At 63.8% G+C, this 44,974-nt stretch carries 40 protein-coding genes and 1 riboswitch (1 of these 41 cut by a window edge); of the genes, 15 read left to right on the top strand and 25 right to left on the bottom strand.

Annotated features, from left to right (window positions below; translation table 11 throughout):
- From DFR38_RS21175 to DFR38_RS01740, 3 genes are all read left to right on the top strand, one after another.
- A partial coding sequence (locus tag DFR38_RS21175) for a hypothetical protein (protein WP_425320040.1) occupies positions 1–228 on the top strand: 228 nt, incomplete at its 5' end.
- Positions 228–554: a hypothetical protein gene (locus DFR38_RS01745; RefSeq protein WP_059287567.1), complete on the top strand. Its 327-nt coding sequence runs from the start codon at positions 228–230 to the stop codon at positions 552–554. The genes DFR38_RS21175 and DFR38_RS01745, both read left to right, overlap by 1 nt.
- 5 nt (positions 555–559) lie before the next feature.
- On the top strand, positions 560–1,486 hold the full coding sequence (locus tag DFR38_RS01740; RefSeq protein WP_059287568.1) for a LysR family transcriptional regulator: 927 nt from the start codon (positions 560–562) through the stop codon (positions 1,484–1,486).
- An 85-nt stretch (positions 1,487–1,571) separates the two neighbouring features.
- Here DFR38_RS01740 and bluB read toward each other — a convergent pair whose 3' ends face one another.
- From bluB to cbiB, 16 genes are all read right to left on the bottom strand, one after another.
- Complete coding sequence (bluB, locus tag DFR38_RS01735; protein WP_059287569.1) at positions 1,572–2,228, bottom strand: 5,6-dimethylbenzimidazole synthase; 657 nt, start codon at positions 2,226–2,228, stop codon at positions 1,572–1,574.
- On the bottom strand, positions 2,225–3,517 hold the full coding sequence (locus tag DFR38_RS01730; RefSeq protein ID WP_110312904.1) for a cobyrinic acid a,c-diamide synthase CobB: 1,293 nt from the start codon (positions 3,515–3,517) through the stop codon (positions 2,225–2,227). Before DFR38_RS01730 ends, bluB begins: the two co-directional genes overlap by 4 nt.
- Position 3,518: 1 nt before the next feature.
- Entirely contained in the window at positions 3,519–4,121 is a 603-nt protein-coding gene (cobO, locus tag DFR38_RS01725) for a cob(I)yrinic acid a,c-diamide adenosyltransferase (RefSeq protein WP_059285482.1), read from the bottom strand.
- Positions 4,122–4,296: 175 nt separating this feature from the next.
- Entirely contained in the window at positions 4,297–5,397 is a 1,101-nt protein-coding gene (locus tag DFR38_RS01720) for a CobW family GTP-binding protein (RefSeq protein ID WP_059285483.1), read from the bottom strand.
- The gene (gene cobJ / locus DFR38_RS01715) at positions 5,394–6,932 is read right to left on the bottom strand and encodes a precorrin-3B C(17)-methyltransferase (RefSeq protein ID WP_059285484.1); all 1,539 of its coding nucleotides are present in this window, start codon (positions 6,930–6,932) and stop codon (positions 5,394–5,396) included. Before cobJ ends, DFR38_RS01720 begins: the two co-directional genes overlap by 4 nt.
- 508 nt (positions 6,933–7,440) lie before the next feature.
- Positions 7,441–8,205, bottom strand: a complete 765-nt coding sequence (locus tag DFR38_RS01710) for a cobalamin biosynthesis protein (protein WP_110312903.1) — start codon at positions 8,203–8,205, stop codon at positions 7,441–7,443.
- Positions 8,202–9,041, bottom strand: a complete 840-nt coding sequence (cobM, locus tag DFR38_RS01705) for a precorrin-4 C(11)-methyltransferase (RefSeq protein WP_059287355.1) — start codon at positions 9,039–9,041, stop codon at positions 8,202–8,204. Before cobM ends, DFR38_RS01710 begins: the two co-directional genes overlap by 4 nt.
- On the bottom strand, positions 9,038–9,769 hold the full coding sequence (gene cobI, locus DFR38_RS01700) for a precorrin-2 C(20)-methyltransferase (protein ID WP_110312902.1): 732 nt from the start codon (positions 9,767–9,769) through the stop codon (positions 9,038–9,040). Before cobI ends, cobM begins: the two co-directional genes overlap by 4 nt.
- Complete coding sequence (cbiD, locus tag DFR38_RS01695) at positions 9,762–10,916, bottom strand: cobalt-precorrin-5B (C(1))-methyltransferase CbiD (RefSeq protein WP_059287356.1); 1,155 nt, start codon at positions 10,914–10,916, stop codon at positions 9,762–9,764. The genes cobI and cbiD overlap by 8 nt, the downstream gene beginning before the upstream one ends.
- A complete protein-coding gene (locus tag DFR38_RS01690; protein WP_059287357.1) occupies positions 10,913–12,484 on the bottom strand; it encodes a precorrin-8X methylmutase in 1,572 nt (523 codons plus the stop codon). Before DFR38_RS01690 ends, cbiD begins: the two co-directional genes overlap by 4 nt.
- A complete protein-coding gene (locus DFR38_RS01685) occupies positions 12,481–13,347 on the bottom strand; it encodes a cobalt-precorrin-7 (C(5))-methyltransferase (protein ID WP_275576196.1) in 867 nt (288 codons plus the stop codon). The genes DFR38_RS01690 and DFR38_RS01685 overlap by 4 nt, the downstream gene beginning before the upstream one ends.
- Positions 13,232–15,175 carry a putative cobaltochelatase gene (locus DFR38_RS01680; RefSeq protein WP_110312901.1) on the bottom strand — a complete coding sequence of 648 codons (1,944 nt, stop codon included), beginning with the start codon at positions 15,173–15,175 and terminating at the stop codon, positions 13,232–13,234. The genes DFR38_RS01685 and DFR38_RS01680 overlap by 116 nt, the downstream gene beginning before the upstream one ends.
- Positions 15,172–19,272, bottom strand: a complete 4,101-nt coding sequence (locus DFR38_RS01675) for a cobaltochelatase subunit CobN (RefSeq protein WP_059286158.1) — start codon at positions 19,270–19,272, stop codon at positions 15,172–15,174. The genes DFR38_RS01680 and DFR38_RS01675 overlap by 4 nt, the downstream gene beginning before the upstream one ends.
- Positions 19,269–19,598 (bottom strand): (2Fe-2S) ferredoxin domain-containing protein, encoded by a 330-nt coding sequence (locus DFR38_RS01670; RefSeq protein WP_059286159.1) that lies wholly within the window; start codon positions 19,596–19,598, stop codon positions 19,269–19,271. Before DFR38_RS01670 ends, DFR38_RS01675 begins: the two co-directional genes overlap by 4 nt.
- A gap of 162 nt (positions 19,599–19,760) precedes the next feature.
- Positions 19,761–19,940: riboswitch (cobalamin riboswitch) on the bottom strand.
- Between the two features lie 42 nt (positions 19,941–19,982).
- Positions 19,983–20,969: a threonine-phosphate decarboxylase CobD gene (gene cobD / locus DFR38_RS01665; RefSeq protein WP_059286160.1), complete on the bottom strand. Its 987-nt coding sequence runs from the start codon at positions 20,967–20,969 to the stop codon at positions 19,983–19,985.
- A complete protein-coding gene (gene cbiB, locus DFR38_RS01660; protein ID WP_059286161.1) occupies positions 20,962–21,903 on the bottom strand; it encodes an adenosylcobinamide-phosphate synthase CbiB in 942 nt (313 codons plus the stop codon). The genes cobD and cbiB overlap by 8 nt, the downstream gene beginning before the upstream one ends.
- A gap of 112 nt (positions 21,904–22,015) precedes the next feature.
- On the opposite strand from cbiB, the gene DFR38_RS01655 reads away from it, so the two are divergent.
- Positions 22,016–23,479 carry a cobyric acid synthase gene (locus DFR38_RS01655; RefSeq protein ID WP_110312900.1) on the top strand — a complete coding sequence of 488 codons (1,464 nt, stop codon included), beginning with the start codon at positions 22,016–22,018 and terminating at the stop codon, positions 23,477–23,479.
- Positions 23,480–23,607: 128 nt separating this feature from the next.
- Here the strand turns inward: DFR38_RS01655 and DFR38_RS01650 are convergent, their stop codons facing one another.
- A complete protein-coding gene (locus DFR38_RS01650) occupies positions 23,608–24,348 on the bottom strand; it encodes a hypothetical protein (RefSeq protein ID WP_059286162.1) in 741 nt (246 codons plus the stop codon).
- A 462-nt stretch (positions 24,349–24,810) separates the two neighbouring features.
- On the opposite strand from DFR38_RS01650, the gene DFR38_RS01645 reads away from it, so the two are divergent.
- From DFR38_RS01645 to DFR38_RS01630, 4 genes are all read left to right on the top strand, one after another.
- A complete protein-coding gene (locus tag DFR38_RS01645; RefSeq protein WP_244909879.1) occupies positions 24,811–26,082 on the top strand; it encodes a flavin-containing monooxygenase in 1,272 nt (423 codons plus the stop codon).
- A 72-nt stretch (positions 26,083–26,154) separates the two neighbouring features.
- Entirely contained in the window at positions 26,155–26,577 is a 423-nt protein-coding gene (locus tag DFR38_RS01640) for a RidA family protein (protein ID WP_059286163.1), read from the top strand.
- Positions 26,574–27,257: a DUF1028 domain-containing protein gene (locus DFR38_RS01635; protein WP_059286164.1), complete on the top strand. Its 684-nt coding sequence runs from the start codon at positions 26,574–26,576 to the stop codon at positions 27,255–27,257. The genes DFR38_RS01640 and DFR38_RS01635 overlap by 4 nt, the downstream gene beginning before the upstream one ends.
- A gap of 562 nt (positions 27,258–27,819) precedes the next feature.
- Entirely contained in the window at positions 27,820–29,043 is a 1,224-nt protein-coding gene (locus tag DFR38_RS01630; RefSeq protein WP_275576144.1) for a Rid family hydrolase, read from the top strand.
- A gap of 154 nt (positions 29,044–29,197) precedes the next feature.
- On the opposite strand, the gene DFR38_RS01625 is transcribed toward DFR38_RS01630, so the two are convergent.
- Genes DFR38_RS01625 through DFR38_RS01615 form a run of 3 tightly spaced genes read right to left on the bottom strand, consistent with a single transcriptional unit; the run spans position 29,198 to position 33,392 of the window.
- Positions 29,198–30,736 (bottom strand): DHA2 family efflux MFS transporter permease subunit, encoded by a 1,539-nt coding sequence (locus DFR38_RS01625; protein WP_059286165.1) that lies wholly within the window; start codon positions 30,734–30,736, stop codon positions 29,198–29,200.
- A gap of 3 nt (positions 30,737–30,739) precedes the next feature.
- On the bottom strand, positions 30,740–31,903 hold the full coding sequence (locus tag DFR38_RS01620) for an HlyD family efflux transporter periplasmic adaptor subunit (protein ID WP_199053661.1): 1,164 nt from the start codon (positions 31,901–31,903) through the stop codon (positions 30,740–30,742).
- Positions 31,904–31,952: 49 nt separating this feature from the next.
- Entirely contained in the window at positions 31,953–33,392 is a 1,440-nt protein-coding gene (locus DFR38_RS01615; RefSeq protein WP_110312898.1) for an efflux transporter outer membrane subunit, read from the bottom strand.
- Between the two features lie 103 nt (positions 33,393–33,495).
- On the opposite strand from DFR38_RS01615, the gene DFR38_RS01610 reads away from it, so the two are divergent.
- Both DFR38_RS01610 and DFR38_RS01605 read left to right on the top strand, forming a co-directional pair.
- Positions 33,496–34,095 carry a TetR/AcrR family transcriptional regulator gene (locus DFR38_RS01610; protein WP_082693535.1) on the top strand — a complete coding sequence of 200 codons (600 nt, stop codon included), beginning with the start codon at positions 33,496–33,498 and terminating at the stop codon, positions 34,093–34,095.
- A gap of 82 nt (positions 34,096–34,177) precedes the next feature.
- Positions 34,178–34,738: a hypothetical protein gene (locus DFR38_RS01605; protein WP_059286695.1), complete on the top strand. Its 561-nt coding sequence runs from the start codon at positions 34,178–34,180 to the stop codon at positions 34,736–34,738.
- Positions 34,739–34,910: 172 nt separating this feature from the next.
- On the opposite strand, the gene DFR38_RS01600 is transcribed toward DFR38_RS01605, so the two are convergent.
- Entirely contained in the window at positions 34,911–35,558 is a 648-nt protein-coding gene (locus DFR38_RS01600; protein ID WP_059286694.1) for a GntR family transcriptional regulator, read from the bottom strand.
- Between the two features lie 228 nt (positions 35,559–35,786).
- Between DFR38_RS01600 and DFR38_RS01595 the strand changes: the two genes are divergently transcribed.
- Both DFR38_RS01595 and DFR38_RS01590 read left to right on the top strand, forming a co-directional pair.
- Positions 35,787–37,124 carry a glutamine synthetase family protein gene (locus DFR38_RS01595; protein ID WP_059286693.1) on the top strand — a complete coding sequence of 446 codons (1,338 nt, stop codon included), beginning with the start codon at positions 35,787–35,789 and terminating at the stop codon, positions 37,122–37,124.
- A 48-nt stretch (positions 37,125–37,172) separates the two neighbouring features.
- The gene (locus DFR38_RS01590) at positions 37,173–38,531 is read left to right on the top strand and encodes an aspartate aminotransferase family protein (RefSeq protein ID WP_110312897.1); all 1,359 of its coding nucleotides are present in this window, start codon (positions 37,173–37,175) and stop codon (positions 38,529–38,531) included.
- An 88-nt stretch (positions 38,532–38,619) separates the two neighbouring features.
- On the opposite strand, the gene DFR38_RS01585 is transcribed toward DFR38_RS01590, so the two are convergent.
- Entirely contained in the window at positions 38,620–39,201 is a 582-nt protein-coding gene (locus DFR38_RS01585; protein WP_059286692.1) for a flavin reductase family protein, read from the bottom strand.
- A gap of 121 nt (positions 39,202–39,322) precedes the next feature.
- On the opposite strand from DFR38_RS01585, the gene DFR38_RS01580 reads away from it, so the two are divergent.
- The 3 genes from DFR38_RS01580 (at position 39,323) to DFR38_RS01570 (ending at position 41,434) form a co-directional block, all read left to right on the top strand.
- Positions 39,323–39,526 (top strand): hypothetical protein, encoded by a 204-nt coding sequence (locus tag DFR38_RS01580; RefSeq protein ID WP_059286691.1) that lies wholly within the window; start codon positions 39,323–39,325, stop codon positions 39,524–39,526.
- 11 nt (positions 39,527–39,537) lie between these two features.
- On the top strand, positions 39,538–40,143 hold the full coding sequence (locus tag DFR38_RS01575; RefSeq protein WP_059286690.1) for a 3'-5' exonuclease: 606 nt from the start codon (positions 39,538–39,540) through the stop codon (positions 40,141–40,143).
- Between the two features lie 193 nt (positions 40,144–40,336).
- Complete coding sequence (locus DFR38_RS01570; protein ID WP_059286689.1) at positions 40,337–41,434, top strand: linear amide C-N hydrolase; 1,098 nt, start codon at positions 40,337–40,339, stop codon at positions 41,432–41,434.
- Between the two features lie 80 nt (positions 41,435–41,514).
- Here the strand turns inward: DFR38_RS01570 and DFR38_RS01565 are convergent, their stop codons facing one another.
- The 3 genes in view from DFR38_RS01565 to DFR38_RS01555 are tightly spaced (at most 2 nt apart) and all read right to left on the bottom strand, a layout consistent with a single transcriptional unit that may run on beyond the window.
- A complete protein-coding gene (locus DFR38_RS01565) occupies positions 41,515–43,083 on the bottom strand; it encodes an HD domain-containing phosphohydrolase (protein WP_059286688.1) in 1,569 nt (522 codons plus the stop codon).
- Between the two features lie 2 nt (positions 43,084–43,085).
- Positions 43,086–44,573 carry an HD domain-containing phosphohydrolase gene (locus DFR38_RS01560; protein ID WP_059286697.1) on the bottom strand — a complete coding sequence of 496 codons (1,488 nt, stop codon included), beginning with the start codon at positions 44,571–44,573 and terminating at the stop codon, positions 43,086–43,088.
- A protein-coding gene (locus DFR38_RS01555) for an FIST signal transduction protein (protein ID WP_059286687.1) crosses the window boundary here: on the bottom strand, positions 44,570–44,974 show its end. Its footprint extends 750 nt past the window's final position; the window shows 405 of its 1,155 coding nt (coding positions 751–1,155); the start codon falls outside the window, past its right edge; its stop codon occupies positions 44,570–44,572. The genes DFR38_RS01560 and DFR38_RS01555 overlap by 4 nt, the downstream gene beginning before the upstream one ends.

Here is a 44,974-nt window from a genome sequence, read left to right as displayed (position 1 = left end):
ACAACCTGCCATAGCGGCGAGCCTTGCCCGCAAAGCGGTATCTGGCATGCCCAGTTTCCTGGTCACAGCGTCAGCAACCGCCAAGCAGGCTTTGAAGTACAACGCTTCTTCACCCAGGGCAAGCTGATGCCCAACTTGCCGGTGCACTACCCCCGGCTGCTGGACCGCTGGCGCGGCTACCGTGAACAGGTCGAGCCGGTGCGCTGGATACTGATGGAGTACGCCTGATGCGCCCGTTGTCTTCGTTTGGTCCTGTGCTTGGCGCACTGACGTTGGCCCTGCTGCTGGCGGCGTGTCACGCCCAACCACAGCACACCCTGCCCGATGTCTCTGCCGTTCAGGCCAAACTGGCCTTCACCTGCGCCTACGAGCAAGACCGCCTGCCGCCACTCAACCCGGAAGCCGAGCAGTTATTCCGTTACGGCCGCTGGCTGTGGCGCGGCAATATCGTCGCCCCCAAAGCCACCGTCTATGCCGACACGGCACGCTATTACCGCATTGCCGCCGCCTATGGCCACTACAAAGCCAATTTCAATTTGCAAAACCTCTACTAATAGCCGTGGCATTTTCCTTCCGGCAATTGAAGTATTTTGTTGCCACGGCTGAAACCGGGCAGGTTTCCCTGGCGGCAGTACAGCTGAACATCACCCAGTCGGCAGTGACGGCAGCCATCCGGCAGCTGGAAGAAATGCTGGTGGTGCGCCTGTTTGTGCGCCACCCCCACGGCATGGTGCTCACCGATTGCGGACGGCGCTTTCTGGGACAGGCCTACGGGATTCTGGCCAATGTGGAAGAGGCCATGTTGCTGCGCAAGCGGGAAAGCGATTTTGCCGGCTGTCTTACCGTGGCGGCCACCTATACGGTGATGGGGTATTTTTTGCCGGCGCATCTGCGGCGTCTGGCGGCGCTGTATCCGCAGCTGGCAATACGGTTGCACGAATTGCCGCGCGCCGAGATCGAAGCCGGCTTGTTGCAGCAGGACTTCGATGTGGCGGTGTTGCTCAGCTCCAATGTGGACAACCCGGCATTGCAGCTGGAGCCCATTATCAGCTCGCCCCGGCGCCTGTGGCTGCCGGCACAGCACTCGCTACTGTCCCATCCGGCCCCCAGCTTGCAGGATGTTGCTCGCGAGCCGTATATCATGCTGACGGTGGATGAGGCGGAACAGACAGCCTTGCGTTATTGGGGGCAGGCCGGCTTGCAGCCACAGGTCAGGCTGCGGACCAGTTCGGTGGAAGCGGTGCGTAGCATGGTGGCCAATGGTAGTGGCGTATCCATTTTGTCGGACATGGTGTACCGGCCGTGGTCGCTGGAGGGGCGGCGTATTGAAACGGTCAATCTGCACCAGCAGGTGCCGCCGATGACGCTGGGGCTGGCGTGGAAGGCGCAGGCTGAAATCAGCCCGGCCATCGCCTTGTTTCGCGACTATTTCCGCCAGCAGTTCCTGACACCATTCAGCAGCCATCGCAATAGCGCCGCGCGCTGAGCATGGCTGACACAGCGCTGTTGCCACGTGGTATGTCGGCGATGGTCTGAGCCTGCGCGTAAGGCGGCCATTTGCCCGGTGGCGGTCAAGCCGCGGGCGTGTGTGGCCGGGCCCAGCCGTTTTCAAACACCAGCTCGGCCAGGTTTTGCCGCTTTGCCCAGTTTTCCTGCTCCAGCATGGGTTTGTCGTAGAAAGCCTCGACATGGCCGATGCACAGGATGGCTACCGCCTTGGCCTCGGCCGGCAGGCCCAGCAGCGTGCCCAGCCGCTGCGGGTCGAACAGCGATACCCAGCCCAGTCCGATGCCCTCGGCGCGGGCGGCCAGCCACATGTTCTGGATGGCGCAGGCGATGGAGCAGATATCCATTTCCGGCAGGGTGCGGCGGCCGAATACATGGCGTTCGCGCCCGTCCATCAGCGCCGCCACCAGCACCTCGCCGCAGTCGAGAATGCCCTCAACCTTCAGCTTCATGAATTCGTCTTCACGCTGGCCCAGTGCCTTGGCGGTGGCCACCCGTTCTACCTCTACCTCGGCATGCAGTTGCTGGCGCAGGGCGCTATCGCTAATGCGGATGAAGCGCCAGGGCTGCATGAAACCCACGCTGGGGGCCAGGTGCGCCGCCTGTAGCAGGCGTTGCAGCAGGGCCGGGTCCACCGGGTCCGGCTTGAAGTGGCGCATGTCGCGCCGTTCGCGGATGGCGCGGTAGACGGCGTCGATGTCGGTTTGGGGATAGGCATTCATGGCAGGAACAGTCTGGCGCAGGCCGCAGGGTTGGATGGGAAGTACAGGTGCAGATAACTGGCCAGCAGGCTGCCGTGGCGGTACACCGGCTCGCCCTGTCCCTTGCCAGTGGCGCGGCTGGCATGGGTGAGCGGGGTGATGGGCGTATCCAGGCTGGAATAGTGAAAAGTGTGGCCACGCAGCACTGCGCCATCCAGTTGCAGTTGTTGCAGACCCAGCGCGCTCAGGCGGCTATTCAGCCGGGCATGGCCGGGCAGCAGGCCCAGCATCTGTCCGCTTTGACCCTGCTTGTCGGTCAGGCTGTCCAGCAAATACAGCATGCCGCCACATTCGGCATACAGCGGCTTGCCTGCTGCCACGTGGGCATGCAGGCTGGCGCGGCTGCTCTCTGCACCGGTCAGGGCGGCCAGATGCAGTTCCGGGTAACCACCGGGCAGCCAGACTGCATCGCAGTCCGGCAGGGCATCGTCGGCCAGTGGCGAGAAGTCATGCAGCTCGGCCCCCATTGCCTGTAGCGTCTGGATATTGGCCGGGTAGATGAAGCTGAAGGCGGTATCGCGGGCGATGGCGATGCGCACGCCGTCCAGCAGCCGTGGCAGGCTGGGTGCCGTGGCAGGCTGGAAGGCGACTGCGGGTGGCAGAGCGGCCAGACGGGTGGTGGCCAGCTGGGCAGCGGCGCGCTCCAGCCGTGCTTCCAGATCGTCCACTTCCTGCGCCTGTACCAGGCCCAGATGTCGTTCCGGCAGGCCCATGTCCTGCTGGCGCATCACCGCGCCCAGATAGTGAAGGCTGGCGGGCAGGGCGGCGGTCAGCATTTCTGCGTGACGGGCAGATGCCACCTGATTGGCCAGCACGCCGTAAAACGGCAGGCCGGGGCGGAAGGTGGCCAGGCCATGCGCCACCGCGGCAAAGGTTTGCGCCATACCGGACGCGTCGATGATGGCGGCCACCGGCATGCCGAACAGCTGGGCCAGATCGGCACTGCTGGGGGTGCCATCGAACAGACCCATGCTGCCTTCGATCAGAATCAGGTCGGCTTCGGCGGCAGCGGCATACAGGCGCTGGCGACAGTCATCCTCGCCGTTCATCCACAAATCCAGCGCGTACACGGTGTGGCCGCTGGCCTGCTCCAGCACATAGGGGTCGAGGAAATCCGGCCCGGTCTTGAACACGCGCACGGTTCGGCCCTGCTGGCGGTGGTAGCGCGCCAGCCCGGCGCTAAGGGTGGTCTTGCCCTGATGCGAGGCGGGGGCGCTGATAAATAGCGCCGGGCAGTGGCGAATAGCCATGTCAGAACTCCACACCGGCTTGCGCCTTGATGCCCTGCTCGCGGTAGGGGTGCTTTACCAGCTTCATTTCCGTTACCAGATCGGCGGCATCAATCAGCGCCTGCGGCGCATGGCGGCCGGTAATCACCACGTGCAGATTGGCCGGGCGGGCGGCCAGCGCCGCCAGTACCTCGTCCAGCGGCAGGTAGTCGTACTTCAGCACGATGTTCAGTTCGTCCAGAATCAGCATGTCGTAGTCGCCGCTGTTCAGCATTTCCAGCGCGGCCTCCCAGCCCTGGCGTGCGGTGGCGATGTCGGCCTCGCGGTTCTGGGTGTTCCAGGTATAGCCCTCGCCCATGGTGAGGAAGCGGCAGTTGTCGAAGCGGCTGAACAAATCACGCTCGGCGGTGTGCAGCGCGCCCTTGATGAACTGCACCACACCCAGCTGCATGCCGTGGCCGACAATGCGCAGCCCCATGCCGAAGGCGGCGCTGCTCTTGCCCTTGCCCGTGCCGGTATGGACGATGAGCAAGCCTTTTTCCTTGGTTGCGGCGGCCTTTTTCTTTTCAAAGCCGGCCTTGCGCTTTTCCACCATGCGCTGGTGGGCGTCGGCGTCGGTTTTCATGGTGCTTTCCTTCTGATTGCTGGCCTGATGCAGCAGTCGGGTTATTGCTTATGGGTACAGCTGGAGTGGCTGAAAAAATAGCGCAGCGTCCCTGTGGCAAGGCGCGCCGACGCAGACAGTACAAGCAGTACGGCAAGGAGGCGCAACGCCGCTACAGGGTTTTTGTCAGTCACTCTTACTGCCAGTGAGTGCCGGTGAGTGCCCGTAGCCGCTCCACAATGCGCGGGCGGCTGGGGTGGTAGCCGATGAATACCAGTTGCGCCTGCCGTGGTGCGGCGGTTTCCGGCTCCTGTTGCAGCTGTACGCGCTGGCGTACCGCTTGCAGTGTCAGCCGGCCCTCTCCATTGGCACTGGCCGCATGGCCCTTGATGCGCAACAGCGCTTCCTCGCGGGCAATTGTTTCCACCGCTGCCAGCAGGCGAGCTGCGTCCTGTGCGTCCTTGCTGCGAATCAGAAACGACTGCCAGCCCGGGTCCTGCTCATGAAAATGCTTGTGCGTGGCCAGGCCATGACTGTGCGCGGCCAGGCCGCCGTGGCTGTGGCCGTCCAGCAAGGTTTGATTGGCCAGCGGGCGCAGATTGAGTGGCAGGCTGGAGACCGGCCCGTAATGGCGGTGACCGCTGCCGCTGACTTCATGCAGATGCAGGCCCAGCGTCAGCCGGGTGTCCAGCTTGGCCTGATAGGCCAACTCGATAAAGCGGATGGACGGCGCCAGCTGGCGCACCGTGCTTTCTGCTTGCAGCATGGCGGCGTCGTCAAGCTGGTCTATCTTGTTCAGCACCACGATGTCGGCGTTTTCCAGCTGCTGGCGGAACAGGCTGGCCACTGCGTCGTCCTGCTGGCCATGGCCGCTGTCGAAGTCACCCGCCAACAGCAGCGGGGTGTCCACCACGGCCAGCGTAGCGTCCAGCACAAAGCGTTCTGCCAGCTCCGGGCCTTGCAGCTGCTCCATCACCGCGCTGGGCAGGGCCAGGCCCGAGGTTTCGATCAGCACATGGTCGATCTGCTGGCGGCGCTGCCACAAGGCCAGCATGGTGGGCAGGAAGTGCTCGTCGTCGTCGTAAGCCACCAGGCCATTGGCCAGATCGTGAATCTCCACCCCGGCCTTGTCGTCCGTGCGCAGGATGGTGCCGTCAATGGACACCTCGCCAAACTCGTTGACCAGAATGGCCAGCCGCCGTTGTTTGCTGTCGCGGATCAGATTGGAGAGCAGGGTGGTTTTGCCCGCGCCCAGAAAACCGGTGAGCACGGTGACCGGAATGCGCGGGCTGCTCATGCCAGCTGCTCCAGTGCGGCTTGCAGGCTGGCAAAGTCGGCAAAGCTGGCTGGGTAGTCCAGCTGCGGACGGTCCACCACGATGAAGGGAATGCCCAGCGCAGCAGCGGCAGCCGCCTTGGCACTGTAGCCACCGGCGTCACCCGACTGCTTGCTGATGACGCAGTCGATCTGCCAGTCGCGCCACAGGGTTTCATTGGCGGCCTGCGAGAACGGGCCTTGCATGGCACACAGGCGTGCACGCGGAATGCCCAGGTCGATGGCGCGTTGCAGGTGTTGCGGGTCCGGTGCCAGCCGCACGAACCATTGCTTGTCGGCCGCGCCCTCGGCCTGCACAAAGCTGGCCAGCTCCTTGCTGCCGGTGGCCAGGAAAATGCGCTGGCCGTGCTGCATCGCCAGTTTTGCCGCTTCAGCCATGCTGCTGCAGTGAATCGCCGGGTGCTGGTCGACAGCGCTGGGGCGCTCGTAGCGCAGATAGGGCAGGGCCAGCTCGCGTGCCAGCGCCATCAGCTGCTGCGACATTTCCGTGGCATAGGGGTGAGTGGCATCCACGATGCAGCGCGCCTGGCTTTGTTGCAGCAGCTCGCGGCGACGCTCTACCCCCAGCCGCCCGCTGATGCTGGTGAGGCCAGGGCTGTCGGCGGCGACGATTTCGGCACCGTAGTCGCTTGCTGTGCTGACAATCACCGGCTGGCCGCCTGCTGCCAGCTGGCGTGCCAGCGCATTGCCGTCGCTGGTGCCGGCAAATACCCAGGCAGCGGCGCCGGGCAGGCTGTCGGCGGTAATGGTGTCGGCGGTGTTCTGCCAGTTGAAATAGCCGCGCGGGGTGAACATCCAGTTGCGTTTGCGGCGGGTGAAGCGGTTGCCGATCACCAGCGAGGTGAGCATGTTGAACTGGCGCGTGCGCAGCTCGGCCAGGGTGACGATTTCCACCGTCTGGCCTTCGCGGTAGGCATTGTGCACGATGCCGCACAGGGTTTCCGGCCGCTTGTGTTCCAGCATGATGTCCAGAATGCGGTACACGCCTTCCTGGCGCTGCTTGCTTTGCACGTTGTAAAACACCACGGCCAGATCGGCCTCGGCAATATGGCGGGCGCGGCTTTCAATCCACTCCCACGGGCATAGCAGGTCGGACAGGCTTAGGGTGGCAAAGTCGTGCGACAGCGGCGCGCCCAGCAGCGAGGCGCAGGCATTGGCCGAGGTGATGCCGGGAATCAGCTGCACGTCGAACACATCGTCCTCGCGCATGTCCTCGTAAGCCAGCGTGGCCATGGCGTAGATGCCGATGTCGCCGCTGGAAATCAGCGCCACCGTCTTGCCGGCACGGGCTTCTTCCAGTGCCAGCTGGGCGCGGTCGCGTTCCTGGGTGAGCGGCAGGGTGCGGATGTCCTTGCCGGCAATCCACGGCTGGATCCATGTAAGGTAGAGGTCGTAGGCGACGATGACGTCGCTGGCGGCCAGCGCTTGTTCCACCATGGGCGGGATCAGTTCGCGGCTGCCGGGGCCGACGGAGACAAGGTAGAGTTTTCCGGTCATTGTGTGATGCTTTCTGCTGCGTGCAGGCGGGGCCTGCCAAAAGTTTGTCTGGGCAATGCGTGGTGTGCATTGCTGATGTAAATCCTGCATTTATTACTGGCAGTGCTGGACTGTGGTCCTCCGCTGCTGCGTTTAACTTCGTGGGCCTCGCCTAGCCAAGACCATGGCAGCTTCGACCAGTGTTCTTACCAAACAACCACCGTACCAACGCGCCCATGGGCCCCGTCAAGCATGCCGACGGGTGGCCGGGGCGAGGTCTTAAACGCCTGCAATGTCTGAGCGATTTGACGTTTGCAAATCGCGAGTTCAGGCGCGCCTCGCCCCGGACGGGCCCTGTCGGGCAGCCGCAGGCCATGCTTGCCGGGGTGGCCTTGGAGGTGAAGGAGGGCTTGGCCAGGCAAGCCCTCCTTCCCGTTTGCCGCGCGGAAGCGGCATGTAAACCATCATCCGCGTGAGCGGATTCTTGCCCTTATGCATCACGAGCGGCCCTTAGCGGATACAAAACTCCTTATTCAACGACGCCAAAATCAGCAAACCCATCCTCCACTACCGCCACCGTCACCCCTTCACGCGCCATCTTTGGCACCAGCAACCGCCCGCGCGGGCTGGCAATCAGCGCGCAAGGTTCGCACACCCCGTCCACGCCCACGTTCTGCTGTACCCAGGCGGAGGGCTGGCCGGTCCAGCCGCGGGCGGCCACGTCGGCACGGGCAATCACCCGCAAGGGCAGGTCGTGGTGGGCGCAGAATGCCAGCAGGCCCAGTTCATCGGCCTTCAGGTCGATGGTGGCCACTTCGCGCACTTCGCTGAGGCTGCGGCCGGCCAGCGCTTGCAACACCGCCTGTTCGATGGCGTCGGCGCTTTTGCCGCGCCGGCAGCCTATGCCCAGCGTCAGCGGTTTGAGTGCTTCGGTTGCGGTGGTGATGGCCGGGATGGCGCCGGTCAGGCGCGCGACGTGGTAGGCCAGCGCATTGGCCCCGCCTTCGTGGCCGGACAGCAGCGGAATGGCAAAGCGAGCGGCTTCGTCCAGCACCACCACGGCCGGGTCGGTGAGTTTGCTGTGTGGCAGGCCATCCAGATAGCGCACGGCAATGCCGCTGGCCATCAGCAATATCCATTGGCGGTGCTGGTGGAAGACGGCGGCAAACTGCTGGCGCGCGTTGTCATCCGGCTGTTGCCAGGGTTGGTAGACGGTGGCGTCCAGCGCGCGGGCCAGTTGCTGCGCCAGCGGCAGTGCCGATGCGCGTACTGTCCAGATGGCGGTGTGGCTCACGAGGCTTGCTGCTCCGGGTCCTGTTCCGATTGTGCTGCCAGTTCCGGCTTGCGTTTGCTGGGGCGCGGGGTTTTGCGGTCGGTGCCATCGCGGAAAATATGAGTGAAGCCAGCGGCGTACAGGCTGGATTCCACCCCGCCTTCGCGCGACAGCGCGGCACCCACCAGCAGCAGGGTGGTGAGCAGCCAGTCTTTCTGTTTTACCTCTTCCAGCAGCTTGCCCAGCGTGCTGCGGTGGATGGACTGGTCCGGCCAGCTGGCGCGGCGCACCAGTGCCACCGGGGTATCCGGCGGGTAGTGCAGCAGCAGGTCGGCCACCGTATATTTCAGCCGCTGGCCGGACAGGAAGATGCACATGGTGGCCTGGTGTTCGGCAAAGCGGGCGATGGATTCCAGCTCCGGCACCGCGCTGGCACGGCCGGAGACGCGGGTGAGGATGATGGACTGCGAGATGGCCGGGCGGGTCAGTTCGCTGCCCAGTGCGGCTGCGGCAGCGGTAAAGGACGACACGCCGGGGACGATTTCATACTCGATACCCAGCGCTTCCAGCCGGCGCATTTGTTCGGCAGTGGCGCCGTAGATGGCCGGATCGCCGGAGTGCAGCCGGGCCACGTCCATATTGGCGGCCTGGGCGCGGCGGTAGCAGTCTTCCTGCTGGTCCAGCGACAGTTCGGCGGTGTCGAGAATTTCGGCACCTGCACTGCAATGCTGCAGCATGTCGGTGGGCACCAGCGAACCGGCATACAGCACCATGCCGCAGCTACCCAGCAGGCGCGCGCCGCGCAGGGTGATCAGGTCGGCGGCACCGGGGCCGGCACCAATGAAATAGACTTTCATGAATGACGTTTCTCTCTCGCCTGACGGCGGATCAGCATGGTGGCCAGATAACCGCTGGCCGAGGCGTCCAGCTGGCTGACATCCGGACAGAGGATTTCATCGGACAGGCCGATGCGGCGGGCGAAGGCGCAGTGCTGGGCTATGCCCAGCCGCGCCAGCAGGGCCAGCACGTCGGGCAGGCGCTGGCCGATTTTCATCAGCACCACGATGTCGTGGCTGGCGATGTCCGCTTCCAGCGCGGCCATGTCGTCCGGGCAGGGCAGAATCAGCATGCGTTCCTTGCCTTCGCCCAGCGGCCAGGACAGCGCCGAGGCGGTGGCGGCAAAGCTGGTGACGCCGGGAAAGGTGGTGTGGGCCAGGCCGGGCAGGCGTTCGCGCAGCGCGGCCAGCAGGTAGCCGTAGGTGGAGTAGGTCATGCTGTCGCCGATGGTGAGATAAGCGACGTTGCGGCCTTGTTCCAGTTCGGCGGCCACGCTGGCGGCCAGCGCGGCGTAGTGGTCGGCCAGCAGGCTGCGGTCCGGGTCCATGATGAATTCCACGTCACGGAATTTGCTGGCGTCGACAGGCAGGCCGGCCAGACATTGCTGTGCCACCGATTGCTCGCTGCCGCGCGCGCGCGGCAGGTAGATGATGTCGGCCTGCTGCAGGGCCTGCAGCGCAGCCACCGGTATCAGCCCGGCCTGGCCCGGGCCTACGCCCACGCCAATGAAATGTCCCAGTTCACTCATGTGTGTCTCCGGCGGCCTCGCCCAGCGGCGTGCCGTCCATGCTGAACAGCCGCACTGCCACGCGGCGGGCGCTGGGCAGTCGGCTGTGCATGCGGGTGGATACCCGCTGTTCTATCTCCATCCAGAAGGCTTGCGCCTGCGGATGGCCTTGCAATATCTGCACGATGTTTTCCACCGTATTGGCCTGGCGGATGGCCTGTACCAGCGCCATGCTCAGGCCCAGCTCCACTGCCAGTTGCGCCACATCGCCCATGGCCATGGCGCTTTTGCCGGAGTGGGTGTCCCATACCGTGGGGTCCAGCAGCTTGGCCAGCTTGCCGGGGTGGCCCAGCACCCATAGCGTGTCCAGCTCGCGGCCTTGTTCCTGCAAGATGGCTTCGGCCTGTTCCAGCGAGCTGCCGACAAAGTTGGCAATCTGCACCACCTGCTTTTTCGGCAGCCCCAGCACATCGGCGGCGTAGCCACGGCCTATCTTGCCGGGGGTGAAGGCGATGGCGGCAGGCAAATCGCCCAGCGCCACGCGGATATACACCTCGATGGAAGCCATCCACGCTGCCAGCGACATCGGCTCGACAATGCCACTGGTGCCCAGGATGGAAATGCCGCCGACGATGCCCAGCATGGGGTTGAAGGTGCGCTTGGCAATGCGCCCGCCCTCCACGCAGCCGATAGCCAGGTCAAAACCGGGGTCGGCACGGCCAGCCAGCACCTCGGCCACCGCCCACTGCATCATCTGCCGTGGTACCGGGTTGATGGCTGGTTCGCCCGGAGGAATGCGCAGGCCGGGCAGGGTGACCGTGCCCACGCCTTCGGCGGCGATAAAGCGCAGCTGGCCGCTGCCATTGCGCCGCACCTCGGCAAAAATGGTGGCGCCGTGGGTGTTGTCCGGGTCGTCGCCGCCGTCTTTCAGCACTTCGGCGCGGGCCGTGTCTGGTTCCAGCAGGTCCACCGCCTGTATCGGCACGCTGAGGTAGTAGTCCGGGTCGGGCAGGCTGATGTCCACTTCGCTGGCGCGCACCCCGTCCAGCAGGCAGGCCAGCGCGGCTTTTACTGCCGCCGTGGCACAGCTGCCGGTGGTGCGACCGCGGCGCAGGCCGTTGGGAGCCGGCACCGTCAGGTCGTAGGGAACGCGCCGTTCGTGGGTCATGCCTCTGGTGCTGCCTGTTGCTGCTGGTACACGTGGCCGATGGCGTCAATCATCAGCGCATTGACGACGGTGGCCGCCCACGGCGAGCCGCCACGGGTGCCGCTATTGGTGATGCGCGGCACTTGCAGCAGGCCGCGCAGTGCGTCCTTGCATTCGCGGGTGCCGACAAAGCCCACCGGCAGGCCGACGACCAGTTGCGGTCGCCAGCCGTGTTCGCGCACCAGTCGTACCAGTTCCATGATGGCGGTGGGGGCGTCACCAATGGCGACAATCACGTCATTGCCAAACTTTTCCCAGGCGCGGCGGATGCCGGCAGCAGAGCGGGTGAGGCCGTGCGCCTCGGCCAAGAGATAGGTTTCCGGGTCGTGCACGCCGCACCAGGTTTCCACTTCCAGCTGTTGCAGCACCGCGCGCTTGAGGCCGGTTTCCACCATGGTGACATCGGTGACGATGCGGCGGCAGCGCAGCAGGGCGCGCATGCCGATGGCGGCCGCGCCGGGCGAGAAAAACAGCTCGTCCACGCTGTTGAAGTCGCCGGTGGTGTGTACCAGCCGGTGCAGCGCGGTGTGCTGTTCTGCCGGGAAGGCCGACCAGTCGCGTCCCTCGCGGATGATGCGCATGCTTTCCGCCTCGATGGGGTGCGGCACATAGGGTGGCCAGGCGGGCGCGGCGGCAGGGGCGGTGTCCTTGGCCAGCAGGCCGCGCACCTTGCCGTGATGGCCTTGTTGCGGCGTGCCCACTTGCTGCTCGAAACCGATGATCTGCACCCGGTATTTGCACAGCGAGCAGTTCATGCTGGCGCGGCCTTCCACGCCTTCCTGCGCCCGCTCCAGAAACACCTCGGCCACATGTTCGTGCACGCCCAGATAAGGCGCAGCCAGCACTTCGATATCCGGGCAGCGCGCGGCCAGATCGTCCACCGCGCCGTAAATACGCTTGACCAGCACGCCATCGAACAGGAAGTAAGGCAGCACCACGATGCGTTCAAAGCCTAATAAGCTGGCCGCTTTCAGGCCATCGGCCACCAGCGGGCGCGCAGTGCCGGAATAGCAGACAAAGGACGCGCCAAAGCCCATGCCTTCTTCCAGCATGCGGGTGAGCTTGGCGATTTCCGAGTTGGCGTCCGGGTCGGTAGTGCCACGGCCCACCACCACCAGGCAGCTGTCACCACGCGCCACGGTGCGCGTTGAGCGTGCTTCGGCCTCGATGATGCGCAGGCGGCACAGCTCCAGCAGGCGCGGGTGCAGGTCCATGGCCGCGCCAAAGTGGAAGCGGGTGTCCGGGTGTTCCTGTTGCAGCGCCAGCAGTTCGCTGGGCATGTCGTTCTTGGCATGGGTGGCGGCCAGCAGTACGCCGGGGGTCATCACCACCGTCTTGGCACCATCGGCAATCGCTTCTGCCACCGCCTGGTCGATGGTGGGCGTAGCGAACTCCAGAAAGCCGTGGTAGATGCGGCGCTGCGGTGCACGCTGGCGCATGATGTCCACCAGCGCCATGAATTCTGCGATGCCAGCCGGGTCGCGGCTGCCATGCCCGGCCAGCACGATGCTGTAGTCCTGCGTGCTCATTGCGCCTGCTCCGGCGTGGGCAGATGGCTGGGCTCGATCTGGCTGGCCATCGGCGTTTTGGTGCGGATCAGCATGATGCTCATGTCCGAACAGCGGTGTTTGGCACACTCGGCCAGCGTGCCGTGCCATTCGGCCTCGCCACGGGTGAGGTTTTCCCACACTTCCACCTGCTGGTCGGCCGGAATGCCGTTTTCCAGCAGGTAGGCAGCGATATGCCAGGGCATGAAGGAGCGCGCCTCGTCCCAGGGACAGGGAATCACGATGGCATTGCGTTGGTCTTGCAGCACATGCACCAGATGGCGCTTGAACGGGGTGAGGTCGCCACGGCGGTGGAAGGTGATGAAGGTGGTTTCGTCAAAACACACCTTGGCGCGCGAGGCCAGTACCTGGGCCGAGGACAGGCCGGGCATGGTTTCCACCGGGTGACCACAGGCGCGTTCCACCCGTTCCAGATACTGGAAGCCACTGAAGTGGATGTCGCCCATGAACACCACCACACAGTTCTTGCCGGCGTGGTGCAGTTTGGCCACTTCGTCCAGCTGGGCCACCTGGTCGCGGTAGCCCATCTGGATGACCTGGGCGCTGTCCGGTATCAGCGGGCGCACCACGTCGATGACGGCGTTGAAACCGGCGACGACGTCGGCATTGGCAATGAGGTCGGCCGAGCGGCGTGGCAGGTAGCCGATATCGCCGGGGCCGGCACCGATGCAGATAATCATGTCTATTCCTTTATGCAGCGCGACGGCATCAGCCCAGCCGCGCCTGAATCGTGATGGTGAGTTGTTCGCTGGACAGCTGCTCGCACGGCAGGTATTCCGCCCGCATGGCTTCGGCCAGTTGGCGGGCGCGGCCCAGCTTGACATAGGCTTGTTCGGTATCCAGCACCAGCGCCGGGATGGCGGCGTCGGCCAGCTCGCCCGCCAGTTGCAGGCTTTGCTGCCACGGGTCGGCATGGTCTTCGCCCAGTGCCACATTGGCACGGCCGTCGCTCAGTAATACCAGCAGCGGCGACAGGCCCTGCGCACCCTGACGGCCCAGGGTGCTGGCGGCCAGTTGCAGCGCATGCGGCAGCGGGGTGCGGCCGCCGGTGGGCAGGGCGTGCAGCGCCTGTTCGGCCTGTTCCACCTGACGGGTGGGCGGTAGCACCAGCTCGGCCTGACGGCCACCGAAGGCGATGACGGCAATCTGGTCGCGGCGCTGGTAGGCATCTTGCAGCAGGCTGAGCACCGTACCCTTTACCTGTTCCATGCGCTGCTGGGCGGCCATGGAGCCGGAGGCGTCCACCACCAGCACAATCAGATTGCCCTGTTTTGCCGTACGCACCTTGTCGTGCAGGTCGGCGCGGGTGACAGCAAATTCCGCTGGATTACGCTGGATGGCATGGCGCAGGGTTGCGTCCAGTGCCAGTGCCTGCGGCTGGGTACTGGGCACGGCGCGCACGCTGTGGCCGCGCCGGGCATTCAGCACTGTGCTACGACGGCCGCTGGCCTCGCTGTCACTGCTGTGGCTAGCCAGGCGGATGGTGCCGATGTCCTGCGCTGCGCGGGCGGCAAACAGCTGCTCGCTGCCATTGTCCGGCTGTGATGGCTCGTCCTTGCCGTCGTCTGCGGACGTGTCTTGCTGCTCGCCCGGCTGTTGTTCTGTGGCGGTGGTGTCATCGGCTGGGCTGGTGGGCGGCGGATTTTGCGCTTGTTGGGTCAGCTCATCCAGCTTGTCTTGGTCCAGCCCGCTTTGCTCGAAAGGCTTGCGGCGGCGGCGGTGCGGCAGTACCAGCAGGGCGGCGGTGCGGATGTCTTCGGCGCTGACCTGCGTCCGGCCATCCAGCGCGGCCAGTGCGCGGGCGGCCTTGTGCAGCACGATGTCGGCGCGCAGGCTGGCCACTTCGAATTCGCAGCACAGCTGGCTGATGAAGTCGAACAGGTGCTCACTCACCGTTACCGTGGCCAGCATGGCCTGGGCCTGACGAATCTGCTCCTGCAGCGCGCTGCCCTCGGCCTGCCAGCGGGCGGCAAAGCCTTGCGGGTCGGCTTCGAAAGCCAGGCGACGACGTACCACCTCGCTGCGGATGGCGGCATCACGCGGGGCGCTTACGTCCACCATCAGGCCAAAGCGGTCCAGCAGTTGCGGGCGCAGTTCGCCTTCTTCCTGGTTCATGGTGCCCAGCAAGGTGATGCGCGCCGGGTGGCTGATGGACAGGCCTTCGCGCTGCACGGTGTTGACGCCCATGGCGGCCACATCCAGCAGCACGTCCACCAGATGGTCGGCCAGCAGGTTCACTTCGTCGATGTACAGCAGGCCACGGTGGGCATTGGCCAGCAGGCCGGGCTTGAAAGCCTGGCGGGCCTGCTTGAGTGCCTGTTCAAAATCCAGGCTGCCCAGTACGCGGTCTTCGCTGGCACCCAGCGGCAGGTTGACGAAGGGCACGGCAGCGTCTTCCGCCACCGCGTGTTCGCCCTGACAGCAGTTGCATTCGGGCAAGGGGGAGGCCGGGTCGCAGTTGAAGGCACAGCCCGGCACGCGGCGGATGGGCGGCAAAATGGCCGCCAGCCCGCGGGCGGCGGTGCTCTTGGCACTTCCCTTGTCACCACGGATCAGCACGCCGCCTATGCTGGGGTCCACCGCGCACAGCAGCAGCGCCTGCTTCAGTTGTTCCTGACCGACGATGGCGGCAAACGGATAAATCTGTTTCATGAGCGGCCTTGCGGATGTTCGCCACGCGCTTCGAGCATGGCTTCGCTATTCAGGTGCAGTTGTTGCAGCGCGGCCAGCGTCTCTGGCCTGGGCTGCTGCCACAGCTGGCGCTGGGCGGCTTCCAGCAGGCGTTCGCTGATGGCATTGAGCGCCCACGGGTTGCTGTCGGCAAAAAACTGCTGCATGGCCGGGTCCAGTGCGTAGCGGGCGGCCAGTTCTTCGTAGACCCAGTCGTCCACCACATGGGCGGTGGCATCGTAGCCGAACAGGTAGTCCACGGTGGCAGTCAGTTCCAGCCCGCCCTTGTAGCCGTGCTGCTGGATGCTGGCAATCCACTTGGGGTTGGCCACGCGCGAGCGGAACACACGCAGCACTTCTTCCTTCAGCCCGCGCACTTGCGGCTGGTCCGGGTTATGGCTGTCGCCAAAGAAGGCGCGCGGCTGGCGGCCGGTCAGGCTGCGGATGGTGGCAATCATGCCGCCGTGGTATTGCAGGTAGTCGTCGCTGTCGAAGATGTCGTGTTCGCGATTGTCCTGATTGTGCAAGGCCACTTCCACGCCGGACAGGCGATGGCGCAGCGCGTCGCGCGCATCGGCCCCCTGTACGTGGCGGCCATAGGCATAGCCGCCCCAGTTGAGGTAGGCGGTGGCGAAGTCGGCGTCGGTCTGCCAGTTCTGCTCGTTGATCAAGGGCAGAATACCGGCACCGTAGCTGCCGGGCTTGGCGCCGAAGATGCGCAGCAGTGCCGGTTCGGCGGCGTGGTCCGGCAGGGCTTGCAGCAGCTGGTGGCGCATGTCGTCCAGATAATGCTTGCGCAGATAATTGTCCGCCGGGGCTTCGTCCAGCATGGCCACCGCTTGCACCGCGTCGTCCACCAGCGCAATCAGCTGCGGGAAGGCATCGCGGAAAAAGCCGCTGATGCGCACCGTCACGTCAATGCGCGGGCGGCCCAGCTCGGCCAGCGGAATCACCTCGATACCAGCCACGCGGCGGCTTTCGGCCTGCCAGCGCGGACGCACGCCCAGCAGGGCGAGGATTTCGGCAATATCATCGCCATGGGTGCGCATGGCGCTGGTGCCCCACACGCTGATGCTGACCGATTCCGGATAGCTGCCGGTTTCCTTGCGATGGCGCGCCAGCATTTCATTGGCCAGCTGGCTGCCCACCTGCCAGGCGGCTTGCGAGGGCAGGCCGCGCGGGTCTACCGAGTAGAAATTGCGTCCGGTGGGCAGGATATGCGCCATGCCACGGGTGGGCGCGCCGCTGGGGCCTGCTGGCACATAGCCACCCGCCAGACCGCGCAGCAGGTTGTCGATTTCCTCGTGGGTGCGCGCCAGATTGGGCAGCAGCTCGTGCTGGATAAAGGCCAGCACCTGTTGCAGGGCCTGGCTGTCACCGGCCTGCGGCAGTACGGCGGCAATGATGGCGGGCAGCGGTGAGCTGACCGGGGCCAGCAAGCGCGCCACCAGTTGGCGGGCTAGCTGATTGATGTGGTCGATGGCATCGCTGCGGGTGTGCAGCAACTGTGGGCTGCTCATTTCCAGCGGGGCGGGCACGTTTTCAAGCCGGCGGCCCTTGTCGTCCTGCAATGCCTCCCACTCCACCCCCAGCGCTTGCGCCACGCTGGCGGGCAGGCTGGGTACGGCCAGATTGGGCAGGCGGGTGAGGGCGCACAGCATGTCCACCAGCGCCTCGCCTTGCGGGGCCTGACCGAGAATGTGCAGGCCGTCGCGGATTTGCGCTGCGCCCAGTTCGCACAGATAGCCGTCGATGTCTTCAATCAGATGGGCAACATCCACGCCCTCCATCTTGGCCAGCGTCAGCGGCACGCCGTCGGCATTCAGCGTGGCGTCCCACTCGTGGGCATGGTCGTGGCCGTGATCATGTGTATGACCGTCATGGTCATGATGGTGATGATCATGCGCACCATGGCTGTGCGCTGCGCCCTTGGCCACCGGGCGGAACTGCATGCCGGCTGCCTTGGCAGGCTTTGCTTTCCCGGCTTTGGCTGGCTGGCTCAGGCGATAGCCCGCTGGTGCTGCCTTGGGTGCATGCGGGTGGGCATGGTCATGATCATGTTCGTCATGGTGGTGACCGTGTTCATGCTCATCATGGTGATGATGGTCGTGCCCCAGCATGGCGGCCAGATCGCTATCCAGCTTCGCTTCCTTGATCAGGTCCCAGATTTGCTGTTGCAACAACGGCAGCTTGTTCGGGTCCAGCATTTCCACCTGGTAGTACTCGTCCACCAGTTGGGTGAGCTGGGCCAGTGGGCCGTAGGTGTCGGCGGTGGTCATCGGCGGGGTCAGGTGGTCGATGATCACCGAATGGGCGCGGCGCTTGGCCTGCGAGCCTTCGCCCGGATCGTTCAGGATAAAGGGATAGAACATGGGCATGTCGCCCAGCAGCGCGTCGGGGAAGCAGTGCTCCGATACGCCCACGCCCTTGCCCGGCAGCCATTCCAGCGTGCCGTGCTTGCCCACGTGGACAATGGCATCGGCCTGCCATTCGTCGCGCAGCCAGCAGTACAGCGCGTAGTAGTGATGGGTGGGCGGCAGGTCCGGCGTGTGGTAGATGGCGTCCGGGTCCATGCCATAGCCACGCGGTGGTTGCAGCGCGACAAAGGCATTGCCCAGTTCCATGCCGGCAAATACCAGCTGGTCGCCATCGACATAAGCCGTGCCCGGTGCGGCGCCCCAGCGCTCCAGCATGCGTTGTTGCAGCGGGGTGGGCAGTTCAGCAAACCATTGCTGGTAGCGCGCCAGCGGCACGCGGGCCACGGCATTGCGCAGTTGATCGGCGCTGAGGTAGTCGGTGTCGTAACAGCCACGGTCGATCAGGCTGTGCATCAGCGCGTCGCTGTTCTCCGGCAGGGTATTGATGCTATAGCCATTGGCCTGCATCGCTTGCAACAGCGCATACAGCGAAGCGGCGGAGTCCAGCCCCACCGCATTGCCCACTTGCGAGGCCTTGCTGTTGGAGTTGGTAAAGATGAAGGCGACCCGCTTGTCGGCAGCTGGGGTGTGCTTCAGCCGCGCCAGCCGGGCGGCAATGCCGGCCAGACGGCGCATGCGGTCCGGCAGTGGCTGGTAGTCGCTGCTGGCCGGGTCTTCCGGCTTGAACGATACCGGCACGCCGATGATGCGGCCGTCGAATTCCGGCAGCGCCACATTCATGGCGGTATCCAGCGGGTTCAGCCCGCGCTCGGATGCTTCCCACTGCGCCTGGGTCATGCTGCTGGTGATGGCTTGCAGCACCGGGATGTCCAGTTGTTCGAAAGCCTCTACTGCCCAACTGGCCTGGGTCGCGCCTTCGGCATTGACTTCGCCCATGGCAAAGGAGGTGGTGTTGATCAGCACGCAGGGCTGGCCAGCGCGTGGGTCGCGCAGCAATTGCAGCGCGGCAGGCAGGCCCTGCTCATCCTGGCTGCGCAGCGAGGAGGTAAACAGCGGCAGCGCGTTGATCTGCCGCTCGGCCAGCATGTCCACCAGCATGTCGATGAAGCGGGTGTTGCCGCTCAGCCAGTGGGCGCGGTAGAAACTGATGGCCACCGTGGGCCAGCCGGGTTGGCGTATGCCAGACCAGTCATCCAGACTACAACCATCGGACAGCTCCGGGTGATACAGGCCGTGTTCCGGCAGTGCGGCTGGCGGCAGGTAGCCGTGGCCGGTCAGCAGCAGGCGGTCGGACAGATAGCGCATCAGCTGCGCCATATTGCCGCTGCCACCGGCTTGCAGATAGGCATTGGCATCCTGCTGGATTGCCGGGGGAACGGTGCTGAGGGCGGCCAGTTCCGGGTCCGGCTCGCCGGTGCCGCTGAGCACGATCAGCGCCTGGTGGCGAGCGATGGCGTGCTGGCGCAGGGCATCGAAAGCGGGAATGGCCTGCACCCGCCCCAGTACGCGCAGCAGCAGGATGCGGGCGCTGGCAAGCGGGCCGTCCAGTAGCTGCTGCATCTGGTGTTCATCGGTGATGTGTTGCAGGGCAATGCCCGACACCGGGCTGAAATCCTGCGGCCAGTGCACACGGCCCAGCGCGGTGAGGTCGGTGCCGGCATGGCTCAGCAGCACGATGCCGCCAGTATTGTCATGCGTCATTGCGGGCTTTCCGTGTTGACATCACCCGAGCCCAGGCGATGGAAAATCAGCGGCTCCACCGGCACGCCGCCTTGCAGGTGCTCGCTGACAATGCGCTGTACTGCACTGGCATCCACCTTGCGATACCACACGCCTTCCGGATACACCACCATGATGGGGCCTTGCTTGCACACGGCAAAACAATGGCTGCGCGTGCGTTTCACCTTGAGGCCGTCGCAGGCGTCAATGGCCTGGCCCAGTTGCTTGAACATGGCCTCGGCCTGCTGGCCGTTTTCGGTACAGCGCGGGCCGGTGCACATCAGCACATGGCGATAGTGCTGTCTCATTGGCGGGACCCCGACAGGGTGGCGTGGTGTGCCGGTATCGGCTGGCTGGATGAATTCATGGCGGCCCTCTGCTGACGATAGGTCGCCGCAGGCGAGGGCACGGCGCGCCGGCAATGGGCGGCACGGTGCATTCCCCCGGTACACCCCGCCCGGATTCAGCCCGCGTCGACACGGATGACGGCCGGTCTCCTGGCTCGCGCTTCTTTACCCGGCATCGCCTTCCCGGTTGGCCCCGGTGGCATCGTGATGCGGACTCGTCGCTTACAGTTGCGGGGGCAGCTGCGGTGTCTCACCGCATTCCCGTTTCACCCCTGGCGGGGCACCGTCATTGAAGCGCGCATGATACGTGACAACAGGGTAAATGGGAATTCTGCGGCTTGATTTTCAAAGCCTTTCCCATTGTGTCAGTGCGGTTTCCAGTCGCTGCCAGCCGGCCTCGTCGGGCGGTAAACCAAAGCGCAGGCTGGGGCCGTCGGCAAACTGGCGCACCAGAATGCCGCGGCTGGCCAGAAAGTCGAACAGCGCCGGGCAATGCGCCCCGTGCAGCCACTGGAACAGGCGGCTGCCGCCTGCCGGAGTCAGGCCGTAGTCTTGCAATAGCTGCTGCAGGCGCTGGCTGTCGGCGGCCAGTTGCCCGCGCATTGCCAGTTGCCAGGCATGGTCCTGCAAGGCCAGTTTCACCACTTCACGGGCCGGGCCGTTGATGCTCCACGGGCCGATGGCCTCGGCCAGTTGTTGCAGCAGGGCCGGCCAGGCAAACACAAAGCCCACCCGCGCCCCGGCCAGGCCAAAGAACTTGCCGATGGAACGCAGCACGATCAGCCCCGGCAGGCCCACATCCCCCAGCAGGCTGTGTTCCGGCGTGGCATCCATGAAGGCTTCGTCAATGACCAGCCAGCCGCCGCGGCTGGCCAGCCGGGCGCGCCAGTCCTGCAACTGCTCGCGGGCAAAGGTGGTGCCGGTGGGGTTGTTGGGGTGGCATAGCAGCAGTACGTCCAGTTCATCAAGCGCCGTGTCGATGTCCTCGGGCGCATGACGGCTGAGCGTGTGGCCGTGCTGTTCCCAGTGCCAGGGGTGTTCGGCATAACAGAGAGGCAGCATGCCCACCCGGCAGGGCGGGCGCAGCGTCGGCAGTAGCTGGATGGCAGGCTGGGAACCGGCCACCGGCAGCAGCAGCGGGCTGCCGTAGTAATCCGCCGCGGCTTGTTCCAGGCCGTCATTATCCTCCGGCAGCCGTTGCCAGCTGCGTGGGCTGATGGCCGGCACCGGCCAGCCTTGCGGGTTCAGCCCGGTGGACAGGTCCAGCCAGTCTGGTACGGCAATGCCGTATTGCGCTGCGGCACGCAGGATGCCACCACCGTGTTCAAGCATGAGTAAGACTCCAGTTGAGCAAGCCAGCCAGCAAGGCCAGCACCACCCATAGCCACAGGCTACGCTGTACCAGGGCGATGGCGCGGGCGATGTCTTCGGCCACCGGCGGGCGTTGCAGGCCCAGGGTGGGGCGTTGCTTCAGCTTGCCGTGATAACTGGCGGCACCGCCCAGCAGCACGCCCAGCGCACCGGCACCGGCGGCCATCACCGGGCCGGCATTGGGGCTGTACCAGCTGGGGGCCTGGGCGCGCCAGCATTGCCAGCCCTGGCGGGTGTGGCCCAGCAGGATGTAGGTCAGCGCGCTAAGGCGGGCGGGAATCAGGTTGAGCACATCGTCAAAGCGCGCGGCGGCCCAGCCAAAGTGCAAAAAGCGTTCGTTGCGGTAGCCCCACATGGCGTCCAGGGTATTGGCGGCGCGGTATAGCACCACGCCCGGTGCGCCCAGCAGCAAAAACCAGAACACGGCGGCAAAAATGGCATCGCTGCCGTTTTCCAGCACCGATTCGATGGTAGCGCGCGCCACCGCGGTTTCGTCCAGCTCGCTGGTGTTGCGGCTGACGATCATCGACACCTTGTAACGGGCCAGCGGCAGGTCACCGGCGCGCAGCGCATCCAGCACCGCCTGGGCATGTTCGCGCAGGCTTTGTGCGCCAATGGCCAGATACAGCAACAAGACCGAGGCCAGTTGGCCCAGCCACGGCAGGCGCGCTAGCCAGCAGGCGAGGCCGGTCAACGGCAGCAGCAACAGGCTGATGCCCAGCACGCCGCGCAAACGCATGCGCCACACCGGTTCGTCCTGAGGTGTGACCGGGTAAAGGGCATGCTCCACCTTGCGCACCAGATAGCCATAGCCCACCAGCGGATGCCAACGGCGCGGTTCGCCCAGCAGGCGGTCCAGCACCACGGCCAACAACAGAAATACAGCTGAAATCACGTCACGCGCCTATATAATCGCCGGTTTCCGGACAGTCGCTTAGTGCGCTGTCCTACCGTGGAAGAGCGCCATTTTAGGGGGCTTCCCGAAAAAATGCGCGCCGGAGAACAGCATGACCGCCAAAACCATCATGATTCAGGGCACCACTTCGGATGCCGGCAAGAGCACCTTTGCCATCGGCCTGTGCCGTTTGCTGGCGCGGCGCGGCCTGCGCGTGGCCCCGTTCAAGCCGCAGAACATGGCGCTGAACAGTGCGGTGACGGTGGATGGCGGCGAGATTGGCCGCTCGCAAGCGGTGCAGGCGCTGGCCTGTGGCGTGGAGCCGCACACCGACATGAACCCGGTGCTGCTCAAACCCAATAGCCATACCGGCTCCCAGCTCATCATCCAGGGACGGGCGGTGGGCAATATGGACGCGGTGTCCTACCACGCCTACAAACCGGTTGCGATGCAGGCGGTGTTGCAGTCGCACGCGCGGCTGGCCACGCAATACCAGTGCATCGTGGTGGAAGGGGCGGGCAGCCCGGCGGAAATCAATCTGCGCGAGGGGGACATCGCCAATATGGGCTTTGCCGAGGCGGTGGACTGCCCGGTGCTGCTGGTGGCGGATATCGAACGCGGCGGGGTGTTTGCCCATCTGGTGGGGACGCTGGAATTGCTGTCCGACAGCGAACGCGCGCGGGTGGTGGGGCTGGTGATCAACCGCTTCCGCGGCGACCCGGCGCTGTTGCAATCCGGCGTGGAGTGGGTGGAGCAGCGCACCGGCAAGCCGGTGCTGGGCGTGCTGCCTTATCTGAATGGCCTGCATATCGAGGCGGAAGACAGCCTGGCGCTCAATCGTCCGCAAGGCGAGCAGACCCCGCAGCAGACGCTGCGCGTGGTGGTGCCGGTGCTGCCGCGCATCAGCAACCATACCGATTTCGACCCGCTACGCCTGCATCCGCAGGTGGAGCTGCTGCTGGTCAAACCCGGCCAGCCGCTGCCGCCGGCTGACCTGATCATCCTGCCTGGCAGCAAGAGCGTGCGGGCTGATCTGGCCAGCCTACGCGCCGCGGGGTGGGAGGCGGCCATTGCCCGCCACCTGCGCTATGGCGGCAAGCTGATCGGCATTTGTGGCGGCCTGCAAATGCTGGGCCAGCAGCTGCACGACCCGCTGGGGCTGGAAGGCGAGGCGGGCAGCAGTGACGGGTTGGGCTGGCTGGAGATGGAAACCACGCTGGCCACGCACAAGCAGCTGACACGGGTAAGCGGCCAGCTGACGCTGGCTGGCGCCGCGGTGAGCGGCTATGAAATCCACATGGGGGTCAGCACTGGTGCGGCACTGGCGCAGCCTGCGGTGCGGCTGGAGGATGGCCGCTGCGACGGAGCCATCAGCGCCGATGGCCAGATTCTGGCCACCTATCTGCACGGCGTGTTCGATCAACCGCAAAGCCTAGCCGCCCTGCTGGCATGGGCCGGGCTGGCCGCACCGCAGCCGCTGGACTACCCGGCCATCCGCGAAGCGCATATCGAAGGGCTGGCCGACATGCTGCAGCAGCATCTGGACCTGACGCCGCTGGCCGGCTGGCTGCCCTGAGCGCGGGGCCTGATTCAGCGCCACTAATACAAACCCTGCGGCTGCCTTGCGCCTCCTTGCCGTACTCTTTGTACTGTCTGCGTCGGCGCGTCTTGCCCAGGGTCGCCACGCTATTTTGTCAGCCGCTCTTACTGGTTTATTTCAATATCCAGTGTCTGCATGGCCTGGCTGAAGCCCAGCACATGCGGTGCCGGCAACTCCACGCTAACCCCCTTGTACTGGGTCACCACCGATGCTGACGGCTTGTTGTTGAAGCTGCGCATGCCATACACGGTGTTGCTGTGCGTGCTGCCCACGAATAGCCGCAGCGGGGCTTGCAGCCGTATTGCCTCGGCAACGGCAGCCGCTGGCAGCTCGACATACTGCTTCCAGCTGCAGTAGCCCTCTCCCGGCGTGGCCCGGCACTGGAAATCCTGTAGCGGCTGGCTGCGCGAGTAAGCGCTTAGCAGCAGCATGCGCCGGCGCCCGGCAGCATCCTGCCACCATACATGCAGTTGTTCGGCATCCTGCTGCTGCACCTGGGCCAGCGGCTGATTGCGCGCGGCCAGCGGTGTCACTGCCAGGTAGTTGCCGCTGGCCGTGATGTCCAGCGCCAGCCGGTAGGCATAATCGCCGCTGGCACTGTGATTGCTGGCCAGCAAGCTGGCCCTGGCGCTGAGCCTGCCCCTGAAGCGGGCATCGCCAGTCTGCTGTTCTGCCCCAAAGCTGCGCTCGGCGCGGTAAGTGATGATTTTGCTGCAATCCGGACAATCCGCTTGCCCGGTTTCCTTGCGGATGGGGCCGGCCGGACCATCCGGCAAGGCCGGGGCGTGGCTGGCGCAGGCGCTGAGCAAGCTGCCCAGCAAAAGAGAAATCACAGTCTTGTTCATGGCTTGCCTTGGCTAGGGCCGGTTAACGCTCTTTTACGGTGGCGGCTGGCGCGTGGATGCAGCACTGCGCGGCATGGCGCGCTTGCCCCTTGGCCTGCTGCATTCTTCGTCAGGCAGTGACAAGCGTGCACGGCCTGCGCCGCAGAGCACGCGCTGGCAGCAGGTCTGGCGCATTTCATGCGCAGCGCGACTTTACCGTGACTGGCCGCCACTGCCACCGGCAACACCACCAACTTGATGAAAATTTACATTGGCGGCCTGGCCTGCAGGCGCTGCCAGGGTTGCCTGTTTTGCATCAATTAAAATTATTCAATAGAGACAATATATATATTTTCCGTATCCAGAGCCTTTCCCTAGACTGCAGTGGTCAGGCCGGCGCGCCACCCGAGCCGCCCGGCATTCCCGTCGCGGCCCTTTGCTGCCGGCGGCGGAGCATACACAGGGGAGGAGACAACGATGGTGATGGAAAAGACAGACACGCTGGTCATCGGCGCCGGCCAGGCCGGCATCGCCCTGAGCGAACACCTGAGCCAGCTGGACGTGCCGCATCTGGTGCTGGAGCGCCAGCGCATAGCCGAACGCTGGCGCTCCCAGCGCTGGGATTCACTGGTGTGCAATGGCCCGGCCTGGCACGACCGTTTTCCCGGGCTGGCGATTGCGGATGTGGCAGCGGATGCCTTTGCGGCAAAAGAGCAGGTGGCGGATTACCTGGAAGCCTATGCCCGCCATTTCAAGGCACCCATCCGCACCGGGGTGGAGGTGACGCGGGTGACGCGCAATAGCGGCCGTCCGGGCTTTACCGTGGAAACCAGTGCCGGCCTGATCGAAGCACAGCGCGTGGTGGCCGCCACCGGCCCTTTCCAGCGGCCGCTGATTCCACCCATCCTGCCTGAGCAGCCGGGCATCACCCAGCTGCATTCCGCAGCCTATCGCAATCCGCAGCAGCTGCCGGCGGGAGCGGTGCTGGTGGTGGGTTCGGGTTCTTCCGGCGTGCAGATTGCCGACGAACTGCACCGCGCCAACAGAAAGGTCTATCTGTCGGTTGGCCCGCATGACCGGCCGCCCCGCAGCTATCGCCAGCGCGATTTTTGCTGGTGGCTGGGTGTGCTGGGCGAGTGGGATGCGCAGAAAGTCCAGCCGGGGCGCGAGCATGTCACCATTGCCGTCAGCGGTGCGCGCGGTGGGCATACGGTGGATTTTCGCCGGCTGGCCGAGCAGGGCATTACCCTGCTGGGGATGACCCGCGACTACGCGCAGGGTGTGCTGCGCTTCCAGCCGGATCTGGCGGCCAATATCGCAGCCGGCGATGCCAATTACCTGGCGCTGCTGGATGCCGCCGATGCCTATATCGAGCGCAACGGGCTGGACCTGCCGCCCGAGCCGCAAGCGCGCCTGATCGGGCCGGACCCGGCCTGTGTCAGTCATCCGCTGCTCGAGCTGGATCTGGCCGCCGCTGGCATCACCACGGTTATCTGGGCCACCGGTTTTGCCGTCGACTACAGCTGGCTGCAGGTCGATACCTTCGATGACAAGGGCAAGCCCTTGCACCAGCGTGGCATCTCCGCCGAGCCCGGCGTGTACTTTCTTGGCCTGCCCTGGCTGTCGCGCCGTGGTTCCAGCTTTATCTGGGGCGTCTGGCACGATGCCAAGTTCATCGCTGACCACATCGCCACCCAGCGCAAATACCAGGCGTATCAGGTGGCGGCGGCTCAGCCTGCCACCGCACCGGCCTGAAACAACAGCCCGGCCAATCAGACACATCCGGGCTGGCCCGCCAGCCCGTCATCCACTGCAAGGAGGTGAAATATGGCTCACAAGCGCATCCGTCCGTTCAATACCAAAGAAACCTATCCGGAACAAAAGCTCGACAATGATCTGTGCCAGGCCGTGGTGGCCGGCAATATCGTCTTTCTGCGCGGGCAGATCGGCCAGGATCTGGACACGCGTGAATCGGTGGGTATCGGCGATGTCGCCGTCCAGACTGAAAAAGCCATGGCCAATGTGAAAATGCTGCTGGAGGAGTCGGGCAGCTGTCTGGATCACGTGTGCAAGATCGTCATTTACCTGGTGGACACCCGTTATCGCGAAACGGTGTACCAGATCGTGGGCAAGTGGCTGAAAGGGGTGTATCCGGTGTCCACCGGGCTGGTGATTTCGGCGCTGGCCCGGCCGGAATGGCTGGTGGAAATCGACATCACCGCCGTCATCCCCGAGGGCTATCAGCCATGACCTTCTCCATCGCGGCGCGCTGCCCGGAAACCGGCATGCTGGGGGTGGCGGTGGCTTCATCCAGCATTGCCGTCGCCAGCCGTTGCTGCCACCTGCAGGCCGGGGTGGGGGCGGTGATGAGCCAGAATGTCACCAATCCACTGCTGGGCCCTTTGGCCTTGCAAGCCATGGCCAGCGGATTGCGCGGCGCTGCCTTGCTGCAGCAGCTGGCGCAGGCCGATCCTTACCTGCAATGGCGGCAGCTATTGCTGCTGCCGGCCCGTGGCGAGGGTAGCACCTTTAGCGGCCAGCATGCGCTGGGTATCCACGCCACCGCCAGCGGTGCAGATTGCCTTGCCGGTGGCAATATCCTGCATGGTGACTCCATACCGCAGCAGATGGTGGCTGCCTTTGCCGCCAGCAGCGGCCATCTTGCTGATCGCCTGCTGGCGGCCATGCAGGCTGCCGTGGCGGCGGGCGGGGAGGCCGGCCCCATCCATGCGGCTGGCCTCAAGCTGGTGGCCAGCCAGGCATGGCCGGTGATCGACCTGCGCATTGACTGGAGCGATGGTGAACCCATCGCCGAATTAAGCCAGTTATGGCAGCGCTATCGTCCGCAGATGCAGGACTACATCACGCGGGCAGAAAACCCCGAGCACGCCCCCGGCTTTGCCGTGCCCGGCGTGGCGGCCTCACGCTGACGGGTAGGCTGGCGCCGGCATGCCCGCCCGCGCCAGTTTGCTCGATCCGCCCATTGAGCAAGCCAGCGGGCAGATTTGCCCGTTTTCCCTGTGTCAGGGCATGAGCGCCGGCCTGCAATGGCGCTGCAGCAGGGCGGCAGCCCGGTGCTGGCTGCCGGCTTGACCAGCCCAAGCCCCTTGTCACCGCGGTTTTCCCGGCATTAAACCATCCATGCCACTCCCAAAATATTCACGTCATGGCCAGTGCCAGCCAAGGCTTTATTGCCTGCGATAAAGCGTTCCGGTGAAGGGTTGTTTTGTTGATCTGCATCAAGCGCCACTGTGTTGACTAAATATTAGCGAATCATTATATTAACGATTCATTATTATTTGCGCCTGCTCTTGACGGAGCAGGTCATTGTGATTGGCGAAAACAAATGCAGTACATCCGCCAGCAAGCCGTGGCCATGGCCGATGAAGAATCGGCAAATATTTGCTGCGCCATACCCTGAATAAACAAAAGGTGAGCATTAACATGAGTGGATATAACGCAGTTCTGGCAAGAAATACGGCAAATGCTCCTGTGAATATGGGTCCTTGTTCGCAGACCGCCGCTTTCTCTCATTACAATAATCTGTCGGCGCAATTGCCGCTTGATCCGCTATCAGGCCAATTGGTAGCCGGCGGCGTCACCGAGCAGGCCGAACAGTGCTTCAAAAACCTGCAGGCCATTATCGAAAGCATCGACCATGTCATGGATGATGTGGTCAGAATCAGCATCTTCCTCAAGAATATTGCTGATCTGGACGCGGTAAACCAGGTCTATGCCAGCTTTTTCCCGGCTTATCGTCCTGCCTTGACCACCGTCGCGGTAGCCGCATTGCCGCTGGGCGCACTGGTGCAAGTGGAAGCCCTGGTTTCCAATGGCGAAGGGACCATTCCGCATGCACCGCAAGCCGGTGATCTGGTGAAAATCGCCAAAAATAGCGAAAAGGCACCGCTTAGCCCCTTGTCGACCCAGAGCGTGGCTTTTTCCCACTACAACAATATCTCGGCGCAATTGCCGCTTGATCCGTTATCCGGTCAATTGGTAGCAGGTGGCGTGAAAGAACAAACTGCGCAATGCCTGAAAAACGTCAAGGCGATTCTGCAAGAGATTGATGTGCCTTTTGACGATATCGTCAAGGTTAATGTCTTTCTGAAAAACCTGGCGGATATCGATGCCGTCAATGAAGTTTATACGACCTTTTTCCCGGATTCGGCCATTGCCCGTGCCGTAGCCTATTTCCCGGCCCGTACCGTGATTGCCGCCGCCGCATTGCCGCTGGATGCACTGGTGCAAATCGAAGTGGTGGTATCGCATGGCGATGGCACGCCGCCGCAAGCGGTGGAAGACCGCCACGGCATCGTCATCAAGGCCAATAACAAGGCAGCCGCGCCGCAAGACCGGCTGTCCAGCCAGAGCGTGGCCTTCTCGCATTACAACCATCTGTCTGCCCAGCTGCCGCTGGATGCTGCCAGTGGTGCGCTGGTGGCCGGTGGCGTCAAGGAGCAGGCTGCGCAGTGCCTGAAGAATATCCAGGCCATTGTCGAAAGCATCGGTCACCAGCTGGCTGATGTGGTCAAGGTGAATATCTTCCTCCGGAATATCGAAGATATCGCAGCGGTCGACGCGGTTTACGCCAGCTTCTTCCCGACTGGCACGCCGGCCCGCCGTATTGTTGCGGTGGCAGCGCTGCCGGGCAATGCGCTGCTGCAGATGGATGCCGTGGTATCGCACGCCGAAGGTACTGCTCCGCAAGCCTAAGCCCTACTTGCCGGAACGGGCGAAAACGCTTTGTTCCAGTCAAAAAGAAAGCCGGGTAAATACCCGGCTTTCTTTTTTTGTGTGCAGATAATCTGTGCCCTATGGCGTGGCGGCCAGAACGCTAAGGCCATGGCTGCCACGCAGGATGATGGTGTCAGTGTGCCTGGCTGGTATCGGCCACCCGTGTCGGACGCGGAGCCAGCCAGATGGCGCAGGCAGCCACCACAAAGGACAGACCGGTCAGCCAGAAGATCTGGTTGGTAGCCAGCATGATGCTTTGCGATTGCAGCATCTGGCCCAGCTGGGCGGTGGCGGCATCCATGCTCAGGCCGCTGTCGTGCAGCGTGCGCAAGGTGCTGCCCGTGCTGTCCAGGCTGCCGACCAGATCGGCATGGTTGTAGCTGGCCTTGTCATCCCAGGCGGTAGTCACCAGCGAGGTGGCAAACGCCCCGGACAGGGTGCGCATAAAGCTCATCAGCCCGGCGGCGGCAGCCATTTCCTGCGGTTCGACGCTGGCCATGGCCAGGCCGGTGAGCGGCACGAAGAAGAAGGGCATGCCCACACCCTGAAACAACAGCGGCAAGGCCACTTGCCAGAAACCCATGTCGGTGCTGGAAAAGCTGCGATACAGCGTGACGCCGCCCAGCCACATCACCCCCATGAATACCAATGGCCGCGGGTCCACGCGGGTGGACAGCTGTGCCACCAGCGGGGCCACCAGTACCGCCAGAATGCCGCTCATCGCCGTGGCATGGCCGGCTTCGGTGGCGGTATAGCCCATATAGCTTTGCAGCCATTGCGGGGTCAGCACCGTGGCGCCAAAGAAAGAGCCGAAGGCCAGCGAGATGGTAAGCACACTGGCCCAGTAGCCGCGGTGGCGGAATACCCGCAGGTTCACCACCGGGTTACGCTCGGTCAGTTCCCAGATCAGGAAGGCGGCAAAGCCGATGGCGGCGGTCACGGCCAGTGCGATGATCTCGGCGGAATTGAACCAGTCCAGGTTCTTGCCTTCATCCAGCATGATTTGCAGCGCCGCCACCCATACCACCAGCAGGCCAAGGCCAACGGCATCGACGCGGATTTTCTCGCGCAGGCTTTCCTGGCTTTTCAGCAACTGCCAGCCGGCATAGCCGCACAGCATGGTGATGGGGACGTTGATCCAGAAAATCCACGGCCAGCTGACCTGGTCGCACAGCACCCCACCCAGGATCGGCCCCATGATGGGCGCGATCAGCGTGGTCATGCTCCACAGGCCAATGGCGGCACCGGTTTTCTCCTTGGGGAAAATCCGCAGCAGCAGGGTTTGCGACATCGGCATCAGCGGGCCGCCGGCCAGACCTTGCAGCACGCGGAACAGCACCAGGGTTTCCAGCGAACCGGCCATGCCGCACAGCAGGGAAAACAGGCCGAACAGCACCATGGAGCCGATGAACAGCCGCACCGTCCCCAGCCGGGCGGCCAGCCAGCCGGTAAGCGGCACGGTGATGGCTTCGGCCACGGCGTAGGAGGTGATCACATAAGTGCCCTGGCTGGAGGAAACTGCCAGGCCGCCGGCAATATTGGGCACCGACACATTGGCAATGGTGGTGTCCAGTACGGCGACAAAGTTGGCGGCGGCCAGCACCATGGCGGCCAGCCACAGGGTATTGCCCTGCAGCGGCTGCGGGGCGGTGGAGTTTGGGCTGCTGGACATGGCTTACTCGCTATGGCCGGTGCTGGCGGTATCGATGGTCACTTCCATCGACAGGCCCACTTGCAGTGGATGGGCGCGCAGTTCGGCCGGGTCCAGCGCAATGCGTACCGGCAGGCGTTGTACCACCTTGATCCAGTTGCCGGTGGCGTTTTGCGCCGGGATGGTGGCAAACGCGGCACCGGAACCGCCGGACAGGCCGGCCACCTTGCCGTGGTAAGTGATGCGGCTGCCATAGAGGTCGGCGGTCAGGGTGGCCGGCTGGCCGATGCGTACCTTGTCCAGCTGTACTTCCTTGAAGTTGGCGTCCACATGCACCTGCTGCAGCGGCACTACCGACATCAGCTGGGTGCCGGACTGCACGCGCTGGCCGGTTTGCACCTGGCGCTTGGCCACCACGCCATCTACCGGGGCGCGGATCACGGTGCGCGCCAGGTCGAGGCGGGCCTGGTCACGCTTGGCGCGGGCCAGTGCCACTTCGGGGTTGTTGTCTAGCGTGGTGTTGACGGTGAGGGTCTGGTTGGCCTTGAGCGAGCCCTGCGCGGCGCGGGCATTGGCCTCGGCCTGCTTGGCGGCGGCTTCGGCGGCGCTCAGGCTGGCGCTGGCGGTGCTGAACACGTTTTGCGCATTGCTCAGTTCCTCACCGGATACCGAGCCACTTTTGGCCAGGGCCTGGCGGCGCTTCAGGTCCAGCTCGGCGCGTTGCAGGTCGGCGCGGGCGGAAGCCAGTTGCGCATTGCTGCGCGCCTGCTCGGCAAGGCGCGCCTGGATCTGCGCCTGCAAGCCTTCATCGCTGGCCAGATAGCCTTGTACACGGCGTTCGGCACGGGCCAGCTCGGCCTCGGCCTGGGCCAGGTTCAGCTTGGCATCGCTGTCGTCCAGACGGGCGAGAATGTCGCCGCGCTTGACCGCCTGGGTGTCCACCGCCAGCACTTCGCGCACGGTGCCGCTGACTTCCGGGGTGACCTGGGCGATCTCGGCTGCAACATAGGCATTGTCGGTGCTGACATGGTGCGAGGCCACCAGCGTCCAGTAGCTGCCGGCTGCCACGGCGCCAAGGGCGACGGCGCTGCCGAGCAGGATAAACAGTTTCTTGCGTTTGGCCAGGCGCAGCTGGTCGCTGGCTTGCGGGGCAGCACTGGCGGGAAGGGTTTGGCTGATTTCACTCATGATGGTTCTCTAGTATGCGGTTTGTCTGTGTGTGGGCCGGGGGGTGGGCTCAGGCTTGCTGATAGCCGCCGCCCAGTGCCTTGATCAGGTTGACGTCGAGCAATAGCTGGCGGGTTTCCAGGCTGGCGGCGTTGCGGCGGCAGCTGATGACGCTGTCTTCGGCATTCAGCACGTCCAGATAACTGGCCAGGCCGCCCTGGTAGCGGTTCTGCATGACCTGGTAGGCCTGCTCGGCGGTTTGCAGTGCCAGGCGGCGCTGTTCCAGCTGTGGCGCCAGTTCCTGTTGCTGCGCCATCACGTCGGCGACATCATGCAGGGCCTGGGTCAGGGTCTGGTTGTAGCTGGCCACGGCTTCGTCGTATTCGGCGCGGGCCACGCGGTAATTGCCTTGCAGTGCGCCGCCACGGAAGATGGGCAGCGAAATGGCCGGGCCGACGCCGCCCACATCCGAGCCGCTCTTGCCCAGCAGGCTCAGGCCCAGCGACTGCACGCCCAGATAGGCCGACAGATTGACATTGGGGTAGAACGCCGCGTGTGCCACATCGATGCGGCGGGCGGCGGCTTCGGCGCGCAGGCGGGCGGCCGCCAGGTCGGGCCGGCGGCCCAGCAGGTCGGCCTGCAAGGTGGCGGGCAGGCCCTGGGCGTGCAGCAGGCTGGCTTGCGGGCGGGCAATGGCCAGCCCGCGATCCGGCCCGGCACCCATCAGGGCGGCGAGGCTGTAGCGCTGCTGGGCAATGGCCTGGCGTGCGGCGCTGAGGTCGGCACTGGCCCCGGCGGCGCGCGATTCGGCCTGGCGCAGGCTGCCCAGGGTTTCCAGGCCGTTGTCGTAGCGCTGTTGCAGCAGTTCGACGCTGTGACGGCGGACCGCCAGTGCTTGCTCGGCCGCATCCTGTTCGGCAAACAGGCGCGCCAGTTCGGCATAGGCTGCGGCAATCGCGCTGGTCAGGGTCAGCCGGCTTTGTGCGGCTTCCGCCTCGGCCGCGGCCAGTTCCGAGCTGGCGGCGGCTACTGCGGCGCGGTTCTTGCCCCAGAAATCGAACTCGTAGCTGAAGTTCAGCTCTACGCTGGCAGAGTTGTTATAGCCATGTGGCACATAGGCGACCGGCATGCCGTTGTTATAGCTTTGCTTGAGCTTGGTGACCGAGCTGTCCAGGCTGGCGCTGGGCAGCCGGCTGGCTCCGGCCTGTTCGGCCTGGCCTGCTGCTTTGGCCAGCCGCGCCTGGGCGGCGGCAAGGTCGGGGGCGTTGCTCAGCGCCTCCTGCATGATGGCATTGAGCTGACTGTCGTTATACTCCTGCCACCAGTTGCTGTTGGCCCATTGGGCGGTGCTGGCGGGCAGGCTTTGCTGACTGGCCAGTTCGGCAGTGGTTTTGCTGCGGGCGGCCGGGCCCAGTTCTGGTACGCTGGCGCAGCCGGTCAGCAACAGGCTGCCCAGCAGCGAAAGTTGCAGCAAGGAGTGCCGGCGGCGCATGCTTGATGTGGTGTCCATAATATTGCCAAGGTCTTTAACTGTACGGTACGGTACTGTTATAATGCAGGCAAATCTTATCGTCAAGAAAAACTGTACAGTTTGGTACTGTTTCGGAGTGTGAATGCGTACAAAAAGCGAAGAACGCCGTCAGCACATGGTGGCGACGGCGGCGGAAGTGTTCTTGCAGCGTGGCTACGAGGCTACGTCGATGGCGGAAATCTGTAGCCGGGTGGGTGGCTCCAAGGCCACGCTGTATGGCTATTTCAAATCAAAAGAAGAGCTGTTTTTAAGCGTGATGAAGATGCTGGCCGAGGAGCGCATGTCGCAGGCCTATGCGCGACTGGTGCCGGGCGGGGATATTGTTGCCTCCTTGCAGGCTTTTGCCGAAAACTACCTGCAGGTCATCCTGGGGCCGGATTTGATGGCCATGCGCGGCATCATTGTCGGCGAGCTGGTGCGTGCCGGCGCGGCGCAGCAGTTTTATGATGCCGGCCCGCGCCAGGGTTGGAACAAGGTGGCGGCCTATCTGGAGGCGGAAATGACCGCCGGGCGGCTGCGCCAGGCGGATGGCTGGGTGGCTGCCATGCATTTGCTGTCCCTGGTACAGGCTGAGTATCAGCAGACTTTCATGATAGGTGTGGTGAGCGAGGATGAGCTGAGCCTGCTGCAAGAGCGGGTGACGCGGGGTGTGCAGGTATTCATGGCCTGGTACGGCGTGTAGTGGCTTGTGGTATGGCCAGGTAATCCAAGACTGGATGCCGCGCACTGCTTGCTGCCCATGTGTGAAGCACTGCAGGCAAGGAATGATGATGAAGATTGTTGGCTTGTTGCTCATGCTGTGTTCAGGCGCGGCGCTGGCTGGTCCCGTTTTTGCAAACTACACGGAAGAGCAAACCATCGGTTGGGCGGCCGTGTCTCCGGCAGTGGCCGGTTTGATCGTCCGTTCTGATGCGGACTTGCAGTTGCAGGCCGACGAGGAAATGGCAGAGAAAAACCTCAAGCCCGGCGACTATCGGCAGTTCTTCGTCAGCCGCAAGCTTCCCCTGGCTGCGGATGGCAGGACTTTTCTTTTCGTTCGGCCCAAATCTTCCCCGTATTTCCGGACTTTCTATGGCGCACATACCTTCTGCCACTGGATTGTCGATGATAGAAACAACATTCTCTACGACGGCAATTCGGATGCTTTCCAGCTGCTGGACAGTCGTAGCAATGGCCTGAAGGACATCCAGGAGGCGCAATGCCATGGTGGCAAGTGCTACTTGGTGAAGCTTTCCTTCAAGGCTGGAAAATACCAAGAGACCTCATGCACCACGCAGGATATCGACAGCGGCAAGCTTAGCCAGGGCTGTGATGCAGGCCAGTAAGCTGATGGACTGGGCTGGTTCGTAGTTTGTCGTTGGCACGATCAGTGCGCGTAGCCTGGTCTGGCTGCAGAAATCAAAAAAGCACCGTTACTCAGGAATGAGTACGGTGCTTTTTTATTAAGTGCGCAGCATAAAGGCCGGTGCGCGGTTTCTCATGCTGCCAGCATGCTGTTCAGTTGCACAGGGTTTTCAGGTACTGACCGGCATTGAAGAGGTCGCGCTCGATGGCGCGGCGCACCGCCGACGGGTCCTGCCGTTGCAGGGCGCGCATCATGTCTTCATGACAGTCGTTCATGATGCTCCACACATGCGGGTCCTGGTGCAGCTGGTTGGAGATGGGGCCGACGTGCAGCCACACGCTTTCAATCAGGGCCAGCAGCATGGCCGAGCCGGAGGCGCGGTACAGGGTGATGTGAAACTCTTCGTTGGCCGTCAGATAGCCTTTGACGTCGTGCTCCTTGATGGCCTGTTCCATGGTGGCGGTCAGTTGTTCCAGCAACTTGAAGTCGGCGCTGCTCAGATTACGTGCGCCTTTTTCGGCCGCTTCGCCCTCCAGCAGCATGCGGGTTTGCAGGATGTCATCAAACTGGGTGCGGCTCAGCTGCGGGACGGTCACGCCACAATTGGGAATGTTGGCCAGGGCCTTTTCCGCCACCAGGCGTTGCAGGGCCGTGCGCACCGGCATTTCACCGACCTGCATGTCCTGTGCCAGTTGTTTGATCTTGAGTCGTTCGCCGGGTAGCCAGCGGCCGAGTGACAGCCATTGGCGCAGCGTGGTGTAGGTTTCGTCCTGCAGAGTGGAGGAGGCTGAAGTCTTCATCGTTGGCGGGTCGGTGAGTATTGGAGTTTGCCACAAGGATACCATAGCAGTGGCGGTGCTGTGATGCTTGGCTTTGTTTTGTTTATTTGATCAAATATTGACATTGAATCTCTGTCTTACTATGATTCGTTTCAGCTTTGATTCCGGTATTTACATTTAATTTCATTCGGGTTGGTGCGGTATTGGAATGTAGGCTATTTTTGCATTTATGATCATAAAGGAGAAATCATGCATGAACATTTGCACAGCTTCATTCGTGAACACAATATCCATGAGGTGGAATGCGTCATTCCCGACATGACCGGCGTGGCGCGCGGCAAGATTGTGCCGCGCGATCTGTTTCTGGCAGAGGCCAGCATGAAGATGTCGCGGGCGGTGCTGACCATCACCGTCAATGGTGAATTTGCCGAATTCGAACGCTTTGTCGGAGCCAACGATCCGGACATGGTGTGCGTGCCGGACCCGTCGTCCATCCGCTTGGTGCCCTGGGCCATCGAGCCGGTGGCGGTGGTGATCCACGATTGCGAGGATTTCGATGGCCAGCCGATTGGCATTTCGCCGCGCGCAGTGCTGCGGCGCGTGCTCAAGCTGTATGCCGAGCGTGGCTGGCGGCCGGTGGTGGCGCCGGAGATGGAGTTCTACCTGATCCGCCAGAACAGCAATCCGCACGAACCCCTGCGTCCGCCCACCGGCCGTGCCGGGCGTTCCGAAGTAGGGCGGCAGTCCTTCTCCATCGATGCCGTCAACGACTTCGATCCCTTCTTCCAGGAGCTGTCCACCTTCTGTCAGCAGGCCAAGCTGAATGTGGAAACGCTGATCCATGAGGTAGGTGCCTGCCAGATGGAGATCAACTTTGCCCATGGTGATGCCATGGAACTGGCCGATCAGGTGTTTCTGTTCAAGCGTGCCGTGCGCGAAACCGCCTATCGGCACAATATCTTCGCCACCTTCATGGCCAAGCCGATGGAGGGTGAGCCGGGCAGTGCCATGCATATCCACCAGAGCATTGTCGACAGCACTAGCGGCGAAAACATCTTTTCGGCAGCCGATGGCACGGCCACCCCGCTGTTTTTCCAGCACATTGCCGGCATGCAGAAATACCTGCCGCTGGTGATGCCCATGCTGGCACCGTATGTGAATTCCTATCGCCGGCTCAGCCGCCATGCGGCCGCCCCCATCAATGTGCGCTGGGGCTATGACAACCGTACCTGCGGCATCCGCATTCCGCCGTCCGGCCCCAGTGCGCGCAGGCTGGAAAACCGCGTGCCGGGGGTGGATGTGAACCCCTATCTGGCGATGGCTGCCACCCTGGCCTGTGGCTATCTGGGCATGGTGCAGCAACTGCAAGCCAGCGAGCCGATGAGCGACAGTGCCTATGATCTGGATTTCGAGCTGCCACGCAGCCTGGAAGATGCCGTGGCGCTGATGCAGGACTGTCCCGAATTGTCGGAAATTCTGGGCGAGCAGTTTGTGCAGGCTTTCTGCGCGGTGAAGGAAAAGGAATTCGAAACCTTCAATCGCGGCATTACCGCCTGGGAACGCGAACACCTGCAGCTGCACGTATGACATGATGGCGGGCGGCTGCCCGCACAGAGCAAGATCAAGGAGAGATGGATGACTACACGACACGGCATCAACTGGGACAAGGCCCTGCAACTGCATGCGCAGGAGCGGGAGCGCTTTATCGCGGCGCGGCCGCAATCGCGCCAGCTGTCGGAGCAGGCCGGGCAGCATCTGCTGTTTGGTGTGCCGCTACACTGGATGGACGACTGGTCCACCCCCTTCACCCTGTATGTGAAGCAGGCGCAGGGTGCCAGCTTTGAGGATGTGGACGGCAATCAGTATGTCGATTTCTGTCTGGGCGATACCGGCGCCATGTTTGGTCACGGCCCGGCGCCGGTGGCCAAGGCGGTGGCGGCGCAGGCCGCGCGCGGCATCACCACCATGCTGCCGTCGGAAGATGCGGTCTGGGTGGCCAGCGAGCTGGCGCGCCGCTTTGGCTTGCCGTACTGGCAGTTTGCCATGACCGCCACCGACGCCAACCGCTTTGCCTTGCGCTGGGCGCGGGCCGCCACCGGCCGCCAGCAATTGCTGGTATTCAATGGCTGCTACCACGGCACCATTGACGATGTGTTTGTCGACCTGGTGGATGGCAAGCCGGTGCAGCGCGCCAGCCTGCTGGGGCAGGTCTACGACCTGACGCAATACACCCGCGTGGTGGAATTCAATGATCTGGCCGCGCTGGAAGCGGCGCTACAGGACGGGCAGGTGGCCTGCCTGCTGGCCGAACCGGCCATGACCAATATCGGCATGGTGCTGCCCGATCCCGGCTACTGGGAAGCGGCACAAGCGCTGTGCCGCCGTTACGGCACGCTGCTGATCATGGATGAAACCCACACCATCAGCACCGGCATGGGTGGCTATAGCCGCGCCCATGGCCTGACGCCGGACATGATGGTGCTGGGCAAGCCCATGGGCGGCGGGGTACCGTGCGCGGTATACGGTTTTTCTGCGGAAATGGCCGAGCGGGCGCAGCAGGCCAAGCGCGAGGCGGTACCGGGGCATAGCGGCATCGGCACCACGCTGACCGCCAACATGCTGGCCATGGCCGCGATGCGTGCCAATCTGGCCGAGGTGATGACCGAACAGGCGTATGCCCATATGTTCGCCCTGGCCGGCCAGCTGGCCGAGGGGCTGCGTGCCGTCATTGCCCGCCATCAGCTGCCGTGGTGTGTCACCCAGGTGGGGGCGCGTACCGAGTTCCAGTTCACCGCCACCCCGCCGCGCAATGGCAGCGAGGCCGATGCCATTCTGGATAGCGATATGGAGCACATCATCCATCTCTACCTGCTTAACCGCGGTCTGCTGATCACCCCTTTCCACAATATGTTGCTGGTGTGCCCGCAGACCACGTCGGCCGATGTCGAAAGGCTGGTGGAGGCTTTCGACAGCTTTGTGCAGCAGGTGCGCTGATACCGCCGACCCAAACGCTGCCGTAGCCTGGCGCCGCCTTGCCGCGGCGGCGTCAGGTCATCCCAGGCCGCCGTTACGGCGGCCTGTTTCAATCCGCCGCCGGGTCGGCGGTGACGCTGAACTGCTCGCCGATACTGAAAAAGCTGCCGCCGGCAATATAGTGCAGGCTGCGCTTGTCATCGTGGCCGTCAAACTGCCAATGGCCATCGTGCCACACCGCCGGGTCGGCTCTGGCGAATACAACTTCGCCGATAAACAGATCATATTGCTGCTGATTATGCGGCTCGCTGATGATGCGGCATTCCAGATAGGCAATGCAGCCCGCCACATGCGGCGCAGCCACCTGCTTGCCAGCCACCGGCTCCAGGCCGCAGGCCGCAAACTTGTCCACCTCCTTGCCACTGATGCTGCCCGCCTTGAGCACTTGCCCGGCCTGTGCCCGGCAGGGGACGTTCAGCACGAATTCGCCGGAGGCTTCCATCAATTCACGGGTATGGGTGGCCTTGTCGACCACCACCAATACCTTGGGTGGGGAGAAATCCAGCGGCATGGCCCAGGCGGCGGCCATCACATTGCGCTGACTGCCATGGGCGCTGGATACCAGCACGGTGGGGCCGTGGTTCAGCAGGCGATAGCATTTGGCCAGATCGACATCAACAAGGGTGCTCATGAGGATTTTCCGCAAGATGGAGATGGCGGATTCTAGCAATATCCCGCAGACCTCAGCCAGAACCTTGCCGATGGCGTGTACAATGCCGCCTCAGTTTTTACTTTTCATTGAAAGATCAACCATGTCCAAACGCAAAGACGACGAGCTGGATCCGGAAACCGCAGCCCTGCTGCAATGGTGTGCCGAAGTGGAAGCCCTGTTCGTGGCGGCCGGCGCCAAGCCGGACGAAGCACAGCAACAGATCGAGGAAAATGCCGAGTGGTTTACCGACATGTTCTTTGATGGCCTGAGCCCGGAAGAGGCCGCCAAGGCCGCCTTGAACTAAGAACCCAGCCCATGTCAGCCTGTTTCGCCGTAATCGACTTTGAAACCAGCGGCCTGTCGCCCGCCATGGGCAGCCGCGCCACCGAGGTGGCCGTGGTGTTGTGGCAGGATGGCCGCGAGCTGGACAGCTACCAGAGCCTGATGAATGCCGGGGTGCGCGTACCACCCGACATCGAGCGCCTGACCGGCATCAGCAATGCCATGCTGCGCACGGCACCGCCAGCGGCGCGGGTGATGGCCGAGGTGGCCGACTTTGTCGGTGACATCCCGCTGGTGGCACATAATGCCGCCTTCGACCGCAAGTTCTGGGATCACGAGCTGGGCTTGCTCGGCCGCCAGCGGCGGCAGGACTTTGCCTGTACCCTGCTACTGGCGCGGCGGCTGCTGCCGCAGGCACCGGATCACAAGCTGGGCACGCTCAACCGCTGGGCCGGCTTGCCCGATACCGGTCGCGCCCACCGCGCGCTGGCCGATGCCCGCATGGCGGCGCATCTGCTGCAATACCTGCTGGATACGGCAAGGCGGCAGCATGGTGCCGCGGGCTTGAGCCATCAACAGCTTTGCCAACTGCAAAAGGTAACCGCCAGCAAGGTCGGCAGTTTCTTGCAGCAAGCCTGAGCGGGCAGGGCATGCGTCCCTGCCCGGTCGCGGTTTTTCCGCTGCGCTGCATGTGGCTGCCGGGAATGCGAATTTTCCAGTGAACAAACCGGATTGCATGACATTGCCCGCCCTGAAGGGCCCTCCCTAGACTGATCACCCGTATCGCAAGCGCACGATTTGTGCGCGATACCTACTCAATCCGGGAGTTTTCATGTCATTTGCTTTTGCCAAGGCCGTTCTGGCCAGCTCACTGACCCTTACCCTGTTTAGCACGGCAGATGCCTGTACCCGCGTACTGTGGAATACCCAGCCGGGCTATATGCTCAGTTCGCGCAATCTGGATTTTTTCGGGCCGGTGAGCCCTACGCTGGTGGTGAGTCCGCGCGGTATCGCCCGTGTCGGTGCGACCGGTGACAATGCCCCCCATGCCGCGCGCTGGACCGCCCGCTATGGCAGCGTGGCCGTCTATGCCGACAATGTCTTTCCCATGGACGGCATGAACGAAAAAGGCCTGGTGGCACATACCTTGTACTTTACCGGCGGGGAGGAAAAGCAGCAGCCGGGCAAGCCGGCCAAGCCGGTGCTGGAAAGCAGCCACTGGGTCAGTTTCATCCTGGACAATCACGCCACCGTGGCCGAGGCGGTTGCTGCCATCCGCGCGGTACGGCTGGAACCGAAGCGGCTGCCCATCGACTATGCATCCGATACCAAGCACATAGCCATTGAAGACGCCAGCGGCGACTCGGCCATTATCGAAATCGTCAATGGCGAAACCGTCATCCATCATGGCCGCAAGTTTACCGTGCTGACCAATCCGCCTGATTACGACAGCATGCTCAAGCTGGAAAAGAAATATGCTGCCGCCAATGCAGAGACCATCCCCACCGGCTGGCAGGCCGATGCGCGGCTGGTGCGTGCCAACTGGCTGCTCAAATCATTGCCGCGTCCTGATAATGTCGAGGAAGCGCGCGGTTTTCTGTCATCCATCATGCACAGTGTCGCCATGCCGATTGGGCTGATGGCGGATCCACTCGATGTGTCGGTAGAGAAAGCCTACGAGCCGTATTCGCGCTATCCGGCAGAAAACCGTGGTCCGGGAACCTATTTCAACACCACGGCTGACATGAAGAACCTGCGCTACAGCTTTCTGTCGGCCTCATCCATCAGCCCGGTATGGCTGGATTTGCCGCAGCTTGATTTTGGCCGGCTCAAGCAGACCAAGGTGATCCAGCGGCTGAATTTGTATGGCAGCAAGGGCTGGACTGGCAATGTGCGTCAGCATCTGCAGCCGGCCAGGTCCTACCAGTAAGCGTGCTCGCTGCCGTCGCAGGTCCGGGCTGGCGGCAGGCTGCTTGCCGTCCTGGCGGGTGTGCCGCGGCGGCTGGCGGCTCAGATATTGTCTTCCAGCGACAGCAGATGCGGGGTGAAGGCGCCCCGTTCCAGTACGCGGATGCAGGCATCGACCACTAGCGGGTCCAGTTGCACCCCGCGCATCAGCCGGATCTGGGCAATGGCCTGTTCGATGCCCAGGGCCGCGCGGTAGGGGCGGTCGGACGACATGGATTCGACTATGTCGGCCACGGTGAGAATGCGCGCTGCCGGCAGGATGGCGTCGCCACACAAACCCAGCGGATAGCCCGAGCCGTCCATGAATTCGTGATGCTGGCGGATGATGTCGGCGATGGGCCAGGGAAAGTCGATGTTTTTCAGGATGTTGTAGGCCACATCCGGATGGCGCTTGACCAGGGCAAACTCCACCGGATGCAGCCGGCTGGGCTTGCTGAGGATTTCCGCCGGCACCTCGATCTTGCCCAGGTCGTGCACCACGCCGCTCAGGTACAGCCCGCGCAGCTGCTCGGCTGGCAAACCCATTTCCTGTCCGATCAGCACGGCCAGCTCGGCGACATGCTTCTGGTGGCCGGCGGTATAGGGGTCGCGTTGCTCCAGCACCGAGGCAATGGCCGCCAGTGCGTTTTCCAGTGCCTTTTCCAGCACCTGCGCCTGGCTGGCCTGCTCCTGCAATGACTGCTGGTAGGCCACCTGGGTACGCCGCGACTGGATGCCAAACTGCACATTGCGGGTGAGTTCTTCGAATACCTGCACTTCCACCGGACCAAACGATTGTGCCTCGCCGGCGTATACCGCCAGCGCGCCGATCAGGTCCGGGCCGGCCACCAGCGGGATGGCGACGATGGCTTGCAGGCCGAACTGGCGCACCGCCGCTTGCCAGGGCTGGAACTGCGGCTGTTGCTGCAGTTCGCCCAGGCTGACCGTGCTGCCCAGGCGGATGCAGTGGCCGATAGGCCCGCGGCCGCTGGGCTGGTTTTCGTCCCAGCTGACCTGCAGCTGTTCGGCATAGCCACGGGCGCTGCCGGCGCAGGCCAGCACTTGCAGCTGCTTTTGCTGCACATTGCTGATGCCGCAGATCAGTGCCAGCTGATAGCGCTGGTCGGCCACGATGGCCTCGCATACCGCCTGCAGCAGCTCGCCTTCATCCTGCGCCTGCACCAGCGCCTGATTGGTGCGGCTATTGGCCTGCACCGCCCACGACTGGCGGCGCATTTCGTCGATGTCGCGCAACTGCTGGCTGATGTCGCGGATGATCACCGTCAGCCCGATGCACTGGCCAGTCGCATCGAAAATCGGTGATTTGCTGGTTTCCAGCCAGCCGGGGCTGCCGGCGAACATGCCTGGCTCCTGCAGGGTGATGCCCTGGCCCGTGCTGATGACCTGGTGATCATCGGCCTGGTAGCGCGCAGCCAGTTGCGGTGGGAAGAAGTCGAAATCGCTTTTGCCGCTGATGGCGTCGACGCTCAGGCCCAGATCATCGGCAAAGCGCTGGTTGCAGGCGATGAAGGTCGAGTTGCGGTCCTTGACCACGACGCGGTCGGGCAATTGGCGGATCAGCGCCTGCAGCGTGCAGGCGCCTAGCGGCGAGTGGGCGGTGGGGAGGGACATGATCAGTTTTTTCTTTTGCTGTCCGGTAGCTGGTAGCCCTGCTCGAGAAACAGGCTGAGGCAGGCATCGACCACATCCGGGTCGTAGATGCTGCCACGGTGTTGTTGCAATTGCGCTATCGCCTGCTCCAGGCCCAGCTGGCGGCGGAAGGGGCGATGCGACAGCATGGCCTCCATGCTGTCGGCGACATGGATGATGCGTGCCTCCAGCAGGATGTCGCTGCCGGCGAGGCCGCGCGGGTAGCCGCTGCCGTCCATGTTTTCATGGTGCTGCCAGGCGATGTCGGCAATGGGCCAGGGGAAGTGGATGTCCTTGAGGATTTCATGCCCGGCTTCGGCATGCATTTTCACCAGCTCGAATTCTTCATGATTGAGGCGGCGCGGCCGGGTGAGGATTTCCGAGGGAATCTGGATCTGGCCGATATCGTGCACCATGGCCGCCAGCCCCAGCCCTTCCAGCTGTTCGGCACCCAGCTGCAGCTGGCGGCCGATGGCCACGGCCAGGTCGCTGACCCGCACTTCGTGGCCGGCCGTGCTCAGGTCGCGGTGCACCATGGCCGAGGACAGGGCGCTGATGGCCTGGATCAGCGACTGGCGCAGCGACTCTTCCGCCTGCTTGCGCGCGCTGATGTCGATGAAGGCGCCGATGATGCCGCCAATCTGGTTGTCATCGTCGTAGAACAGGTCCTTGGCGTAGACCACATCCATCAGCTTGCCTTGCTGGCTGCTTATCATGTATTCGAACAGTTGTGGCTGGCGGGTGGTGATCAGCTCGCTGTCTTTCTGGGCGAACATGGCGGCCAGCTCGGCCGGCCAGACTTCTGCCGGCAGTTTGCCGATGATGTCCTCGGCCTGCATGCCCACGGTGCGGCTGAAGGCCGGATTGCAACCGAGGTAGCGCCCCTGCGCATCCTTGTAGAACACGGCGATGGGAATGGCCTTGAGCAGGGCCTGGTTGAAGCGTAGCGCACGGTTGAGCGCGGCCTTGGCCTGATTGCGTTCGCGCTGCATGGTTTCGGCCAGTTGTTCGCTGTCCTGGCACAGCTTGATGGCGCGTGACAGATTGGCCAGCACGGGTGGAAAAACATGCTCCAGCGGCAGTTGCTGCAGCAGCGGTGTCGGGGCCAGCAGCAGGATGGTGTGCTGCGGGTCCAGCGGCAGGCGCAGGCCGCACTGGTAGCGCGGCTGGCCGGTGAAGTCTTGCAGCAGTGCCTGGGGAAGATCGGAACGGATGGTGCGGCCCAGCAGGCCCGGCGGCAGGGCGATGTCTTCTCCTTGCTGCTGTTGCAGCAGGTGGTCGCCGATCACCTTCAGCACGCGGCCATGGCCGGCATCCAGCCCTAGCGGATGGCCGAGCACCAGCCCGGTGGGGCAGCCGGTATGGTAGAGCAGGCGTTGTACCACCTTGGTGAGCAGGGCATCCACCGTCACCTCGCGCCCGATGGTGAGCGACAGGTCGTACAGTACGGCCAGCAACTGGTCCTTGTTCATGCCGACCGCCACAGGCTGCACAGGATGCTGGCATTGTGAAACAGCGGATAACCCCATTCCTGCAGGCTGGCGATTTCACCCAGCGTCAGCGCACCCACCAGCGGCGCTGCCGCGCTGCTGGCCTGCAAATGGCTGATTTCCTCCAGCGCCGCCGGCCCGAAGTGCATGCTGCGACCGGCACAGTAAAAGCCCAGCAATGGCTGCTGGCTGATCTCGCCATGGCGCTGGCGCAAGCCGTCCACAATGCTGTCCACGCACTCAGTCCCTGGTTCTGACGGGGCCTGCAGCATGATCAGCAGGGCATTTTCCGGTACCTCGCCCACGCAGAACACCGAACCGTCGTCTTCCAGTGCCACCGGCACGCGGATCAGTACCTGCTGGTTGGCCAGCACCACCCCCAG

The organism is Aquitalea magnusonii (genome assembly GCF_003202035.1).
GTDB classification, from domain to species: domain Bacteria; phylum Pseudomonadota; class Gammaproteobacteria; order Burkholderiales; family Chromobacteriaceae; genus Aquitalea; species Aquitalea magnusonii.
The sequence above is the reverse complement of the archived record's forward strand: the minus strand, read 5'-3'. Positions and strand labels throughout refer to the sequence as shown.

Excerpts from the sequence above, each read along its gene's own strand:
- DFR38_RS01745 (WP_059287567.1), top strand. The coding sequence starts at position 228 with ATGCGCCCGTTGTCTTCGTTTGGTCCTGTGCTTGGCGCACTGACGTTG.
- bluB (WP_059287569.1), bottom strand. The coding sequence starts at position 2,228 with ATGAATGCCTATCCCCAAACCGACATCGACGCCGTCTACCGCGCCATC.
- DFR38_RS01730 (WP_110312904.1), bottom strand. The coding sequence starts at position 3,517 with ATGGCTATTCGCCACTGCCCGGCGCTATTTATCAGCGCCCCCGCCTCG.
- cobO (WP_059285482.1), bottom strand. The coding sequence starts at position 4,121 with ATGAAAACCGACGCCGACGCCCACCAGCGCATGGTGGAAAAGCGCAAG.
- DFR38_RS01720 (WP_059285483.1), bottom strand. The coding sequence starts at position 5,397 with ATGAGCAGCCCGCGCATTCCGGTCACCGTGCTCACCGGTTTTCTGGGC.
- cobJ (WP_059285484.1), bottom strand. The coding sequence starts at position 6,932 with ATGACCGGAAAACTCTACCTTGTCTCCGTCGGCCCCGGCAGCCGCGAA.
- cobM (WP_059287355.1), bottom strand. The coding sequence starts at position 9,041 with ATGAAAGTCTATTTCATTGGTGCCGGCCCCGGTGCCGCCGACCTGATC.
- cobI (WP_110312902.1), bottom strand. The coding sequence starts at position 9,769 with ATGAGTGAACTGGGACATTTCATTGGCGTGGGCGTAGGCCCGGGCCAG.
- cbiD (WP_059287356.1), bottom strand. The coding sequence starts at position 10,916 with ATGACCCACGAACGGCGCGTTCCCTACGACCTGACGGTGCCGGCTCCC.
- DFR38_RS01690 (WP_059287357.1), bottom strand. The coding sequence starts at position 12,484 with ATGAGCACGCAGGACTACAGCATCGTGCTGGCCGGGCATGGCAGCCGC.
- DFR38_RS01685 (WP_275576196.1), bottom strand. The coding sequence starts at position 13,347 with ATGTCAAGCTGGGCCGCGCCCGCCAACTGGCCGAAGCCATGCGGGCGG.
- DFR38_RS01680 (WP_110312901.1), bottom strand. The coding sequence starts at position 15,175 with ATGAAACAGATTTATCCGTTTGCCGCCATCGTCGGTCAGGAACAACTG.
- DFR38_RS01675 (WP_059286158.1), bottom strand. The coding sequence starts at position 19,272 with ATGACGCATGACAATACTGGCGGCATCGTGCTGCTGAGCCATGCCGGC.
- DFR38_RS01670 (WP_059286159.1), bottom strand. The coding sequence starts at position 19,598 with ATGAGACAGCACTATCGCCATGTGCTGATGTGCACCGGCCCGCGCTGT.
- cobD (WP_059286160.1), bottom strand. The coding sequence starts at position 20,969 with ATGCTTGAACACGGTGGTGGCATCCTGCGTGCCGCAGCGCAATACGGC.
- DFR38_RS01655 (WP_110312900.1), top strand. The coding sequence starts at position 22,016 with ATGACCGCCAAAACCATCATGATTCAGGGCACCACTTCGGATGCCGGC.
- DFR38_RS01650 (WP_059286162.1), bottom strand. The coding sequence starts at position 24,348 with ATGAACAAGACTGTGATTTCTCTTTTGCTGGGCAGCTTGCTCAGCGCC.
- DFR38_RS01645 (WP_244909879.1), top strand. The coding sequence starts at position 24,811 with ATGGAAAAGACAGACACGCTGGTCATCGGCGCCGGCCAGGCCGGCATC.
- DFR38_RS01640 (WP_059286163.1), top strand. The coding sequence starts at position 26,155 with ATGGCTCACAAGCGCATCCGTCCGTTCAATACCAAAGAAACCTATCCG.
- DFR38_RS01635 (WP_059286164.1), top strand. The coding sequence starts at position 26,574 with ATGACCTTCTCCATCGCGGCGCGCTGCCCGGAAACCGGCATGCTGGGG.
- DFR38_RS01625 (WP_059286165.1), bottom strand. The coding sequence starts at position 30,736 with ATGTCCAGCAGCCCAAACTCCACCGCCCCGCAGCCGCTGCAGGGCAAT.
- DFR38_RS01620 (WP_199053661.1), bottom strand. The coding sequence starts at position 31,903 with ATGAGTGAAATCAGCCAAACCCTTCCCGCCAGTGCTGCCCCGCAAGCC.
- DFR38_RS01615 (WP_110312898.1), bottom strand. The coding sequence starts at position 33,392 with ATGGACACCACATCAAGCATGCGCCGCCGGCACTCCTTGCTGCAACTT.
- DFR38_RS01610 (WP_082693535.1), top strand. The coding sequence starts at position 33,496 with ATGCGTACAAAAAGCGAAGAACGCCGTCAGCACATGGTGGCGACGGCG.
- DFR38_RS01605 (WP_059286695.1), top strand. The coding sequence starts at position 34,178 with ATGATGATGAAGATTGTTGGCTTGTTGCTCATGCTGTGTTCAGGCGCG.
- DFR38_RS01600 (WP_059286694.1), bottom strand. The coding sequence starts at position 35,558 with ATGAAGACTTCAGCCTCCTCCACTCTGCAGGACGAAACCTACACCACG.
- DFR38_RS01595 (WP_059286693.1), top strand. The coding sequence starts at position 35,787 with ATGCATGAACATTTGCACAGCTTCATTCGTGAACACAATATCCATGAG.
- DFR38_RS01590 (WP_110312897.1), top strand. The coding sequence starts at position 37,173 with ATGACTACACGACACGGCATCAACTGGGACAAGGCCCTGCAACTGCAT.
- DFR38_RS01585 (WP_059286692.1), bottom strand. The coding sequence starts at position 39,201 with ATGAGCACCCTTGTTGATGTCGATCTGGCCAAATGCTATCGCCTGCTG.
- DFR38_RS01580 (WP_059286691.1), top strand. The coding sequence starts at position 39,323 with ATGTCCAAACGCAAAGACGACGAGCTGGATCCGGAAACCGCAGCCCTG.
- DFR38_RS01575 (WP_059286690.1), top strand. The coding sequence starts at position 39,538 with ATGTCAGCCTGTTTCGCCGTAATCGACTTTGAAACCAGCGGCCTGTCG.
- DFR38_RS01570 (WP_059286689.1), top strand. The coding sequence starts at position 40,337 with ATGTCATTTGCTTTTGCCAAGGCCGTTCTGGCCAGCTCACTGACCCTT.
- DFR38_RS01565 (WP_059286688.1), bottom strand. The coding sequence starts at position 43,083 with ATGTCCCTCCCCACCGCCCACTCGCCGCTAGGCGCCTGCACGCTGCAG.
- DFR38_RS01560 (WP_059286697.1), bottom strand. The coding sequence starts at position 44,573 with ATGAACAAGGACCAGTTGCTGGCCGTACTGTACGACCTGTCGCTCACC.